General features: G+C 49.9%; 65 protein-coding genes and 1 tRNA gene (1 of these 66 running past the window's edge). 53 read left to right on the forward strand and 13 right to left on the reverse strand.

Going from position 1 to position 55,271, the window contains the following annotated elements:
* Positions 1-34: 34 nt before the first annotated feature.
* The 24 genes from rplP (at position 35) to NTV65_08600 (ending at position 13,381) form a co-directional block, all read left to right on the forward strand.
* Positions 35-460 (forward strand): 50S ribosomal protein L16, encoded by a 426-nt coding sequence (rplP, locus tag NTV65_08485; GenBank protein MCX6115233.1) that lies wholly within the window; start codon positions 35-37, stop codon positions 458-460.
* A gap of 106 nt (positions 461-566) precedes the next feature.
* Positions 567-782: a 50S ribosomal protein L29 gene (gene rpmC / locus NTV65_08490; protein MCX6115234.1), complete on the forward strand. Its 216-nt coding sequence runs from the start codon at positions 567-569 to the stop codon at positions 780-782.
* A gap of 64 nt (positions 783-846) precedes the next feature.
* A complete protein-coding gene (rpsQ, locus tag NTV65_08495) occupies positions 847-1,185 on the forward strand; it encodes a 30S ribosomal protein S17 (GenBank protein ID MCX6115235.1) in 339 nt (112 codons plus the stop codon).
* Positions 1,186-1,216: 31 nt separating this feature from the next.
* A complete protein-coding gene (gene rplN, locus NTV65_08500) occupies positions 1,217-1,585 on the forward strand; it encodes a 50S ribosomal protein L14 (protein MCX6115236.1) in 369 nt (122 codons plus the stop codon).
* 18 nt (positions 1,586-1,603) lie between these two features.
* Positions 1,604-1,996 (forward strand): 50S ribosomal protein L24, encoded by a 393-nt coding sequence (gene rplX, locus NTV65_08505; GenBank protein ID MCX6115237.1) that lies wholly within the window; start codon positions 1,604-1,606, stop codon positions 1,994-1,996.
* Between the two features lie 23 nt (positions 1,997-2,019).
* Positions 2,020-2,583, forward strand: a complete 564-nt coding sequence (rplE, locus tag NTV65_08510) for a 50S ribosomal protein L5 (GenBank protein ID MCX6115238.1) — start codon at positions 2,020-2,022, stop codon at positions 2,581-2,583.
* The gene (gene rpsH / locus NTV65_08515) at positions 2,580-2,978 is read left to right on the forward strand and encodes a 30S ribosomal protein S8 (GenBank protein ID MCX6115239.1); all 399 of its coding nucleotides are present in this window, start codon (positions 2,580-2,582) and stop codon (positions 2,976-2,978) included. Before rplE ends, rpsH begins: the two co-directional genes overlap by 4 nt.
* Positions 2,979-2,994: 16 nt before the next feature.
* Positions 2,995-3,546 (forward strand): 50S ribosomal protein L6, encoded by a 552-nt coding sequence (gene rplF, locus NTV65_08520; protein ID MCX6115240.1) that lies wholly within the window; start codon positions 2,995-2,997, stop codon positions 3,544-3,546.
* A gap of 55 nt (positions 3,547-3,601) precedes the next feature.
* A complete protein-coding gene (gene rplR, locus NTV65_08525) occupies positions 3,602-4,015 on the forward strand; it encodes a 50S ribosomal protein L18 (protein ID MCX6115241.1) in 414 nt (137 codons plus the stop codon).
* An 11-nt stretch (positions 4,016-4,026) separates the two neighbouring features.
* On the forward strand, positions 4,027-4,563 hold the full coding sequence (gene rpsE / locus NTV65_08530; GenBank protein ID MCX6115242.1) for a 30S ribosomal protein S5: 537 nt from the start codon (positions 4,027-4,029) through the stop codon (positions 4,561-4,563).
* Between the two features lie 28 nt (positions 4,564-4,591).
* Positions 4,592-4,774 (forward strand): 50S ribosomal protein L30, encoded by a 183-nt coding sequence (gene rpmD, locus NTV65_08535; protein MCX6115243.1) that lies wholly within the window; start codon positions 4,592-4,594, stop codon positions 4,772-4,774.
* 44 nt (positions 4,775-4,818) lie between these two features.
* Complete coding sequence (gene rplO / locus NTV65_08540) at positions 4,819-5,304, forward strand: 50S ribosomal protein L15 (GenBank protein MCX6115244.1); 486 nt, start codon at positions 4,819-4,821, stop codon at positions 5,302-5,304.
* 188 nt (positions 5,305-5,492) lie between these two features.
* Complete coding sequence (gene secY, locus NTV65_08545) at positions 5,493-6,827, forward strand: preprotein translocase subunit SecY (protein ID MCX6115245.1); 1,335 nt, start codon at positions 5,493-5,495, stop codon at positions 6,825-6,827.
* A 44-nt stretch (positions 6,828-6,871) separates the two neighbouring features.
* Complete coding sequence (locus NTV65_08550) at positions 6,872-7,435, forward strand: adenylate kinase (GenBank protein ID MCX6115246.1); 564 nt, start codon at positions 6,872-6,874, stop codon at positions 7,433-7,435.
* Between the two features lie 338 nt (positions 7,436-7,773).
* Positions 7,774-7,890, forward strand: coding sequence for a 50S ribosomal protein L36 (gene rpmJ, locus NTV65_08555; GenBank protein MCX6115247.1), 117 nt, complete (start codon positions 7,774-7,776; stop codon positions 7,888-7,890).
* A gap of 23 nt (positions 7,891-7,913) precedes the next feature.
* A complete protein-coding gene (gene rpsM, locus NTV65_08560; protein MCX6115248.1) occupies positions 7,914-8,297 on the forward strand; it encodes a 30S ribosomal protein S13 in 384 nt (127 codons plus the stop codon).
* 39 nt (positions 8,298-8,336) lie between these two features.
* The gene (rpsK, locus tag NTV65_08565) at positions 8,337-8,741 is read left to right on the forward strand and encodes a 30S ribosomal protein S11 (protein ID MCX6115249.1); all 405 of its coding nucleotides are present in this window, start codon (positions 8,337-8,339) and stop codon (positions 8,739-8,741) included.
* Between the two features lie 19 nt (positions 8,742-8,760).
* Entirely contained in the window at positions 8,761-9,387 is a 627-nt protein-coding gene (gene rpsD / locus NTV65_08570) for a 30S ribosomal protein S4 (GenBank protein MCX6115250.1), read from the forward strand.
* Positions 9,388-9,477: 90 nt separating this feature from the next.
* Positions 9,478-10,494, forward strand: coding sequence for a DNA-directed RNA polymerase subunit alpha (locus tag NTV65_08575; GenBank protein MCX6115251.1), 1,017 nt, complete (start codon positions 9,478-9,480; stop codon positions 10,492-10,494).
* A gap of 12 nt (positions 10,495-10,506) precedes the next feature.
* Entirely contained in the window at positions 10,507-10,998 is a 492-nt protein-coding gene (gene rplQ, locus NTV65_08580; protein MCX6115252.1) for a 50S ribosomal protein L17, read from the forward strand.
* Between the two features lie 103 nt (positions 10,999-11,101).
* On the forward strand, positions 11,102-11,872 hold the full coding sequence (locus NTV65_08585) for an enoyl-ACP reductase (protein ID MCX6115253.1): 771 nt from the start codon (positions 11,102-11,104) through the stop codon (positions 11,870-11,872).
* An 8-nt stretch (positions 11,873-11,880) separates the two neighbouring features.
* Positions 11,881-12,246: a hypothetical protein gene (locus NTV65_08590; GenBank protein ID MCX6115254.1), complete on the forward strand. Its 366-nt coding sequence runs from the start codon at positions 11,881-11,883 to the stop codon at positions 12,244-12,246.
* A gap of 2 nt (positions 12,247-12,248) precedes the next feature.
* Entirely contained in the window at positions 12,249-12,857 is a 609-nt protein-coding gene (lptE, locus tag NTV65_08595; protein ID MCX6115255.1) for an LPS assembly lipoprotein LptE, read from the forward strand.
* Positions 12,858-12,880: 23 nt separating this feature from the next.
* A complete protein-coding gene (locus NTV65_08600; protein MCX6115256.1) occupies positions 12,881-13,381 on the forward strand; it encodes a hypothetical protein in 501 nt (166 codons plus the stop codon).
* A 135-nt stretch (positions 13,382-13,516) separates the two neighbouring features.
* On the opposite strand, the gene rpsT is transcribed toward NTV65_08600, so the two are convergent.
* Both rpsT and dcd read right to left on the reverse strand, forming a co-directional pair.
* Positions 13,517-13,777, reverse strand: coding sequence for a 30S ribosomal protein S20 (gene rpsT, locus NTV65_08605; GenBank protein MCX6115257.1), 261 nt, complete (start codon positions 13,775-13,777; stop codon positions 13,517-13,519).
* A 144-nt stretch (positions 13,778-13,921) separates the two neighbouring features.
* A complete protein-coding gene (gene dcd, locus NTV65_08610; protein MCX6115258.1) occupies positions 13,922-14,446 on the reverse strand; it encodes a dCTP deaminase in 525 nt (174 codons plus the stop codon).
* A gap of 66 nt (positions 14,447-14,512) precedes the next feature.
* Between dcd and NTV65_08615 the strand changes: the two genes are divergently transcribed.
* Both NTV65_08615 and NTV65_08620 read left to right on the forward strand, forming a co-directional pair.
* Positions 14,513-15,526: a hypothetical protein gene (locus NTV65_08615; protein MCX6115259.1), complete on the forward strand. Its 1,014-nt coding sequence runs from the start codon at positions 14,513-14,515 to the stop codon at positions 15,524-15,526.
* A 59-nt stretch (positions 15,527-15,585) separates the two neighbouring features.
* Positions 15,586-16,812 carry a 4-hydroxy-3-methylbut-2-enyl diphosphate reductase gene (locus NTV65_08620; GenBank protein MCX6115260.1) on the forward strand — a complete coding sequence of 409 codons (1,227 nt, stop codon included), beginning with the start codon at positions 15,586-15,588 and terminating at the stop codon, positions 16,810-16,812.
* A gap of 73 nt (positions 16,813-16,885) precedes the next feature.
* Here the strand turns inward: NTV65_08620 and NTV65_08625 are convergent, their stop codons facing one another.
* Positions 16,886-17,185, reverse strand: coding sequence for a hypothetical protein (locus NTV65_08625; protein MCX6115261.1), 300 nt, complete (start codon positions 17,183-17,185; stop codon positions 16,886-16,888).
* Positions 17,186-17,596: 411 nt separating this feature from the next.
* On the opposite strand from NTV65_08625, the gene NTV65_08630 reads away from it, so the two are divergent.
* Both NTV65_08630 and NTV65_08635 read left to right on the forward strand, forming a co-directional pair.
* Positions 17,597-18,574, forward strand: a complete 978-nt coding sequence (locus NTV65_08630; protein ID MCX6115262.1) for an adenosine kinase — start codon at positions 17,597-17,599, stop codon at positions 18,572-18,574.
* Between the two features lie 221 nt (positions 18,575-18,795).
* Positions 18,796-19,977, forward strand: a complete 1,182-nt coding sequence (locus tag NTV65_08635; GenBank protein MCX6115263.1) for a hypothetical protein — start codon at positions 18,796-18,798, stop codon at positions 19,975-19,977.
* Here NTV65_08635 and tpiA read toward each other — a convergent pair.
* Both tpiA and gap read right to left on the reverse strand, forming a co-directional pair.
* Entirely contained in the window at positions 19,974-20,744 is a 771-nt protein-coding gene (tpiA, locus tag NTV65_08640) for a triose-phosphate isomerase (GenBank protein ID MCX6115264.1), read from the reverse strand. The two genes, NTV65_08635 and tpiA, sit on opposite strands and share 4 nt — an antisense overlap.
* A gap of 4 nt (positions 20,745-20,748) precedes the next feature.
* Positions 20,749-21,762, reverse strand: coding sequence for a type I glyceraldehyde-3-phosphate dehydrogenase (gene gap, locus NTV65_08645; GenBank protein ID MCX6115265.1), 1,014 nt, complete (start codon positions 21,760-21,762; stop codon positions 20,749-20,751).
* 191 nt (positions 21,763-21,953) lie between these two features.
* On the opposite strand from gap, the gene tolQ reads away from it, so the two are divergent.
* From tolQ to NTV65_08715, 14 genes are all read left to right on the forward strand, one after another.
* A complete protein-coding gene (gene tolQ, locus NTV65_08650; GenBank protein ID MCX6115266.1) occupies positions 21,954-22,616 on the forward strand; it encodes a protein TolQ in 663 nt (220 codons plus the stop codon).
* A gap of 28 nt (positions 22,617-22,644) precedes the next feature.
* Complete coding sequence (locus NTV65_08655) at positions 22,645-23,076, forward strand: biopolymer transporter ExbD (GenBank protein MCX6115267.1); 432 nt, start codon at positions 22,645-22,647, stop codon at positions 23,074-23,076.
* 17 nt (positions 23,077-23,093) lie between these two features.
* Complete coding sequence (locus tag NTV65_08660) at positions 23,094-23,963, forward strand: energy transducer TonB (protein ID MCX6115268.1); 870 nt, start codon at positions 23,094-23,096, stop codon at positions 23,961-23,963.
* Positions 23,964-24,036: 73 nt separating this feature from the next.
* Positions 24,037-25,347: a hypothetical protein gene (locus tag NTV65_08665; protein ID MCX6115269.1), complete on the forward strand. Its 1,311-nt coding sequence runs from the start codon at positions 24,037-24,039 to the stop codon at positions 25,345-25,347.
* A gap of 287 nt (positions 25,348-25,634) precedes the next feature.
* Positions 25,635-26,072 (forward strand): OmpA family protein, encoded by a 438-nt coding sequence (locus NTV65_08670; GenBank protein ID MCX6115270.1) that lies wholly within the window; start codon positions 25,635-25,637, stop codon positions 26,070-26,072.
* Positions 26,073-26,187: 115 nt separating this feature from the next.
* Entirely contained in the window at positions 26,188-26,895 is a 708-nt protein-coding gene (locus NTV65_08675) for a tetratricopeptide repeat protein (GenBank protein MCX6115271.1), read from the forward strand.
* Positions 26,896-26,932: 37 nt separating this feature from the next.
* Positions 26,933-27,874: a riboflavin biosynthesis protein RibF gene (gene ribF, locus NTV65_08680; protein MCX6115272.1), complete on the forward strand. Its 942-nt coding sequence runs from the start codon at positions 26,933-26,935 to the stop codon at positions 27,872-27,874.
* Positions 27,867-28,841 carry an RluA family pseudouridine synthase gene (locus NTV65_08685; protein ID MCX6115273.1) on the forward strand — a complete coding sequence of 325 codons (975 nt, stop codon included), beginning with the start codon at positions 27,867-27,869 and terminating at the stop codon, positions 28,839-28,841. The genes ribF and NTV65_08685 overlap by 8 nt, the downstream gene beginning before the upstream one ends.
* 1,149 nt (positions 28,842-29,990) lie before the next feature.
* Positions 29,991-31,628 (forward strand): SulP family inorganic anion transporter, encoded by a 1,638-nt coding sequence (locus NTV65_08690; protein ID MCX6115274.1) that lies wholly within the window; start codon positions 29,991-29,993, stop codon positions 31,626-31,628.
* A gap of 48 nt (positions 31,629-31,676) precedes the next feature.
* Positions 31,677-34,640: a Na-translocating system protein MpsB gene (locus tag NTV65_08695; GenBank protein MCX6115275.1), complete on the forward strand. Its 2,964-nt coding sequence runs from the start codon at positions 31,677-31,679 to the stop codon at positions 34,638-34,640.
* Positions 34,641-34,651: 11 nt separating this feature from the next.
* Positions 34,652-36,007 carry a proton-conducting transporter membrane subunit gene (locus tag NTV65_08700; GenBank protein ID MCX6115276.1) on the forward strand — a complete coding sequence of 452 codons (1,356 nt, stop codon included), beginning with the start codon at positions 34,652-34,654 and terminating at the stop codon, positions 36,005-36,007.
* Positions 36,004-37,428, forward strand: a complete 1,425-nt coding sequence (locus NTV65_08705) for a proton-conducting transporter membrane subunit (protein ID MCX6115277.1) — start codon at positions 36,004-36,006, stop codon at positions 37,426-37,428. Before NTV65_08700 ends, NTV65_08705 begins: the two co-directional genes overlap by 4 nt.
* Positions 37,429-37,512: 84 nt before the next feature.
* The gene (locus tag NTV65_08710) at positions 37,513-38,268 is read left to right on the forward strand and encodes a polyphenol oxidase family protein (GenBank protein ID MCX6115278.1); all 756 of its coding nucleotides are present in this window, start codon (positions 37,513-37,515) and stop codon (positions 38,266-38,268) included.
* Between the two features lie 143 nt (positions 38,269-38,411).
* On the forward strand, positions 38,412-38,642 hold the full coding sequence (locus NTV65_08715) for a DUF465 domain-containing protein (protein MCX6115279.1): 231 nt from the start codon (positions 38,412-38,414) through the stop codon (positions 38,640-38,642).
* 116 nt (positions 38,643-38,758) lie between these two features.
* Here NTV65_08715 and NTV65_08720 read toward each other — a convergent pair whose 3' ends face one another.
* From NTV65_08720 to NTV65_08730, 3 genes are all read right to left on the reverse strand, one after another.
* Positions 38,759-39,046 carry a hypothetical protein gene (locus tag NTV65_08720; GenBank protein MCX6115280.1) on the reverse strand — a complete coding sequence of 96 codons (288 nt, stop codon included), beginning with the start codon at positions 39,044-39,046 and terminating at the stop codon, positions 38,759-38,761.
* A gap of 299 nt (positions 39,047-39,345) precedes the next feature.
* Complete coding sequence (locus NTV65_08725; GenBank protein MCX6115281.1) at positions 39,346-40,386, reverse strand: polyprenyl synthetase family protein; 1,041 nt, start codon at positions 40,384-40,386, stop codon at positions 39,346-39,348.
* Positions 40,387-40,551: 165 nt separating this feature from the next.
* Positions 40,552-40,626: transfer RNA gene (locus NTV65_08730), tRNA-Glu, on the reverse strand.
* Positions 40,627-40,817: 191 nt separating this feature from the next.
* On the opposite strand from NTV65_08730, the gene queG reads away from it, so the two are divergent.
* The 3 genes from queG to NTV65_08745 are packed head-to-tail and all read left to right on the forward strand — an operon-like array spanning position 40,818 to position 43,513.
* Positions 40,818-41,996: a tRNA epoxyqueuosine(34) reductase QueG gene (gene queG, locus NTV65_08735; protein ID MCX6115282.1), complete on the forward strand. Its 1,179-nt coding sequence runs from the start codon at positions 40,818-40,820 to the stop codon at positions 41,994-41,996.
* 24 nt (positions 41,997-42,020) lie between these two features.
* The gene (locus NTV65_08740; protein ID MCX6115283.1) at positions 42,021-42,608 is read left to right on the forward strand and encodes a hypothetical protein; all 588 of its coding nucleotides are present in this window, start codon (positions 42,021-42,023) and stop codon (positions 42,606-42,608) included.
* Positions 42,608-43,513 carry an inositol monophosphatase family protein gene (locus NTV65_08745; protein MCX6115284.1) on the forward strand — a complete coding sequence of 302 codons (906 nt, stop codon included), beginning with the start codon at positions 42,608-42,610 and terminating at the stop codon, positions 43,511-43,513. The genes NTV65_08740 and NTV65_08745 overlap by 1 nt, the downstream gene beginning before the upstream one ends.
* A gap of 10 nt (positions 43,514-43,523) precedes the next feature.
* On the opposite strand, the gene NTV65_08750 is transcribed toward NTV65_08745, so the two are convergent.
* Genes NTV65_08750 through NTV65_08760 form a run of 3 tightly spaced genes read right to left on the reverse strand, consistent with a single transcriptional unit; the run spans position 43,524 to position 45,767 of the window.
* A complete protein-coding gene (locus NTV65_08750; protein ID MCX6115285.1) occupies positions 43,524-44,048 on the reverse strand; it encodes a hypothetical protein in 525 nt (174 codons plus the stop codon).
* Positions 44,049-44,100: 52 nt separating this feature from the next.
* On the reverse strand, positions 44,101-44,658 hold the full coding sequence (locus tag NTV65_08755; protein ID MCX6115286.1) for an SET domain-containing protein-lysine N-methyltransferase: 558 nt from the start codon (positions 44,656-44,658) through the stop codon (positions 44,101-44,103).
* Positions 44,637-45,767: an aminotransferase class I/II-fold pyridoxal phosphate-dependent enzyme gene (locus NTV65_08760; GenBank protein ID MCX6115287.1), complete on the reverse strand. Its 1,131-nt coding sequence runs from the start codon at positions 45,765-45,767 to the stop codon at positions 44,637-44,639. The genes NTV65_08755 and NTV65_08760 overlap by 22 nt, the downstream gene beginning before the upstream one ends.
* Before the next feature lie 123 nt (positions 45,768-45,890).
* On the opposite strand from NTV65_08760, the gene NTV65_08765 reads away from it, so the two are divergent.
* The 6 genes from NTV65_08765 (at position 45,891) to NTV65_08790 (ending at position 51,594) form a co-directional block, all read left to right on the forward strand.
* On the forward strand, positions 45,891-47,138 hold the full coding sequence (locus tag NTV65_08765; GenBank protein ID MCX6115288.1) for a PLP-dependent transferase: 1,248 nt from the start codon (positions 45,891-45,893) through the stop codon (positions 47,136-47,138).
* Positions 47,135-48,577, forward strand: coding sequence for a hypothetical protein (locus tag NTV65_08770; GenBank protein MCX6115289.1), 1,443 nt, complete (start codon positions 47,135-47,137; stop codon positions 48,575-48,577). Before NTV65_08765 ends, NTV65_08770 begins: the two co-directional genes overlap by 4 nt.
* The gene (locus tag NTV65_08775) at positions 48,574-49,404 is read left to right on the forward strand and encodes an aspartyl/asparaginyl beta-hydroxylase domain-containing protein (GenBank protein ID MCX6115290.1); all 831 of its coding nucleotides are present in this window, start codon (positions 48,574-48,576) and stop codon (positions 49,402-49,404) included. The genes NTV65_08770 and NTV65_08775 overlap by 4 nt, the downstream gene beginning before the upstream one ends.
* 36 nt (positions 49,405-49,440) lie before the next feature.
* Positions 49,441-49,863, forward strand: a complete 423-nt coding sequence (locus NTV65_08780) for a hypothetical protein (protein MCX6115291.1) — start codon at positions 49,441-49,443, stop codon at positions 49,861-49,863.
* Positions 49,864-50,315: 452 nt separating this feature from the next.
* Positions 50,316-51,230 carry a Fic family protein gene (locus NTV65_08785; GenBank protein MCX6115292.1) on the forward strand — a complete coding sequence of 305 codons (915 nt, stop codon included), beginning with the start codon at positions 50,316-50,318 and terminating at the stop codon, positions 51,228-51,230.
* Positions 51,231-51,426: 196 nt separating this feature from the next.
* On the forward strand, positions 51,427-51,594 hold the full coding sequence (locus NTV65_08790; GenBank protein MCX6115293.1) for a hypothetical protein: 168 nt from the start codon (positions 51,427-51,429) through the stop codon (positions 51,592-51,594).
* Here NTV65_08790 and NTV65_08795 read toward each other — a convergent pair.
* A complete protein-coding gene (locus tag NTV65_08795; GenBank protein MCX6115294.1) occupies positions 51,586-52,488 on the reverse strand; it encodes a hypothetical protein in 903 nt (300 codons plus the stop codon). The genes NTV65_08790 and NTV65_08795 overlap by 9 nt on opposite strands.
* Before the next feature lie 209 nt (positions 52,489-52,697).
* Positions 52,698-53,801 (reverse strand): site-2 protease family protein, encoded by a 1,104-nt coding sequence (locus tag NTV65_08800; protein MCX6115295.1) that lies wholly within the window; start codon positions 53,799-53,801, stop codon positions 52,698-52,700.
* A gap of 106 nt (positions 53,802-53,907) precedes the next feature.
* Here NTV65_08800 and NTV65_08805 point away from each other — a divergent pair, with 106 nt between their 5' ends.
* Both NTV65_08805 and NTV65_08810 read left to right on the forward strand, forming a co-directional pair.
* The gene (locus NTV65_08805) at positions 53,908-55,188 is read left to right on the forward strand and encodes a nucleotide sugar dehydrogenase (protein MCX6115296.1); all 1,281 of its coding nucleotides are present in this window, start codon (positions 53,908-53,910) and stop codon (positions 55,186-55,188) included.
* Between the two features lie 2 nt (positions 55,189-55,190).
* Positions 55,191-55,271 carry the start of an SDR family oxidoreductase gene (locus tag NTV65_08810; GenBank protein MCX6115297.1) on the forward strand. 948 nt of this gene lie beyond the right edge of the window, so only the first 81 of its 1,029 coding nucleotides appear in the window; its start codon is at positions 55,191-55,193; its stop codon lies beyond the right edge, outside the window.

Below are 55,271 nucleotides of genomic sequence, written 5' to 3' on the forward strand. Positions count from 1 at the left end.
CTTTCTGCGCCAAGTATTTTTGTTGGAGTAATTTATGTTGCAGCCAAAGAAGCCACGTTATCGAAAGCAGATGAAGCTTTACCGACATCTGAAGATTAAAGAGACGCGTGGCTGCAAGCTAGAGTTTGGAGAGTACGGTTTAAGAGCGATGGAGGCCGGTTGGGTAACTAACCGTCAGATCGAAGCCGCTCGTCAAACTATGGTTCGACACATTAAGCGTGGAGGTAAGGTCTGGATTAAGGTCTATCCAGATAAGCCGCTTACGAAGAAACCAGCCGAAGTACGAATGGGTAAGGGCAAGGGCTCAGTAGAGCTCTGGGTAGCCGAGGTTAAAGCTGGCAAGATTATGTATGAGATCACAGGAGTTGCCGACAAGATAGCAACTGAGGCGCTTGAATTGGCAGCTGCAAAGCTTCCAATCAAGACAAAGATCATAGTACGAACCAGCAGCTTGATTTAAATACAGAAAAACGGCATAGTTCCACCTCCTTTTTAGGGGTAATTACTATGGGCAGTACTAGGCCCAGAGTTGTCTAGTTTGGCCATAGTGCGTAGGTAGTAAGTGTATGAAACGTAAAGAGTTTCTCAAAGAGATAGCAGGGTTTGATAAAGGTGCTCTGCAAGAAAAAGCCAATAAATTGGCTGAAGATCTGATGCGCTTGCGCTTTAAGCAGGGGGCAAAACAGCTTGAGAAGGGGCACCTCCTTGGGCAGACACGCAAGGCGTTAGCACGGGTACAAACCGCGCTTACTAGCGCAAAGAGCGGGAAAGGTAAGGATTAAGAGCAGTCCTCGGGTTAGTTAAGGGCTTAATCGCCTTAGTGAATTCTGATTTTTATGGAACGTTATGGCAGGCAGTAAGACGACAGATAGTAAGGTAACAACGAGTAAGGCGACAGAAAAGGTAGCTAACCTTGTAGTTACCTCTCAAGAGCCCCGTGGCCAACGCAAGAGGCAGGACGGCGTCGTCGTTAGTAACAAGATGGAGAAGACGGTGGTTGTAGCCGTTGTTCGACAGGTTAAGCATGCTCTTTATGGCAAGTTCATCCGCAAGACCAAGAAGTTTTATGCACATGACGAGACGAAGCAGTGTGGAGTAGGCGATCGTGTTCGTATCGTCGAGACTCGACCGTTGAGCAAGCTCAAGAATTGGAAGATTGAGTCGATTCTCAATAAGGCAGATTAGCCACAGGATCTTTAGGGAGCGGTAAAGGGATATGATTCAGTTAAAGTCAATGCTTGATGTTGCAGATAACTCAGGCGCGAAAAAAGTAGTTTGCGTAAAGGTTCTTGGTGGCAGCCGCAGACGTTATGCGTCCGTTGGTGATGTGATTGTAGTTGCTATTAAAGAGGCAATTCCAAATTCCAAGATACCCAAGGGATCTGTTCACAAAGCAGTGATAGTGCGAACAGCTAAGGCTATCTCGCGTGAGGACGGATCGTTTATCAAATTTGATGATAATAGCGCTGTTCTTATCGGTGCGACTATGGAGCCGATCGGAACCCGTATATTTGGACCGGTTGCTAGAGAGCTGCGCGGAAAGAAATTCATGAAGATCGTCTCATTAGCGCCAGAAGTGCTGTAATACAAAACGAGGTGTAAGGTGGTCGTAAAGAAGTCCGATAAAGAGAAAACCAAGCCAACTCCAACCACACTCCGCAAGGGTGACCTGGTTATGGTTATCGCTGGTGGAAACAAAACAAAGCGCCGGATTAAGGGCAAAGTTGCAAAGATCAAAGAGATCGTAGGTGCTAAGAATGACCGAGTGATCCTTGATGGGTTAAACATCTTCACGCGCAATAAGAAGGCTACTAAGCCAGGCGAAGAGGGTGGAAAAGTTCAAGTGGAGAAGTCAGTACATATCTCAAATGTAATGTACTACGTCGAGCAATTGAAGAAGCCGGTGCGCCTTGTAAGGAGCACATCAGCGGATGGAAAGCGTGTTCGTGGATACAAGGATCCATCGAGCAAAATTTTTGTAGCGCTTGAAGCGTAATTAGAGATCTGGATAGGGGTGTTATGAGTCGTTTGGCGGAGCACTATAAGCAGACTGTTGTTCCTGCATTGATGAAGAAGTTTAACTATTCATCACCGATGCAGGTTCCAAAGCTAGAGAAGATCGTTCTCAATACTGGCGTTGGTGATGCAGTTAATAATTCAAAGTCGATTCAGTTCGTTGAGTATGCGATGACGCAGATCAGTGGACAGAAGCCGGTTGTAACACGTGCAAAGAAGTCGATAGCTTCTTTTAAATTGCGCGAAGGTTTGCCGATCGGAGTGATGGTTACCATGCGTAAGAAGAAGATGCACGCGTTTCTGGATCGATTAATATCAGTAGCTCTTCCACGAGTACGTGACTTTCGCGGTGTTCCTCGTAAGGGCTTTGATGGACGTGGTAACTACACGATGGGAATCAAGGAGCAGATCGTGTTCCCTGAGATTGAAATTGAAAAGCTCGATACTATTCGCGGCATGGACGTTACTTTCGTTACATCAGCCAAGACAGACGAAGAGGGCATGGAGCTGTTAGAGCTCATGGGGATGCCGTTCCGCAAGGTAGTAGCTAAGGAAATAGAGTTATGATAAACGACCACATCTCCGACATGATTACCCGTATCAGGAACAGCCAACGCGCTGGCCACAGATCTGTTATTGTTACATCAGCCAAGTTAAACAAGAGCGTGCTTGAGGTTCTTAAGCGCGAGGGACTGATCGAGGGGTTCGAATCCGTTAAGGTAGAAGATGGACCAGACGCTATTCGTGTTGGTCTTAAATACTACTCAAGCGGACGTCCAGTTATCACTAAGGTCGTGAGAGTTTCGCGCCCTGGGTGTCGCAAGTATTCATCTACTGAGAATTTGCCGCGCGTAAGTAGCGGTCTCGGTATCTCAATCGTTTCAACGTCGAGAGGCGTAATGGCTGACCACGAGGCTCGTAAGATGCACGTGGGCGGTGAAGTAATAGCGCTCTTCGGATAGTTTTTAGAGGTGTTTCATGTCACGTATAGGTAAGTTACCTGTTGCCCTTCCGCAAGGAGTAAAGGGCTTTGTTGCTGGTAATATAGTTACAGTTGAAGGCCCTAGGGGCAAATTGAACTTCACCATTCGAAATGGTGTAAAGATAGATGTCATCGACGAGAAACTTGTTTTCTCTATCATTGGCACTGATGGCATTGGCACTGATAGGCAGGCTAAAGCTGACTACGGCACTGCGCGCGCTACTTTGAACAATATGGTTCATGGTGTAAGCAAGGGATGGACTCGAGTTCTTGAGCTAGTTGGCGTAGGATTTGTTGCTAAGCTTCAGGGTAACAGCATCGTGCTGGCGGTTGGATTCTCGCACGAAGTTACGATGGAGATTCCTAACGGTATCAAGGCTGTTGTTACCAAAACCAAGATCGAACTTGAGTCGACTGATCGGGAGCTTTTGGGAACGTTCGCAGCCAAGATTCGCCAAGTTCAGCCTCCTGAGCCATACCTCGGAAAGGGTATTAAGTATTCGGATGAGAAGGTTCGTCGTAAGGCCGGTAAGACCGGTAAGAAGTAAGATTAATAACTAGAACTCAGTATAACTAGAACGCAGTAGGGGAATTAGGTGCCTTATGGCCACACAGAATAAAAAAATAGCTTCAAGCCCTCGTCATAAGAGGAAGCTTAAGATTCGAAGGAAGATAGTTGGGACGGTCGAGAGGCCACGCCTAAGCATATTCAGAAGCTCAAAGCATACGTATGCACAGCTCATCGCTGATGAGACTAGAGCTACTATTGCTAGCGCTTCAACCCTCGACAAGGATGTTCAGGCTGAGATAGCTAAGTTGGTAAAGGCAGCTGAGGCTAATGATAGCAAGTCGAGCACTAAGTCTGTAATCGCTGCTCGTGCAGTTGGAATTATTTTGGCAGGACGCTCTAAGATAGCAAAAGTTCAACAGGTAGTATTTGATCGAAACGGCTTTCTCTACACCGGACGGGTTAAGGCCCTTGCAGATGGTGCTCGAGATGGTGGTTTGGAATTTTAGTTCGGAGATGTATGGCTTTTAAAGATACGCTCGATAAGCGCAGAGTTACTATAGACCAATGTGGTGAGTTAACCGATAAAACGGTTTTCGTTAACCGTGTTTCTAAGGTTGTAAAGGGTGGTCGTCGCTTCAGCTTCAGCGCCCTTGTTGTAACCGGAGATGGTCGTGGGCACATAGGCTTTGGTCTCGGTAAATCAGCTGAGGTTCCTGAGGCTATTCGTAAGGCATCAGAGCAGGCTCGCAAGAGACTGATCAAGGTACCTCTTAAGGGGAGTACTATTCCGCATGATGTGCTTGGAAAGGCTGGTCCTTCTGATATAGTAATGAAGCCAGCTGCACCTGGAACTGGCGTTATCGCCGGGGCTTCAGTTCGTGCAGTTATGGACGTATGTGGTATTAAGGATATCCGTACGAAGTGTCTCGGCTCGACTACGCCGCAGAACGTTATCCAAGCTACTATTGCAGGATTCCTCATGTTAGAGGAGCCAGAGGTTGTGGCATCTATGCGCGGAATTAAACTTGAGGACATGGGATACCATCCATATTAAGTTAGTATTAAATTAAGAGCGGTGTTGTATGAGTAAGGTAATCATTAAGCAGATACGGAGTGATATCGGACGTTCCCCAGGTGTTAGAAGCACCCTAAAGGCGATCGGTTTAGGCCGTATAAGTAAGCAGCGTGAAATTACGCTTAACGATGCGACCAAGGGTATGATCAAGAAGGTCGAGTACCTACTTGAGGTCACACCAGTTAAGTAATTCCGGTTAGCTAAATTAGTATCAAGAAAGCAGTGGGGGCTCATATGGCCAATGAAAATTTAACTCTAAACACCCTTAAGTCTAATCCAGGAGCTCGCAAGCTTCGTACCCGCGTAGGGCGGGGGGAGGGCTCTGGACATGGAAAGACCTCTGGTCGCGGAGGAAAGGGACAAACAGCTCGTTCTGGAGGCGGTGTTCGTCCAGGATTTGAGGGAGGTCAGATGCCTCTTTATCGACGTATCCCGAAGGTTGGATTCGTATCTCGTGAGGGAATTCGTGGTAACAACGAATATAGTATCGTTCGTCTCTCAGTGTTAGAGCGCCTCGATAACGGCACTACCGTTGATATTCAGACCGTCTTGGATCTTGGCTACGCTAAGAAGAGCTCGCAGCAGCGGGCTGGTATTAAGATCCTAGCTGATAACGCGGAATTCACTAAGAAGCTACACATTAAGGTACATGCGATCTCGGCTAATGCTAAGGCGCGTGTTGAGGCAGCAGGCGGAACGGTGGAGCTTCTCTCTGAGTAGTAACGTCAAAGACTAGATGTTTTTCTTTGCGATGTTTTTTTCTTTATATTAGTTAAAGACGGCTCCCTTCTTTGGAGCCGTTTTTTTGTTACTGCAATATCCAGCATAATTTTCGAAGATCTCTTGTGCTGCATAGTTGCCATAGTTGTAGTATCAATGGTGCAAGATAACAAAATAATGAGGATTAGATGAGTGGTATCGCGCAACTGTTTCAGATTCCAGAGCTAAAGAAACGCCTGCTCTTCACGATCTCAATGTTGGCGGTATACCGTTTTGGTGTGTTCGTATCGACACCTGGTGTTGACGTTGACGCCATTCACCGCATGTTTGAAGACAACGCCAATACCATCTTTGGCCTGATAAACCTCTTCTCAGGAGGAGCCCTAGAACAGTTCTCGATCTTCACACTCGGAATATCCCCCTATATTACGGTTTCAATTATTATCCAGCTCCTCTCGCCGAGCATTCCGTATCTTGAAAATTTAAAGAAGGAGGGCGACGCAGGGCGACGAGTTATTACACGTTACACACGACAGGGGACTATCCTGCTGGCGCTCTTTCAGGGCTTTATGATCGCGCGCGCCCTTGAGTCACGCGGGCTTGCCACTCCAAGCCTCTCGTTTGAGCTCGTTACGATGATAACATTGACCGCAGGAACCGCCTTTATTATGTGGCTCGGAGAGCAGATTACTGAGCGTGGGCTTGGAAACGGAACGAGCATCATAATCTTTGCTGGTATCGCTGCCCGCATGCCATCTGTCTTCGGTTCAACCATTGAGTTGGCTAGAACGGGGGAGATGTCGCCATTTTCGATCCTATTTATACTAGCATTCTCACTCTTTACCATCTATGCGATTATCTTTGTTGAGCGCTCGCACCGTAAAATTCCAGTGCAGTATCCACGCCGTGTTGTTGGTAATAGGAGCTCGCTGGCACAAACGCAGTACATGCCCCTTAAAGTCAACATGACTGGAGTAATACCACCGATATTTTCCTCGGCTATTATGATGTTGCCAGCAACGCTTGTAGCAGTTATTCCAAGCCTCTCTATGTCAGTCTTCGGGCAGCTCTTTACGCCGGGCGCGTGGGGATATGAACTGCTCTATGTCGGCCTGATAGTGCTTTTCAGCTATTTCTACACAGCGGTAGTTTTTAATCCGGTTGAGGTGGCAGAGAATCTCAAGAAGAACGGGGGCTTTATTCCGCTGGTACGACCAGGGGCAGAGACGGCCGATTACCTCTACGGCGTTCTTAATCGCCTGACCCTATGGGGTTCGATCTATATCTCGGCGGTGTGCGTTATCCCACAGGTCGTGTACATCAACATGGGTGCATCGCAATTTGCTTACGTATTTGGTGGAACTGCTGTGTTGATCGTAGTGGGCGTAACGTTAGATACCGCATCTCAGATCGAGTCGATGCTAGTTGCTCGCAACTATGAGAGCTTTATGTCGCGCTCATCTAAGGGGCGTGGCGGCGTCGGCTCCGCGAGCTATGGGCGTAATCGCTTAGCAAGAAAGTAAAATAGTACGAAAGTAAAACTATCTGGATTTATTGCGGTATCTTTATGAGGATCGTTCTCTTAGGACCACCAGGCGCTGGGAAAGGTACACAGGCCCTTCTGCTTTGCAAGAAATATGGCATCCCTCATATCTCAACCGGAGATATGTTGCGTGAGCAGGTAGCGTCTGCTTCCGAGTTGGGATTAAAAATTAAGTCGGTGCTTGATGCTGGCGAGCTTGTTACCGACGAACTCGTTATGCAGGTTGTAGAGGCGCGACTTCGCAAGGCTGACTGTCTGCCGGGCTTCCTATTAGATGGGGTTCCAAGAACGGTTGTTCAGGCAGAGATCTTAAGTGATTTTCTTAAGCGCTCAGAGATAGCGCTCTCTGGCGTCGTTCAGCTTACGGTCCCAGAGGAGGTGTTGCTCGACCGAATTCGCCATCGGGGCGGGGCAGGGGCGCGCAGCGATGATACCGCCGAGGTGGCAGCGCATAGATTGCAGGTATACTGGACTCAGACAGCCCCCGTAGCGGGCTATTATCGCCAGCACGGGCTTCTGAAAGAGGTTGCTGGGGTTGGCACTGTAGAAGAGGTCTCAGGGCGTATGTGCGCTGTATTGGAGAGTTAGGGCTAATTTGAGCGAGGCTATTTGGGGCCCAGTAGCATAGCCCCATAAGCGCAGAGTCTGGGAATAAGGGAAATAACTGAAAAAACCCTTCAAAACAAAGCCATACCACCGGAAAACGGACCACTGAGGGGGGTGGAGGGGTTGTAATGGCTGTAAAAAAATGTAGAATCTGGCGTCCTTGAACAGGACTTTTGTTCTCTGGAGGTATTTTTACCTCCATTGAGATCGGCTTCTATGTAGATAACCACTTGATTTGGGTGGATTTATTATTTGACGAATAAGAGTAATCGTAGCTGTTCGGAAGCCCTTGTTCTTAGATCTTATTGTGGAGAGATGTTGTGAAAGTTAGAGCGTCTGTAAAGCCAATTTGTACTCACTGTAAGATCATTAAGCGCAGAGGCACGATCTTTGTTTTCTGTAGCCGTACGCCTAAGCATAAGCAGCGTCAGGGATAATTGTAGTTAGGAGTTTTTAAGACATGCCACGTATTGCAGGTGTTGATCTTCCGCGTAACAAGAGAGTCATTCGCGGACTTACGTATATTTACGGAATTGGGATTACTAAATCTAAATCCATTCTTAGTGAAGCAGGGATCGAGGAGAGCGTTCGAACTGATAACCTTACTGAGGAGCAGGTCGATAAGATCCGTAAGATCATAGAGCGTCGCGAGAAGGTTGAGGGAGATCTTCGCCGTGAATTGTCGGCATCGCTCAAGCGTTTGATGGATCTCGGTTGTTATCGTGGTCTGCGTCATCGTAAGAATCTTCCAGCGCGTGGTCAACGTACCCGCACAAATGCTCGTACGAGAAAGGGTCCTCGTCGTGCTCCGATTACTGGTAAGAAGGCAGCGACCAAGACCTAGTAGTTAATTAATATTTCATATCCTAGTAAGGAGTAGTTTGTGGCAGATGCGCGAGTAGCTGGTTCAACAGCAGTTAAAAAGAAAAAGACAAAGAGGAACGTCCCAGTTGGCGTTGCTCATATTCAGGCAACCTTTAATAATACGATAGTAACGATTACCGATCCCGCTGGTAATGTGCTTGCAACGTCGAGCTGTGGAGCCAATGGCTTCAAGGGTTCGCGTAAGTCGACACCGTTTGCGGCTCAGGTTGCAGGTGATGTTGCGGCTCGCAAGGCTAGGGAGTCTGGAATCCGTTCATTAACCGTTCGTATTAAGGGACCAGGTTCGGGACGTGAGTCAGCTCTAAGAGCGCTCCACCTTGCTGGGATTCAGGTTACGTTAATCAAAGATATTACGCCGGTTCCGCACAACGGTTGCCGTGCAAGAAAGAGTCGTCGAGTTTAATAAATAGAGGCGTTGGATCATGGCAAGGTATTGCGGACCAGTTTGTAGATTGTGTCGAAGAGAGGGCGAGAAGCTCTTCCTTAAAGGTGAGCGTTGCTACACCGGGAAGTGCTCCGTTGAGAAACGTGAGGGTGGGCCGGGCCAGCATGGTCGTGGTCGCCAAACCTTCTCGAACTTCAAGATACAGCTTCGTGAGAAGCAGAAGGTAAAGAGGACGTACGGACTACTCGAGACCCAGTTCCACGGTGTATTCGAAAGAGCCGCAGGGACAAAGGGCGTAACCGGCACAGAGTTGCTTGTTCTGCTTGAGCGTCGTCTAGATAACATCGTGTACCGTCTCGGTTTAGGTTCTTCGCGTAGGCAGGCACGTCAGATCGTTAATCATGGGCATGTGCTTGTGAACGGCAAACGTGTCTCAATTCCATCATACACCACCTCTCCGGGGGATGTTGTAGAGGTGGCCGAGCGCAGTAAGAAAAATCCACTTGTGGTGGCAGGAATGGAGGCAGCTCGTTCGCGAGTTATTCCCGACTGGCTATCACTTGATCAGCAGGCAGTTCGCGGAACGATTAACTCAGCACCAACTCGGGAGCAGTTGCCCCCGACGATACGCGAGCAGCTAATAGTAGAATTGTACTCAAGGTAGTAATAAACCTGTGCTGTATGCGCGGCTCTCTTAATGGGGGCGGGATAGCGCAGCACGGATAAACGTCATTTACAGATAGGATAGAGGGAGATGAAAAAGGTCAGTCTCAAGGACTTAATCAGCCCAAACAGAGTAGAGGTCGAAGGTGTTACCGGAGACAGTCGATACGGCAAGTTTATAGCAGAGCCGCTTGAGCGCGGCTTTGGTATGACTATCGGAACGGCTCTTAGGCGTGTTCTGCTTTCATCTCTACAGGGTGCCGCTATTACGTCGATTCGCATCGATGGTGTTGCGCATGAGTTTTCTACCATGCCAGGTGTTGCTGAAGATGTGACAGAGCTATCGCTTAACCTTAAGGAGGTTGTTTTGCGCCTTGAGGACAAGGAGGAAGCAGTTCTGCACATAGAAGCTCGGGGCCCATGCCAGGTAACAGCAGGTATGTTCCAGGGAGATCCAGCAGTAGCAATTCTTAACCCAGATCTAGTCTTAGCAACCCTCGGAGAGGGCTCTACGTTTAGGATGGAGGTCGCTGTAAAGGTTGGACGTGGCTACGTTCCAGCTGAGAAGAATAAGATTGAGGGAGTTCCTGTCGGAACGATCTTTATCGATTCGATCTTCTCGCCGGTCCGTCGTGTAAACCTAGCGGTAACTAATGCCCGTGTAGGTCAACGCACCGACTACGACAAACTTGCTATGGAGATCTGGTCGAATGGTAGCATCGATCCACGCTCAGCAATAGCGCAGGCTGCTCATATCCTAGTTGATCAGCTCGGCATATTTGTTGGCGAAGATCTAATCGTTGAGCGCGAAGAGCCAAAGAACGAGGAGCCGTCAAAGAAATGGAATGATAACTTATTCCGTAGAATCGACGAACTCGAGCTTAGCGTTCGTTCAGCAAACTGCCTTGAGAACGCGGACATCAAGTACATTGGTGAGCTAGTTCAACGCAGCGAAGCTGAAATGCTCCGTACAAAGAATTTTGGTCGCAAATCTCTAAATGAGATTAAGGAGATCCTCGTTGACATGGGGCTCGCACTTGGTTTGAAGCTGGAGGAATTTCCTACACGCAGAGACCTTGATCAGATGAAAGAACAGACCGATCACTAATCGAGGTGTAGTATGAGACATGGAAAGGGTCTTAGGCAGTTAAGCAGAAATACTAGTCATAGACGTGCGTTATTGCGAAATCTTGCAACTTCGTTCTTCAAGTATGAGAGTTTTGAGACAACTGTACCAAAGGCAAAGGAGCTCCGACCTGTGGTCGAGCGGCTTATTACTTTGGGCAAGAACGACACGCTAGCGGCGCGTCGACAGGCTTATAGCTATCTTATGGATAAGGCTGTTGTCCACAAGCTTTTTGCTGAGATCGGACCACGTTGTAGCACTAGAAATGGTGGTTACACCCGTATCGTGCGTACTCGTGTACGTCATGGTGACGCAGCAGAGATGGCGATCATCGAGCTAGTAGATAAGGTCACTGAGAAGGCGGTCGCAAAGAAGGCTGATTCTAAGAAGGCTCCTGCTAAAAAGGCAGCCCCAAAGAAGACAGCTCCTAAGAAAACAGCAGAGAAGAAGGCCCCAGCTAAGAAGAAGGCAGCAGCGAGCGCTTAGGTGTCGCTGAGTTGTATCTCTTTTGCTGTATCTCTATTGCTTCAGTTTCTTATAGATCCAGTTGTTTTGACGTTGTTCAATTAACTAAACAGGGGTGCCCAACATGGGAATGTTTGACGGCAAGAAGGTATTAGTTCTCGGTGTTGCTAATGAGCGCAGTATTGCGTGGGGCATCGCAGAGGCGCTTCATAAAGAGGGCGCGGAGCTCGCTTTTAATTACCTAAACGAAGCGCTTGAGCGTCGTGTGCGTCCATTGGCGGATAGCCTCGGTTGCAAGAACGTGTTGCCGTGCGATGTTCAACATGATGATCAGATTGATTTGATGTTCGAGGAGCTTAAGAGCCGTTGGGGTACAATTGATGCCGTCGTGCACTCCCTGGCATACGCCGAGAAGGAGGATCTAACCAATCGCTTCGTTAACACAACTCGCAAAGGGTTCCAGACAGCGCTTGATATATCAGCGTATTCGTTGGTAGCTGTGACCAAAAGAGCCCTGCCTCTGATGAGCGAGAAAGGTGGTTCAATTCTTACCATGACGTATCTAGGAGCCGAGCGCGTTGTTCAGAACTACAACGTAATGGGGGTTGCAAAGGCTGCCCTTGAAGCCTCCGTGCGCTACCTCGCATCTGACCTGGGTGAGTTCAATATTCGTGTTAATGCTATCTCAGCCGGTCCTATCAAGACCTTGGCCGCAGCGGGTATTCCGCAGTTTCGTGACATGTTGTCGGCTTTTGCTGAGAAGGCGCCGATGAAGCGCAACGTCACGCAGGCGGATGTGGCTAACACCGGTCTTTATCTGCTGGGGCCATTAGGTTCTGGGGTTACGGGCGAGGTTGTTTACGTCGATTGTGGCTTCAATATAATGGGTTCATAGGGCCAACAATGACACCTGCTCGCCCAATTAGCGAGGGAAGGGTTGTGCTTGAGCTTGGCAAAGCCCTTCTCTTATCTCTAACAGAGAGCTCTCCACAGGTTCTTGATGAACTAGAGGCTTATAGTGTGGCCTTCTCTGACTGGCAAAGCTCATGGAAGAGACACCTAGATGGAACGATAGATTTCTCTGCAAAGGAGCTCGAGATCGGCAGACGCATAGCGGCACAACACGCTACCGTTATCAAGCTGACCGAAGAGATGAGGGCCAACGTAGATCGCTCCCTTAAAAACCTACGGGTTTGGGGCAGGGGGTTGCGCGCATATACCGATCATCTTCCTAAGCGTATCAGTACGATTAAAACTAGGAGGGGTTAGCTATGTTGCGTTTAATGATTCACGGCAGACTGCTTGCAATTGCGCTGGGACTCTCTGCGCTGGGACTCTCTGCGTGTGGATATGTTCTAAAGGGTAGTGGCAGCGTTTTGCCACCAGATGTAAAAAGTATCTATATTCCGACCGTTGAGAACAATTCAACCCAGCTTGGGCTCTCTGATATCGTTACGGATGCCCTGCGTGACGAGTTTGATAGTTACGGCACTGTGAGTGTAGTGGACCGCCAGAATCAGGCCGATGCGACCCTTAAGGTCAGGATAGTCTCGGTCAGGCAATCAACCGATACGGTATCCAACACCAATACAGCCTCGTTGATGGATAGCACGATGGTGCTCGCCGGTGAGCTTCGTCGTGTTACAGGACCGGTGTTGTGGCGAGATCCACTGATTCGGGTTACAAAGACCTACGCAACCGATGCCAGTGCCGTTGTTACCACATCCCCCGATTTTGCAAGTGGCTCGCTCTCTAGTCAGGATCTAGCGAACTTAAGTACGCGTGAAGTAGCACGTGGCCAACAGCAATCCGCCCTGACCTCTATGGCGAGCGATGCGGCGCGCCAGATCTACGATAAGGCCGTAGCGCCAGATTTCTAAATTGATGCTTATTAGGATTACAGATGTTACCAACAACGATAGATGAAGTAGAGGGCGGATTTACAACTGCCAAAAATCTTAACGCAGCTCTTAAGAGCTTCCTAAAGCGTGAGGGCTCCAGTAATCCTCAGGTAGCTTCATTTGCCAAGGAGTTTCGCGCGGTGGCTGCCTCAGGAAAGGCTCCAGCAATCAGGGCCTTCGTGGAGCACAATTATCCAAAACGAGAGATATATTTCATTGGTCTAGCGCGCTACGCCCATCCTGAATTGATAGCAGCAACCGTTGAAACGATCATTAATAGGTTCGCAGATGAGTTCAATGCCACCTATCAGCAGGAAGAGACGGGAATATCGGTTAATGATGCCGCCGCGTTTAAGAGGATCGTTAAAGAAGTTGAAAGCGTGATCGAGCAGGGGCTCTTAAGTGCAGGACTTCCAGTTACGAACTTTATGAAGAACGCCTTACTCTCCTCAGTCTTTGAGGTCGGGGTTTTGGATGAGGTGCTAAAGGTTGTTAAGGGCTAGTATCTAGCTCACCTCAGATCGAAGAGGCCGACATAAAAAACCCGACGCTCTCGAGAGAGATGCGTCGGGTTTTTTCACAGGATAAAAGTAGGGACTAGAAATATTGACTAGAAATATTGACTAGAAGTAGCAGAGCTACGCCTTATTTACCTGAGCCTGAATTCTGCTGATCTTGCGCGCTAAGGTCGCCTTGTGGAAGAGGCCCTTCTTAGAAGCCTTCGACATAAGGGACTCAGCTGAACGAGCGAGCTTCTGAGCCTCTACCTTATCGCCAGATGTTGCAGCCGCAGAGGCACGCTTTAGGGCGGTCCTTACCTCAGCCTTGGCTGAACGGTTTGAATCGCGACGCTTGAGGCTCTGACGGTGACGCTTAATTGCAGATTTGTGATTGGCCATAACTACGTATTCTCAAAACAAAGGCAAAATAAAGCAGATGTCTGCATAAACAGACCAGACTGCCCAGGGTACAATACACCCCTAATGCACAACTCTAGGTATAGCATGCTAAGTCATACGATTCAACCAACGGAGGATAAGAGATTAGCGTCTTTTCGGGCCAAGAATCTTCGGGAAAAACTCATCAGACCAGGCCTTTGTTGCCCCAGTTTGACCCTGATAATGGCCGCGGCCCCCCTCGCCGTAAGCTACATCTGGAGCCGACGACATGCCGAGAAATACGAGCTGTGCTACCCGCATGCCCTTTGAAAGCTCGCGTGGATATGGACCGAGGTTTTGCAATTCAAGGGTTACCTGCCCATTAAATCCGCAATCTATCCAACCACTTAAGCTGTGATTTAGCCATAAGCGACCAAGCGAGCTCTTAAGCTTTAGGTCGCACACCACATCCCTCGGCATCTTGAGGTACTCCTGTGTGGTCGCCAGAATCACCTCGCCAGGAAAGAGAACGATAGAATCTGCTAAAAGCTCCTCAGGATCACGGGTTGGGCAGATCCAGTGGTTTGCTACCGTAACGTCGTAACTTGCTGGGTTAACTTGCTCCGGATTAAAGGGGTAAATGCCCCCGCTTTCGCCGAATTCTCTAATCCAATGGTCTGGCTTAATCATCTTGTGGTACCCCGGGCAATTACTCTTACTACCTGCTTCCATAGTCGATCTGTCGATGGAAATAAAGTGCCTAACTCTATTACAGCGATCGGACGACACTATATGCTGTACTATGAGGCTAGTATGCGACTGGGATTCCTTACATGGATCGGGGCTCTATTGTGGCCGCTAATGGGCTGGGCCTTACCACTTGAGCGTTTTGAGGTCCCAATAGAATTGAACTGCCAGGCAGATACCATATGTTCGCAGGTGGTTCGCTCACGTATGACGCTTGGTGGGTCTACGGGGGTTACCCTGAATGGGGGCAGTCAGGGCATGGCAGAGCTCTGTTTTAAGCAAGGAGGTGTGCGCGGCTTGTGGCTTAGGGGGCAAGGCGAGGCGATTAACTCCCTTACCTTAAGTTGGGACGGGGATGCATATCCTGAACAGCTTTCAGCGCTTGGCCTGCGATGCCTAGACCTGACGGCAGAGGGAGCGCAGGCCTTCGTCATTATGGATCTCAATATTTCGCTCGGGTGTAACAACTCAGAAGTTGGAGATGTATGCCCGCCTTATACCATAGAGACACGCGTTTATGACGCTGACGATGCAACTGGACAACGCTATTCAGCCTCCATATTAAGCCGCAGCGCAGCGCAATCTGTGCATAACCTTGAGATCCCATTCTCTGACTTTACGCGTGAAGGCCCACGTGGCTTGGCCCGCTTTTCGTGTGTTGGTGCAGTTACGATTGCGTTGCACTTTGAGGAGCTAAGGGATGTGGAGCTTTCGTTCGGACCGATCTTTACCAACGGAGCTGATGGGCTGATATTTATTCCAACACCAACACCAACATCAACACCGCTTCCGAGTGAGACCCCTACCTCCCTAGTAATTGCAACACCACCCCCATTATTATACGAGACAGTTACCGCTTTGCCATCGCCGAGTATCGTCCCGGAATTTGACGATAATCGTGCTTTAGAGGCTAGCACCCCGAAACCGCCAAAGATCAGGGGGGAAATAGCGCCGCGCCGCAAACAATTCGTGGCTGAGCATGATGCAGAGGTCATATATGGAGCTGTTGTAGCTGATGATTAGTGCTCAAGGGCTTACCAGGCGCGTGGACTCCACTCTATTGGGCATGCTAGATTGTTGTTATGCCGAAGCAATTTGACATACCGCGAATTTATCGCTCGGACCTGATAGGGGAGATTAAACGACGACGCTCCGCATCCGATGCGCGCAAGGAGGACCTAGCGCCGACCGAGATCGATCTCGGTCCGGTTTTGTTTAAGATCTCGCGCTTTTTCGGGTTCTGTTACGGCGTAGAGAACGCCATCGAGATAGCTTACCGCGCCCTAGAAGAAAATCCAGATAAGCGCGTCTTTATCCTAAGCGAGATGATCCATAATCCGAACGTGAACGCCGATCTGGTGCGCCTAGGGGTGCGGTTTCTTCAGACCGCAGAGGGGGAGCAGCTAATTCCGTTATCTATCCTGCAACCCGACGACGTTGTGATCGTGCCGGCGTTCGGAACAACCAAGGAGATCTTTGATATTTTGGGGCAGTTGGGGATCGACCCACAACGCTACAACGCCACCTGTCCATTTGTTGAGAAGGTTTGGAAGCGTGGACGCCAACTTGCGCAACAGGGCCACACGATAGTTATTCATGGTCAGCATACACATGAAGAGACGCGCGCCACATTTTCGCACATTCGTATCGATGGGCCGAGCGTGGTTGTGAGAGATCGGAGTGAAGCCGAACTGCTAGCCAGGTATATTAGGGGAGAAGCTCCAAGTGAACAGTTCTATCAAGATTTTGCCGGAAGATTCTCGCAGAGCTTTACTGTCCCTCAGGATCTTATTCGTTTGGGCGTAGTGAATCAGACCACGATGCTTGCCGAGGAGACGCATGAGATAGCGCAGATTATAAAGCAGGCCCTGATCGCGCGCTTCGGAGCCGAGACCATCTTAGAACACTACGCCGATACCAGGGATACCTTGTGTTATGCAACCTCAGAGAATCAACGCGCCATGGGCGGACTATTAGATGCGACAGGTGATATCGCCGTGGTCGTTGGGGGATATAACTCTTCAAACACCTCGCATCTGGTTGAACTAGCAGAGGGCAGAATGCCGGTATTCTATGTGCGTGATGCGGAGGAGATCCTTAGTCGCTCGGAGATCCGGCACCTGGATCTACACACTAAATCTCGCAAATTAACGAAAAATTGGATCCCTGAGCGCACGCCGGTTAGGATTTTAATATCGGCCGGAGCGAGCTGCCCTGACGCCATGGTTGAGGCTGTAATCTGTAAGATCGCAAGCTTCTTTCCGCAGGCGCGCCCCGTCACCATTCCGAGCAATCTGATAGCGCCTTAGGTAGATAGAGGGTGGAGAGAGAGTAAGAAGAACTGCTTGGTGTTGTAAGACATCAAGCAGCTCAAAACATGGACTAGGAAGCAGTTTGCATATAAGCCTTGAGTAGCTGTCCCCTGAAGTGCAGTGAAGGCGCTGTTGCATCAGTATGGACGGGATCTACAATAAGTTCCTTATCGGCACGAAATTTTACCCACCTGCGTAGCAGTAAAGCAAAATGTTTTTTACCTTTCTGCTGCGCTTGCTTTAAAGGGTTTCCTTTAACAAAGCGTCTAAATGTCTCTAACAGATCGTTTTCGGAGGAACTTTTCTTAGCTTCCTCCGACTCCAAATCAGGCAAAAATCCCCCCAGTTTAGCCGGGGAGTCTGACTCCATTGTCTCTGAGCCCCTATAAGAAAAAGTCCTCATAACAGCCTCCATGTGCCCATCTAGAATAGATGGGGTGCTTACGTTGATTGCAGATCCAGAGAACGCCTCTAGATAACTGTGTCACAACAAGTAAGAGAGGGAAGTAAAACCTTTACTCTCCACCCTCCAGGTCAACACCGTAGGTAACAATCTAATCGATGTTGAGTTTGGAGGGATGAGTGACGCGACTACCCGAAAACGAAGGTTGTAAAAGAGTTAGGAGAAAGCGAAAACTTTACCTCAAAAAACTCTACGGTCAAGGGTTTTTTTCGGGCAGCAAGGGAGTAGCGGAGGCAGCACCACTGAGAAAGGTGATCCTATTATTTCTGTTCTAGCTCGTGTAGGATAATATGCTTAAGTATTTTCCGCGGGAAACCTATGAAATCAATCGATGTAAGTGGCGTATGTAACGGGATCGTGGATATCTTTACCGATGTAACGGAACAGGATTTCGCGTCCCTCGGATTCGAAAAGGGCGCGATGCGCCTGGTAGAGGCCTCGGATCAGCAGGAGCTGTTAAGCCGTCTCGGGACAGTTAAGCCTGTAATGGTAAGCGGTGGTTCAGTAGCCAATTCGCTTATCGCAATCTCGCAACTTGGCGGCACCAGCGCAGTATATTGTCGTCTTGCTGATGATGAGTATGGCCGTTTCTACCACAACGAGTGCCTCTCCCTCGGAATGAAGGTGCCGGTGCCACTTGCTTCCGAAGGGGCGACCGGTACCTGTGTGGTGATTATTACCCCCGACGCTGAGCGCACACTCAGAACGGCTCTGGGAGCTTGTACTACCCTTGCAGATACGCATATAGAGTCCGAGATTATAGCTGATTCACGCTGGCTTTTTATCGAGGGGTATGTATTTTCAAACTCCGATCAGGGACGGGCCGCAATTAAGCGCTCAATTGATATAGCTAGTAAATCCGATACGAAGGTGGCGGTAACCTGTTCGGATGCATGGGTCGTGCACGGTTTCGCTACACATCTAGAGCAGGCTCTTGAACAGACGGATCTGATCTTCGCCAATGAAGAGGAGGCAGCCGCACTCTCAAATACCAAAGAGATCACAGCAGCCGGACGCGTTCTTAAAGAGAGGTTTCCGCACGTTGTGCTGACAGCAGGCGCACGTGGGGCCTATATTTGGTGGCAGGGAGAGGAGCTGCACGTTCCAGCCTTTCCAAGTCAGCCACGCGATCTTACCGGCGCAGGAGATATGTTTGCCGGCGCATTTTTATACGGAATTAATTACGGATTAACTCCGTTCGAGGCAGCAAGGCGAGCGTGCTACCTAGCGCACCACGTTATTAGCCAGGTTGGTGCGCGCTTAAACGGGGACGTTAAAAAGCTCTGGAACTCGTAACTATTCACTATGTCGTACCGTTCTTGTTCCTAAGTGCCTGATATCTCACATAACATTTGATTAGCAATTTTAAGCCATTTAAGATGCTACATAACCTATCATTACCCCCCATATCAGGGAGGAAGATAGTTGTGTTCGTTTTAGGGTGTATTTGATCACTATAGTAATAGATTCTGGTTGGGCTCGATTATAGGCCCTCCCGTATTCATGATGTGCAGTATATGGCAAATTTTCAAGATAGCCGTTTTTTGGGATTATCAGCACGAGCAGCCTGGGTCACCTTTGTGGTGCTAGCTGTAGTAATAGGGCTCTTCTTTATGCCACCAGCATTAAAGTTTCTCGTTGAGGGGCGAGATAGTGCTAAACGTACTAAGGTCGCAGCAGCTGGAGTAGCAAACAAGAGCCAGGACGAACAGAGGGCGGGGCTTAAGCCAGAGGCTCTTCAGAAGCTCAATGCCAAATTGGGAACGGTCGAGGCCCCTCAAAAATCACAGCCCAAACAACAGAAGAAAGGTACTGATGCCCCTGATCCACAGGGCTCGGGGTTATTCTCTGGCTGGGACTTTAGTGTAAAGGCTCGTGGCACCGGCGGATCAAAGGATGCCCAGATTCCATCCACGATAACGCTTGATAAACTTAATACGCGCGACGCCCAGGCGTTCTTGAAGCAAGGTGTTCAGAGTATCGCCAAGTTTAAGGTACAGGAGCGTATCCCGCCCGGTCGCCAAGCAGACGCTATCACGGCTTTCGAAGGGGTTATTTCTGAATTAGCAGGTGGGGCAAGTAAGGGTCTGTCTAGTAGCGATGTAGCGTTTAAATTGCGGGGGGCGCACGCTCAGACGCTGCGTACGATGGCAGCAGGCGGCGCAGACCGCGGAGTGCTTTTGCAGTGGCTCTCTATACCGGTCGTTAAGTTTATTGATCAAGCTACAGGTGTTGATGCTGGTCCTAAGGTGCAGCCAATCTTTACGCCCCGTTTCTTTCTCTCCTCGGTTGCGGTTCGTCAGCGCTCCGGGCCTACTGGTATAGCAGCGGTTATTACAGCAGATCTCGTGGTTCGCGCCTCCGATGTGGAGAGCATAGGAATTATTGCAAATGGAAAGCTTCTACGGACCGTGCGTCTTGCTAGAGCCAACCTCAACGGCGAGAGGATCGTTAAGGTACGTGGAGATGCGACCGGGATCTGGTCGTTTATTGCATACGATAAGTACGGCGCCCGACCATACAGCAAAAACTATGCGTTTTATCCCCGTGTGCAACGCTTTCAACAGAATCTTGATGGCACATACAACATCGCCTTTAGGCCCGGGAGCGCTAAGAATTCCCTAGATCGATTCTTCTTATTGGGAACATCTGGAAGTCGGACCAAGGTCACGAGCGATCCTATAATATCGGAGTTCTAACTCCCTAGAGCGGGGGTCTCTTCAGCGATCTGGATTAATTGCAGCCACTGATCGATCTTAATACTAGCTCCACCCACCAATGCACCACTAACCTCGGCAAGAGCTAGGATCTCGGCAAAGTTAGTTGGGTTTACACTACCCCCGTATAGGATGGTGGCCTGAGCTGGAAAGCTGTGCTTGTTCCACAGGGAGTGAATAAATCTGTGAGCTGTGGCGATCTCAGCTAGCGTCGCTACCTTGCCGGTACCGATAGCCCAGACAGGTTCGTAGGCCAGCACAACTCTCGCACTATCCTCTGCAGAGAGGTTTTTAAGTACAGGGGCTAACTGTTCCTCAAGAACACGCTCGGTAGCGCCAGCAGCAAGCTCCGCTTCAGTCTCTCCTATGCACACCACCGCGGTCAGATTAGCTGCCAGGGCTCCCTCGGCGCGTGCGGCTACCTGCTCCGATGTTTCGCCAAAGTAGGTACGGCGCTCCGAGTGTCCAAGTAGCGAGAAGGTAGCTCCGATCTCGCGTAAAAAGTGTGGCGAGGTCTCGCCGGTAAAGGCCCCAGATGATGCCCAGTGCACGTTCTGTGCGCCAACAACAATCGAACAACCAGCTAACTCCGCAATAGTAGCGCTCAGGCTTACAGTTGGCGGAGTAACCCAGACCTGCGTCTGTGTGAGCGCCGGAGTCTTTGAGCGGAGCTCGCGTGCGAAGGACGCCGCATGCTGCGGGCCTAGGTTCATCTTCCAGTTTCCGATCAGGAGGTGTTGTTGGCGCATGAGACTAAAGGTCCTTAGCGATTAACTCCGCCACGTCGCACATACGGGCCGAGAAGCCCATCTCGTTATCGTACCAGGCGACAACCTTGGCGAGCCTCTTCTGAACCACCATGGTCGATAGTGAGTCGACGATCGCTGAATGTGTATCACCGACGTAATCAATCGATACAAGGGGCTCAGTTGAGAAGCCAAGGATGCCTTTAAGGGCGTTCTCGCTGGCGCTCTGTAGGGCGCGGTTGAGCTCCTCTGTGGTGACGTCCTGGCCAAGCTCAGCTACAAAATCCACAACGGAGACGTCCGGAGTTGGAACGCGAATGGCGAAACCGTCAACCTTGCCAACTAGCTCAGGGATAACAAGCCCAACTGCCTTGGCAGCGCCAGTGGTGGTTGGAATCATCGACATGCCAGCTGCGCGGGCACGCCGCAGGTCCTTGTGCGGGAGGTCGAGGATCTGTTGATCGTTCGTATATGAGTGAATCGTTGTCATAGATCCACGGACGATTCCGAAGTTTTCTACGAGCACCTTGGCCACAGGAGCAAGACAGTTCGTGGTACACGAAGCGTTGCTGATGATATGGTGCTCAGTAGGCCTGTAGGCGCTATGGTTAACACCATAGGCGAGCGTAATGTCAGGATCTGGAGCAGGAGCTGAGATCAGAACCTTCTTGGCGCCGCCCTGCATGTGTAGCTTGGCTTTCTCCTTTTGGGTGAAGAGACCGGTGCACTCAAGCACTATTGAAGCCCCTAGAGCACCCCAAGGCAGCTTGGCAGGGTCTCTCTCGGCCAATACCTTAATCTGTTGGCCGTTGACCGTAATAAAGCCATCTCCTGCCTCAACTGTGCCAGGAAAACGGCCGTGTACCGAGTCGTACTTAAGGAGGTGGGCGAGGGTCAGCGGATCCGTCAGATCGTTAATAGCAACCACCTTAATCTGCTTAGATTGCTTGTTTGTGAAGAGCTGGCGCACGATGTTACGTCCGATGCGGCCAAATCCGTTAATGGCGATTCCAACGCTCATGGGGACTCCTAAGTATTAGTCAGTTCAATGTTGATCAAGGGATGTTATAACCCCCTCTGAACTAAAAAGAAACATCCAGCCCATGTCTGGTGTGAGTCGTAACTGTGTGGCATGTTTAGGGTGCTATTTTGTAGAGTTAAGGAGTGCCCGTGGACCCAGTGTTAGCGCTAGAACCCCCAAACATTTTGAACATGATATTCGGCTCGGGCTTCGTTGTTCAGAGCGTCTTAATCCTTCTTATTATCCTCTCGGTATGGAGTTGGGCGATAACTATCGCCAAGGTCATTCAGTTTAGAAAGGCCAAGAAAACCTCAGATGAGTTCGCCCAGGTTTTCTGGGATTCACGTAACTTCTCACGTATCGACGAGTCCTCTCGCCGTCTGACAGATAGCCCGTTGGCAACTGTCTTTACCTCCGGCTACCGGGAGCTCCTTCTTACCCTCCAAGAGGGCAAGGACGGGGCTAGGCCCATGAGCACTGATATTGCAGCCGAACTAGGCACGGTTGAGCGGGCCCTCAGACGTACTGAGCTAGAGGAGACCCATCGTCTTGAAAATGGAGTAACGTTTCTTGCCAGCGTTGCAAGTGCTGCGCCCTTTATCGGACTCTTCGGAACGGTGTGGGGAATTATGAACGCCTTTCATGGACTCAGTCAGGCCAAGAACTCAACTATCCAGGCCGTAGCGCCAGGTATCTCTGAAGCGCTCGTAGCAACCGCTATTGGTCTCGCAGCGGCGATTCCAGCGGCGATCGCCTTTAACTATTTTACAGCCTCTATCAGGAGGTTTCGTCAATCGATGGACAGCTTCTCTGAGGAGTTTCTAAACATCGCGCGGCGTTATTTTGTCAAGTAGATTAGCTCTGAACGTTCAGTAGGTAGAGATGGCCAGTAATTTTAGCTCAGATACAGATGGACCGATCGCAGCAATTAACGTTACGCCACTTGTCGACGTAATGCTTGTACTGCTCGTTATCTTCATGGTTACTGCGCCGATGTTGCAGCAGGGGGTTGAGGTTGACCTTCCGAAGGCTACGACCGCACCACTGAGGGGCTCAAGTGAGCAGATCGTAATCTCGCTTGATAAGGCTGGGACTATTTTTATCGGCGCTGGTAATAAGGTCGAGCTGAGCGTATTGCCAGAGAAGATTAAGGCTATCTTTGCCAACAAACCGCCAGAGGATCATAAGGTCTATATCAAGGGCGATGTAGCGCTTGGATACGGACGGATCATGGAGGTTATGGCCGCACTGCATGCAGGTGGAATCACCCAGATCGGGTTGGTTTCAGCGGCGCCAGATGGTAAGGGAGCCTAGAAGGTCAAACGGTGACTGTGAGCGCCTTGCAACATAAACCTGACGACTATCAGCGCATGGGTATAGCGTTCTCCATCGTTGGGCACCTTATCATTGGCTATTTTATCTTTGTAGGGGTTCTTCCCAATATGGGAGAGCTTTCCGAGCCCGTTGTCTATTCGGTCTCAATTGAGGGTGGCAAGACGCTCGGAGGAGCGAGCCAGGTCCCGAAGGATAATAAGCCAAGCGAGGTTGCTCCCATGAAAAACGTCGCTGCCGAGCAGTCACAGGAGCTCAAAGTTAAGCCTGAGCAGATTGAGGATGCGCAGGAGCCAGTTGATGATGCTGAAGTGAGCGTAGCTGAGCCCAAGCCCACCCCAAAGCCAACGCCAAAACCAACAGCAAAAGCTACTCCTAAACCTAGCGCCAAGCCGACAGCAGCTCCTAGCAAGAAAACAGATACTAAGAGCGATCCAAAACAGACAAAGAAGAGTGATGGTGAGGATGTTGATAAGCGGCTGCAGGCAGCTTTACAGCGCTACCTCGGAGAGTCATCAGAGGGTGGCGGAAAGGGGTTTGGCGCAGCCCGTGTAGGCGGCCAGGGAATGGGGGGAGGGGTTGTGCGTCCCCCTGAATTCTTCGTTTATGAGAAACTACTCCGCAGTCGTATTAAGGATGCTTGGCGTTGGTACGATACAAACGCAAGCTTGATAACGCAGGTCTCATTCGAGATCGAGCCTGATGGTATGGTCAAGAACGTAAGGCTCGTAAAGGGCTCAGGCGATGGCAACTTCGATGAATCGGTGATGCGGGCTGTCATGAAGGCTAGTCCACTGCCGAGGCCCCCAGAGAGCGTCTATGAGCTCTACTTTAAAAGCGTGCGGATAACTTTTGATCCAAGGGATTAAGCTGTGCGGGTTGCGCGCAGGACAAGACTAGTGCATTTTTGACATGCTGATCACCCGCGCATAGGAGAGTTCCATGAAAAGATTATTCGTTAATATTATCGCCCTGCTGTCTTTGTCCGCTATTATCCCGGCTCTTATCCCTGCTACCGCGGAGGCGCAAACAGACCTGTACGTGAGGGGGGCTGGGCGGCTTATCCCGCTCGCATTGCCACGGCTCTGTATAGAGACGGAGGAGCGCGGGCCAGAGGGGGAGTTGCCGACCGTGATCGGGCGCGATCTGGATCTCTCAGGGTATTTCGAGGTGCTTGATCAGAAGAGCTACATTGAGACTCCAAGTAAATGTGGCAGGCCAGAGGCCACTACCTTTTCAGATTGGAGCGTGATCGGGGCTGAGGGGCTTGTAAAAGGCGATATCTCGGTTGAGCAGGGACGGGTACGTGCCCGTCTCTATCTGCTCGATGTTCAGAAGCAGATCGTAGTGCTCGCTAAGGAGTACAACGCCGATCTTTCGCAGAGCAAGTTGATTGCACATAAGTTCGCCAACGAGATCATGAAGTTCTATACCGGCACGGCAGGGGCCTTTGGATCTCAGATCTCATTTTCATCCCGAGTGGGACGGTTCAAGGAGCTGTTCGTAATGGATATGGATGGAACTAACGTTAGGCAGCTCACTAATGAGCGTGGTCTTGCGCTATCACCGGACTGGGATCCATCCGGTACTAAACTTATTTACACAAGCTTTAGGAATCGGGTTCCGGATCTTTTTACTCTTGATGTTGCATCAAAGGCGACACGCCAGGTTAGCAAAACCTCAGAGCTCGAGATCGGCGCGCACTTTCTAAACGCCAACCAGATCCTGACATCACGCACAGAGGGCTCTGATAGCGATATCGTTCTGATCGATACAGAAGGGAAGCTAGTGCGGAGGCTCACTCCCCCTAATCGAGCAATCGACGTCTCGCCTGTTCCATCTCCAGATGGATCTGAGGTTGTATTTTGCTCAAATCGGGGCGGAGGCCCACAGATTTATCGCATGGGGATCGATGGCTCTAATGCGCGTCGGATTAGCTTCGTAACCTCAAACTACTGCACCTCGCCGAGCTGGTCTCCTGTCGGGGATAAGATAGCTTTTGTGTGTAGAGCAGACGGAAACTTTCAGCTTTTTGTGAGCGACCCAGACGGATCAAACGCCGTTCAATTAACCAGCTCTGGGAGTAACGAGGACCCTGAGTTCTCGCCCGACGGTAGATATATAGTTTTCGCAACTACCTCATTTGGTGGTGGATACGGAATAGCCCTGATGCGCACCGATGGTACGAATCTAAAGCAGCTTGCAAAGAGTCGAAGTGGTGATTTTGAGCCGGCTTGGGGCCCTATGCCGTAGTATCTAAGGCAAGGATGCGGTACATACACTCAGATATCGTCGAAGCTCTAAGATCCAAGCAGTTACCTTATTGCAAACTTTGGCTTTGTCGAGTATCAAGTAGTGACCACACGGTAGACTGGTTGTTTCGGAAGACAGGGTTGATTAGATTGTCAGTCGTGTCTTTCGGTACGGCCTTATCGGAGGTTTTATTATAGGTGGGTGATTTGCTAAGCGTGATGTCATAGCGCAGCTAGCGAGTCCCGACTAAATATAGATTTAGACAGATAGTATTTCTGGAGGAAATTATGCGAAGTTTAAAAGTTTTAGCAGTAAGTCTGATTGCAGTTCTTGCAACAGGGTGTCATTGCCGCACAGCTGGTGGTCCTGAGAACGTTCCATCACCAAATGCAGATGGTCCACTTAAGGATATTCACTTTGCTTTCGATTCATCTAAGCTCAATGGCACAGCCAAGAGCACACTTCAGGCCAACGCTGATTGGTTGAAGATGAACGCAGGCAAGAAGGTTCAGGTAGAGGGTCACTGCGATGAGCGCGGAACTGCTGAGTACAATATGGTACTTGGTGCTAGCCGTGCTCGCGCTGGAGCAGACCACCTACGTTCGCTAGGAATTCCTGACTCTGATGTTAGCACAGTGAGCTATGGAGAGGAGCTTCCGCTCGATCCAGCGCACAATGAGGCTGCATGGAGTCAGAATCGCCGCGATCACTTCAAGGTCGATTAGTTAGACAGAGCTTGTGGTTGCATGACCGCAGCTTTATATGGACCTTAGAGCCACTGTTAGCAGCTGGCTCTAAGGTCTTCTCATTTGGGGTCTTGTCATTTGGGGGTCGATTTTTATGAGGCGAGTTGGCGTTGTATTGATAGCTCTATTGGTGAACGGTTGCGCCGGCTACGATCTTGGAAAAAAGGTTACCCGATTAGAGCGCAGTATGAACGATATGCGCGCTTTTCAAGCGGAACAGACCGAATCAATTAACTCTATTGATAGTCAGGTTAAGCTCATCTCTGGAAGGCTTGAGGAGCTTGAGTTCTCGCAGAATAAGCGCCTAGGCTCCGATCTTTCGGCTATCAGGGATGATCTCAGCTCTCTTAAAAAACGGGTTCCGCCACCGACAGTAGTTCCAATTGCAGAGCTTGAGGCCGATGAGGTCTGGGCAAATGGGCTCGCCGCAGATAAGGCGCAGATATTTATGGATGCCCTGGGATGTTTGCGTGATGGTAGGTTCGCAGATGCGCTGCCGCTTCTGCAGAATGCAACTGAACATGCTGATACTGGGGATAAGGCCGGAGTCGTATTATTTTGGCAGGGAGTTGCCTACGATGGTTTAAGCGATAATCGGGGGGCGTTGCGCTCGTATGCCGAGGTCGTGGCGCGATTTCCAAAGAGCAACAGAGCTCCAGCAAGTTTGCTTCGTCAGGCCTCAGTGTTGCTTCGTCTGGGTGATAAAGATACCGCACGCGATAGCCTTAAGAAACTGATCAAGGACTACGCCAAGTCATCCGAGGCCACCGTCGCAAAGGAGCGACTGAAGGAGCTTAAATAGGGCGCTGCTCTAGGAACGTTGATCGTTTGGATTGCCCATGAGTTTTGCAAAACGTGTCCGCTTAGCCCGTTATCCACGCGAGCTCCCCGAACAGTGGAGGGGTGCGGCCGTTGCGATCGGAAACTTTGATGGTATTCACCTCGGGCATAAAGCTGTCCTCAGTGCGTTGGCGCAGGTAGCAGGAGATCGACCCAGGATCGCGCTTTCATTCTATCCCCATCCGATCAGGGTGCTACGGGGTGGAGATGAGCCCCGCTGCTTAAGTAGCGTGCGTGAGAAAGCCGAGAGGCTTGCCGAGCTAAAGGTTCAGCTACTGTACCTTATTCATTTTACAAAGAGCTTCTCGCAACTATCTGCGAGAAGCTTTATCGAACAGGTGCTGGTTCGTGCGCTCGGTGCTACTGCCATCGTTGTTGGTGAGGATGTTGCTGTTGGGCGTGGGCGCGAGGGTAACCTTGAGTTCCTTAAGCGTGAGTTGCCGAATTACGGAATTACACTACACGTTGTGCCCCGTTTTGAGCTGGCAGGGGTGCGAACCGGCTCGCGCACCATAAGAGATCTGGTTGGGATCGGGGATATGCGCGCAGCAGCGCATCTGATGGGCTCGCCCTTTACTATCTCGGCCCGTGTTGGTCACGGAGATAAGCGCGGAAGTATGATCGGCTATCCAACCGCCAATATCGCGGTTGGAAAACGGCTCATACCGAAGCGCGGCGTATATGCCTGTTACGTTGAGGTGCTCGGTGCCTCATACAAGGGGGTTGCGAATATCGGTACCCGCCCGACCTTTAACGGACGTTGCGAGCGGCTGGAGGTTCATATCCTAGATATTCAAGCGCGCAGTCTGTATGGTTGTCGTATGCATGTTAGTTTTATTGAGCGGTTACGTGATGAAGAGAGATTCGGCTCCGTTGAGGAGCTAAAGGCTCAGATCGGTAGGGATGTAGAAACTGCTCGCAGGAGTTTAACAGATGTCTAAGTCAACATACCGTATTGAGTATAAAGGGGAGCTTGGACGGCTCGACCGTGTGCTGGTTGCTGAATTAGCAGAGAGCTTGGCCTGCAGTCGTTCGCAGGTAGAGCGTTGGATAGAGCAGGGCAGGGTAACCGTAGATGGTCAGCAGGTCCTTAAGCCAGCGTTCAAGGTCGAGAGTGCTGCGATTATCGAGCTTCTATCGGTCGAAGAGCCCACGACGACTCTGCAACCCCTTCAGTTATCCCTTGAGATCCTTTTTGAGGACAAGCATCTACTAGTGATCAATAAACCACACGGACTATCGATGCATCCAGGCGCCGGCAACGCTACACATACATTAGCCAATGCGGTCGTAGGCCATGTTGGAAAGGTGCAGTTGCAAGTCGGGGAGGCTAATCGCCCAGGGATTGTGCACCGTCTTGATAAAGATACGACCGGTATAGTTGTTGTAGCCAAGTCAACGGTGGTGCATGCCGCACTCTCTAAACAGTTCGCCGAACGCAGCATTGATCGGCGTTATTGGGCGCTCGTATTTAGCACGCCACGTTCTGTAAGAGCTATTCAACAGCAGGATCAAGGCGAGGTGCAGGCACCGATCGGACGACATCCGACTAATAGAAAGATAATGGCAATAACTGAGCAGGGCCGCCCCTCACTGACCCGTTGGCGAGTGCTTGAGAGGTTCTCGCACGGAACGTTACTGGAGTGTGTTTTGCAGAGCGGACGAACTCATCAGATCCGTGTGCATATGACCTCGATCGGGTCGCCGTTGATTGGGGATAAATCGTACGGAGATCTATCAAATCTTCCTAAGGCGTTGAAGGATGCTTCGACTGAATTCGGACGACAGGCCCTGCATGCAGCAACGCTCAGTTTTATCCATCCGATAAGCTCTGAGCAATTGACCTTTAGCGCCCCCCTACCGCAGGACTTTAAAGCGTTGGTTGAGCTGTTTCGCACATCCCATTAATCGTGCGCGGGCCTGTCGTGTTCGGGGGTACGGTTTCGTACTACCTAGATGGCAAGTACCACTGGGTGACGAACGGAGCACATTGGCAGACGGGAGAGAATTCCTCGGCGCAATGTGCGCACAAGTTCGTGGAACCCTTCGATGCCCGTGGATGCCGAATCCCGAAAGCGGTTTCGGGATTTCGAGGGGCGGAGTTGTGCTATCAGTATGGGCCAAAGACATACAATGTGCGAAATGGGGAGACCTATTTTGCAACTTGGGTGTCGAGGGGTGGGCAGATTCAGTTGGTGTGGGTGAAGATTGAAAATCCTTCTCCTTCTCCTTCTCCTGCTCCTGCTCCGGCTTCGATCGAACCCACCCCAGCTGATGAGGTTGAAGTTGCTCCTATGGTGGAAGATCTGATTCCGATCCCGCAGAGAAAAGACATCCCTGCGAGTCCCGGGCCAGTTCTTCCCCCAAGGTAGGTTGCTTAACAGGTTCAGACACGTGCAATGAATTCCATTCATTGCACGTGTCGTTTCTACTCAACTTTCCTATCTTTCTATAGTAATCTTTGCGCTTTGAGAGGGATCTTCAGAGTGATTCAGCCCGCTGTTACAGCATCCCTCGTGCGGTAAGCGATCACCGGACTCCGTCCTTGCCTAAGCAGAAAGCACGATTTTATTTTGAGGCTTAGCCCCTGTAATACTTCGGCACCAGTGACCGCATGATCAATTAGCTGATGGATAGTGCGGAATTTAATTTTAAAGCAGGTTGATTTTTTAAGAGGAATTCAAGCGCCGAGCACGCAGGGATGCTCGGAGCAAAATTCCCACTGAGCGTATCCATCGAGTGCTCTGCGCTTAACTATTAAGCATTGGCAAAAAGGTATTAAATATCTTCGCGTTCACAATAGCTCGTGCGAAAGAAAAAATTATACACAAAAAAAAATAATTATTTCAATAGGTTGCTAGCTGATGGCATTCATCTAGTGGTTTTTATCCATCTCAAAATTTATTAAGTACGTTGACTAAATTTTCTGATTGCTCTTATCATCATAGCGTAGTGTACCAATATGCCGAGCCGTAGCCTGCCGCTATAAGACGACTAGACTCGACCTTAAGGTCTAATAATTAGTTTATTAGTTCTAATCGTTTAGTAAGGAGTTCTATGGTCTCGTCTGTAACGCCAAAAGTGGCGCAATCTCTTCCATTATCTAAAATCCCATCTGATGGCCTGAAAGGTTTATCCGAGAACTGGAAGAGTGATCTAATCTCAGGACTTTTAGTCTCCTTGATTGCGTTACCGCTCTGCCTCGGTATTGCTATGGCAAGCGGCTTCCCGGCGTTTGGTGGTGTTGTGACTGCAATCATTGGTGGCCTTGTGGTCGGGCCTTTGTGTGGTTCGCAGTTAACCATTAAAGGTCCCGCAGCAGGGCTGATTGCGATCGCAATTGCATCAGTTGAGATGCTTGGACAAGGAAATAATTTTAATGGCTATCGCTACACTCTGGCGGTAATTGTCTTTGCAAGTGCAATTCAGATTATTTTTGCTTGGTTCAAGCTAGGTCGTTTTGTGGATTTCTTTCCGGCGTCTGTTGTGCACGGCATGTTGGCGGCAATCGGCATTATTATATTTTCAAAACAGATTCATCCACTACTTGGGGTGAAGGCACTTTCAAAGAATTCAATCGATCTTTTAATTGAGATACCACACTCTCTGGTTACCATGAACCCTGAAGTTGCACTGATTGGGGTAACGAGTGTTCTGATCGTCATTTTTGCAACGACCATCTTTGGACGTATCGCGCGCTATTTCCCTGGGCCGTTACTCGCCGTTCTCGCGGGAGTTGGTTTCTGTCTGTATTTCGATTTTCAGCACCCGCACGACTACAAGTGGTATTCATTGAACTACTTTATTGATGATAAATACTTGGTAAGTATTCCACAGAATTTCTTGGCAGGAGTTACGTTTCCAGATTTTTCTCAGCTGTTTAGTATGACATCACTTCAGTTTGTGTTGATGTTTGCTTTGATTGGTTCGCTTGAGGCACTGCTCACTTCAAAAGCAGTCGACGGGCTTGATCCTTATAAACGAAAAGCCAACATGAATCGCGATTTAATGGCAGTTGGTTTCGGCAACTTGCTCTGCGGATTTGTTGGTGGTTTGCCGATGATCTCAGAGGTGGTGCGTTCTTACGCAAATATAAGCTATGGAGCGCGAACTCGTTGGGCTAACTTCTTTCACGGTGCATTTTTGCTGATTTTTGTAGTGCTCCTTGCGCCAGTGATTCACCTGATACCTATTGCTGCATTGGCGGGCGTGCTTTGTGTTACTGGATACCGTTTGGCTGCACCTAAACATTTCCTTGAATGCAAAGATATTGGTATAGAACAACTGATTATATTTACGGTGACTATAATTGGAACATTAATGACCGACCTTTTGGTTGGCGTGTTCTTGGGCATTATTGCTAAAGTAGTGGTTTGCACATTTTTAGGTGCGCCCATTAAGTACTTCATCAGGCCAGTTCTCGCGGAGGAAGAGGGTGCTGATTCTCCTTATCTGATTACGCTGCCAGAGGTGTGCTCATTTGCTAACGTGATTGGTTTCAAAAGAGCGATCGAACGTTCGCGGGGGCGGGCTGTTACGTGTGATTTTTCTAGGACCATTTTAGTTGAGCATACCTTTATGAAGCAGGTGAGAGAATTGGAGCAGGGTGAAGAGCGATCAGTTAATCTGATAGGTCTCGACAGACTTGTCCCGGTGAGTAGCCACTCAAGCGCAACTCGTAGGATTGTTCGTTGAAATCTAGCAAAATCTAGGAAAAGTCCTTTTGTGCAAAGCTAACCTGTTATGGAACATCAACACAAAGAAGCTGACCGGCTTATCCATATACTTGAAGAAATTGCTGAACTTCTTCCGTCGCAAGGACCCATCGATGTTTTTATACATCACAATACGCTGCATGCGTTTGAGCATCTTGCTTTTGAGGATGCGGTTGAAGAGGCGGCACAGGTTTATGGAGCGCAGGCATTCCTTCCTGAACAACGCTATCTTGATGAATACCAAAGTGGTCGAATAAGCGAACAAGATCTTGAAAAGATAGTAGTTCAACTTATAAAAGATCCTCAAATATTCTGGGGTTATTCAGAGCATGATCTGCTTAAGAAGTTTCTCGTTACGGCTCCACCGGTCGAGAGTTTTCAGCAAGTCAAATGGTTACTAAGAGAATCGGCAGACAGAATCCCATTGCAAAACATCTCAGACAACATTCTTCGAGTCTGGCTTGAGCAGCATGCAAACGGAAGAAAAACTGACGGACTTCATCGCCTAAATCATGAGACGGCTGAAAGTCTCGAAGCGCTTATTAGGGCAGTTCCGCGAGGGGATGATGTAAAAAGCTCTGAAAGATTTATTCTTTGGGCTGCGGTACTTCTCTCTGTGTCTGATGCGTGGAATCATAGTCAACCGCATACAAAGAACATTGAATTTGATATCTGCGAGGAGATGATAAATCCATTACTCATTCGTTTCAGTGAAGAGTACCTTGATCTTGGATTCTCTAACCAGTTAATGCCAGGCAGAGCTCTGGGTATGTTGCCAGCTTTTCTTGCGCTGGTAGAACGTGCGCACTATGCCATTCCAAAGTGGCTGGAGCCGCTCCGATTTGATCTTGAGATTTATCGAAAGCAGGATAATCCTCTTGATCTCCTCAAAGAGCTCCTCAGTGACTTCAGAGTTGAGGAGGTCGAACAGCGGTCATTTTTGCTTCAGGAGGCACTCTCACTCAAAGGATGGGCGGGCTATGTTGCGTTGGTTGAAAATAAACCGGAGATGCTGCAGGACCAACAAGATGAAATTAAACCTAAGTTGCTCGATTTTTTGAATGTGCGACTGATCGTGAAAAAGTATGCGCAGCATTCTTTTTTGTATCGTTCAAAAGTTGCAGAGACGCCAAAAGAGAGCACTGAACTAAAGACCATAGATGCAGTTTATTGTTTTGCATATCATGTGCTTAGTTTTATTTCAGCACAGGGAATTGGGGAATTATTTTTGAGTGATTCAGCAACGGCTGCAGCACTCTTGCGCTGCCTGCTCTCCTTCGATGAAGTTCGCCGCCGCCGCCTTTGGCATCTTGCGTACGAGAATAATTTCTATTCACGAACACTAAATGCTCTCGCACATCATTCACAAAAGATATCGAGTGACATAAAGAGACCCCAAGCTCAGTTTCTCTTTTGTATTGATGACCGTGAAGAATCTATACGGCGACATTTGGAGGCAAGTAGTGATTCTTATCAAACTTTTGGCACTGCTGGTTTCTTTGGAATCGATGCCAACTATACTTTGATGAGCGGTACTTCTGCTCCTTATTGCCCGGTCATTATTAAGCCTACCCATGCAATTCGTGAAATTCCGAAAGAGGGGCTGGAGGTACGACTTTCGCAGTATCGCAAGAAGCAAGAGGCGTGGTTTCGTGTCTCAGGCTACGTTAATCGCGGTTCGGGATCGATAGTTCATAGCCTTGTCCTCTCTCTCGCTGGATGTATATCAGTCATCCCTATGATTTTTGGTGTCATTGCTCCGCGTAGTTTGCAGATCCTCAGTCGATTATTTGGAGGAGAATCAGTGATTCCTCATGATCTAGCGGAATTAAAGCTAGATACTGATATTGCTGAATTAAAGCTTGATTCCGATGGATCCACTGGCTCTGATATGCCGGGATATACGTTGGATGAGATGGCCGAGCGAGTCACAAACGTTCTCCGAGGTATTGGTTTAATTGATAATTTCTCTGATTTAATTTTCCTGATAGGGCATGGCTCGTCGAGCCGAAATAATCCACTGCGGTCGGCGTATGATTGCGGCGCCTGTGGCGGACGTCCAGGGAGAATTAATGCGCGTGCATTCAGCATTATGGCGAATAATCCACAGGTACGAGCCTTGGTTGTATCTCGATTTGGTATCTCCATTCCACAACGGACACATTTTTTTGGGGCATTTCATAATACTTGCAGCGACCAGATAGAATATTTTGATAACGAAAAATGTCCGGAGCTGCTTTTGCCACTACTTGAGCAGGTAAAGGGTGATTTGAAGAGTGCAACCAAGCAAAATGCACTCGAACGTTGCCGTCGCTTCGTCCGTTCACGGGTCAAGAATAGTGATCAGGCTGCCCAAGAGGCGCTTGCGCGTTCATACATGCTTGCAGAGGCGCGACCTGAGTATGGACATGCGACTAATGCGATGTGCATCGTTGGGCCTCGACAATTAACCACGGGGCTGTTTCTCGATCGACGTTCTTTTTTGGTTTCGTATGATCCAAAGATTGATGCTGAAGCGAATATCCTGCTTGGTATTTTGAGAGCCGTTGTTCCTGTTTGTGGCGGTATTAATCTTGAGTATCTCTTTTCTGCTATGGACAATGAAGTTTATGGAGCAGGAACAAAATTACCTCATAATATCGTCTCATTAGTTGGTATCATGAACGGAACTTCAAGCGACTTGAGGACCGGGCTTCCGACGCAAATGATAGAAATACATGAGCCCGTGCGTCTGCTCCTGGTCGTTGTCTGCCAGAGGGCTCAGATTGAACGTGTGATTGAGTCGGAGGAGAATATAAAGCGTTGCTTTAATGGCGGGTGGATTAGGCTTGTGCTCTGGAATCCAGATACGCATGAGTTGGAGTGGAGGCTGCCGACGGGTTGCTATCAAAGATTCGAGCCATCTACGGAAATTCTCCTTCAGGTAAAGAAGTATAGTGACTGGTTTATGGGCAAGTCTAATCATCTTTCATTTGTCGAGATCGCGCATTGAGTGAAATATTTATGAATACCGTTACTCTATCAACAACTATTGCGCAGGCAATTATCGGAGCGCCTTTGTTGGCATTATTTTTTATTATTTGCGATCGTATTTTTCGGCACGAGGTTCGCGAATTTTACATCGAAAAATGCTTGATGATCTCTCAGGCGATCTCAATAGCAGCGGTAATAATCTGCTCTTATTGGGTGATTATAGAGGGCAGGACAATTGAGGTGCTTCAGATGCGAATCTTAAGTTTCTCCACTCAGGATCTGATTTTCTCCTTACGGATTGATTCAACGTCCGTATTCTTTGTCATGATGAGTTGTATTCTGGGCGGAGTTGTGGGGCTTTTCGCCTCTCGCTATCTTCATCGAGATCCGGGCTATTTTCGGTTTTTTATTTTATATCATATTTTTCTGCTTGGGGTGCATGCTATTTTTCAGGGGGCAGGATTGCCAAGCATCTATATTGGATGGGAGTTAATTGGAATTACCTCAGCGCTTTTGATCTCATTCTTTGCGTTTCGTAAGCAGACGGTAGCCAACTCACTTCGAGCATTCTGGGCGTATCGCATAACTGACTCAGGTATTCTAGTTGCAACACTATTGGCGATGCATCAAGGGATCGATCAATTTAATGCAGCGCATTGGCATACACAATTCTTTATCCCTTTTGCATGTCTCTTGTCAGCTATTGGTAAGTCGGCGCAATTTCCATTTGGTCACTGGCTTCCAAAGGCCATGGAGGGCCCAACTCCCTCTAGCGCAATTTTTTATGGGGGGCTCTCGGTTCACGCTGGCATGTATTTAATGTTGCGGGTATCAGAAGTTTATGGCCTTCCGCTGATAGTTGCTGTTGCCATGATAATTATTGGTGCTATTACCTTGTGGTATGGAACCGTCGTTGGCAGAATTCAAAGTGACGCTAAAAGTGTACTTGCCTACGCTTCGATGGCGCAGGTAGGGCTTATGTTTGTCGAAATTGGCCTGGGCTTGAACTCTCTCGCGATTTTTCACTTTGTTAGTCACGCGATGTTAAGAACCTATCAACTCTTGAATGCTGCCTCTTTAATGCACGACCGCTATGCCTTTGAGCATGTGCTTGGACGAGACCAGGTAAAATTCCAGCCCGTGCAGGGAGAGAGAGCTTTTTCTCAATATGCCTACGCATTTTGGGAGAGTACTGGTGGGATCTTTGGCAGGTTGAGTCTTCTGGTATTTGCAGAGTTTCTTGCACGTTCAGTGCGTGCTTTTGAAGAGTGGCTCAGCGGAATTATTCTTGTTGTGGCGCGAAGAATAATTTTTTGGGTGAACCATCCAATCAAAGGTTTCGTGATTACGCTTCACAAAGTTTCAGATAACCGGGATTCTTTATGATTCATAAGGTTTCTCCGGAGTTATTAATTCTATTGTTGGTGCCACTACTGACGGTCATCATTACAAGACTTCGTTTATTTAGTGATCGGAGTCGACACGTCTTTGGCATTCTTTCATGCCTCGCTACAATCTGCTTTTTTTCAGCACTCCTACAAAGCTTAGAATTTGAAGGGACGATACAAATTATCCCATTCCTGTTTCAATTAAGTCATTTGTCAGTTCATAGTGGTATATTATTTAGCTTTGTTTATCTCTTAGTTTATATCGCATTTGGTAAACGTATCTTTGTGACGCAATCAGCTTCGTCATGGGTGCTTATTCAATTGTTGGTTTCTCTTGCGTTGATTAGTGACAGTACATTGGTATTTATGTTGATACTGGTGACAGCTCTGCTGACACACCTCTCAGTGAGTCAAGTGGATGTTTATCAAGTAAGTAAGAGACAAGATCGGTTTATTTTGGTGACTTTTTTCACCGTCGCCGCGATAATTATTAGCGCTCTGTTTTTCGGTGCACTTTATTTCTCCTTGGGAATTGATTGTTTTTCGGTGCTATATCAATCAGTAGGCCTGATGTCGCGTCCATTGAAGATACTGAGCAGCGTTTTCATGATGATTTTCTTGGGGGCATTCCCTCTTCATTTTTGGGTTAAGCCGCTTTTTGCAGCTCCGGCACGTTATGGATTAGCGGTTATTACCCGTTTAAATATTGGGTTTGTGGTGTGGTGTAAGTTGTACCCACTGATCTTTTCAGGAGACGTATTATTGGATAGTTTGTTAACTTACGGTTGTGGGGCGAACCTCCTTTACGCGGCATTTCTTCTTTTTGGTGAAAGAAAATTAAGTCAGATTGTTTCATGTTTGTACCTTTTCCATGTGCCACTTTTAATTTTAGCAGTAAAAGTTAGTGGGACCGAAGGTGCGAGTGGCTTTGCGCTCGATTTTGCAAATATTACGATTGCAATTGGTGGATTGCTGATAATTCTTGGAATGCTCCGAGATAGGCTCGGTGCGGAGAATCTAGATTATGCATCAGGATTGGCGATCTCCTATCCATTTCTGGGTATTGCGTTCTTAATCTGCATATTATCGCTTGTTGGATTTCCGGGAACGCTCGGATTTATCTGCAGTGAAATAGTTTTGCACCATTTTGCCGAATCAACATGGCCAGTCGCAGTGGCATTTATTATTACGTTAGCGCTTAATGGCTATTCGTCTTTTCGCATTTTTGGTGAATCATTTTACGGAGATCCCGCACAGTCTTATCGCAAGACGTTTCAACCCTTGCGCCGCGAGAAAATAGCTCTGGTAATGCTGCTTGTCTTTCTGTTTTTTAGTGGTATAGGGCCGCAGTTTGTTAATTCTGCTTCGATACCGGCATCCGTTTCTGTATCGGGCATCAGTACCCATAGTTCACCATAAAACTGAAGGATATCTTTGGATTAATGCTGGGGCTGTTGCTACACGCTCTGAGGACTACCGCAACCTGAAACTAGCTTTGTTTTTATGAACAACGATTTTGACCTGTTAGTTCACAACAGCGTAGAGCTACTAGTCTACCGGCCCTGGTGGGAACATGGAATCGTGCACGGCATGACAACGAGCGCCATTGCATTTCGCCCTGATGATCTGCACAGCTCGGCGCGGGTATTATGCAACGCCATCGGGGCCTCGGATCTGGTGCTGCCGGAGCAGTGCCACGGGGCGGAATTTATTGATCTGCGCGCTGCTGGCATCGTTGATAATCTTATTACGGAGCGTCATGGTGACCTGATAAAGTTTCACCCTGGTGATGCTGTGCTAGCCCCAACTCGGCAAGGGACCCTTAAACGGAGCCTCGTTTTCGGGGTTATGAGCGCCGATTGCGTGCCGATAATAGTGCGTGCAGAGCACGGTTGGGGGCTGATACACGCCGGTTGGCGGGGATTGGCGAACGGTATTATTAAGAGGGTTGCTGTGGCTCTAGGAGAGCCCCTAGAGGCTGTTGTAGGCCCCTCTGCTGGCCCGAAAGCCTACGAGGTGGGTACGAAGGTAGTCGAGGCTATCGGGGCATCGGCAGTCTTTGATAAGCTTCCTGGGCATTCCCATAAGGCGCTACTGGATACCGCTGCCACCGCCATCAGGCAGTTACATAACGCAAACTCCTCCATATCGGCCCATAACGCCTCGATCTGCACGATTAGTGACCCTCGCTTTCACTCCTTTCGTAGAGATGGTGCTAGCGCTGGACGGGGGATAACCTTTGTTCTGCCGGGTAGCTAGTTTAAGTTGTACGACCTTTATGACGATTTATGTATAGAGGGCGAGAAATGGTGGTAAGATAAAGGGGTCGCGACTTGCATCTAAAGGGATCGCCTAGATGCTTTGATCTATCTTGGGGCCGAACTTATTGATGAGGGATATAAATGGAGCATCGTGAGCGTGAGCTGATTGAAATGGGTCTACAGAGTAACTTTGAACTTCGTAAGCTGTATGAACAGCACCGAGATCTTGAGGAGCAGTTACATAAGCTTGCACGACGCCAGTTTTTAACCGCATCCGAGGAACAGGAGGAGCATAAACTTAAACATCTTAAGTTGCGGGGTGTTGAGAGGATGCTGCAGATGGTTGAGAGCTCAGAGAGCGCCGCAAGATAAAAAAAGAACGCCTAATCGTCTCTGTAATAAAAAGTGAAATGGGGCCCCTCGGGAGCCCCATTTCTATTTTATGTCCTCCAATTATGGAAGACTTTAGACAGGTTAAGGCCCTGTCTCTATGCTGCTCTGCGCCTCGTACGAATCTTCGTCTTAGCGTTCAGAATAGCGTAGCGCGTTTTATCGGGATCGAATTGAAAATAGCGACAGATAGAGTGAAATGAAAGGATGTAGTCCTCGTCTTGATCCATCAAGTAATCAAGCGCCTCTTGTCTGAGCTCTGGGCCCGAACTGAGGTCCTCGATAGTGCGAAGAATCATCGCTCTCATTAACTCACTTACCGCCGTATATCCGTTCCCGCCGAGATACGCGAGGTCCATTTCAGGTAACCGGTCAGAATTGCTCACTACAGACTCCGTGAAATTAAAAGCCACGTTTACTCATCTTGAAGTTGCTTGTTAATCTTACGAATATCTCCATTCAGCAGGCTGAATACAGAGCCGTAAAACTACATCACAAACTTACAAAACCTGAGAGCTAACAAAATTCAACCAGCCATCAGGGATTACTCCTCGACGACAAACTAAAGAGTGGTATGGTCCAAAGTGATGGGCGTGAGACTTATCACAAAAAGCCCTGATATATGGCGATTTAAGTGCTTGATTTCACTTGTAGAGGAGGGGGCTATTGGCGCTATACCGGCGAGCTACAGTACCCGTTCAAGCGCAAAGTCGATCACCGCAAAGAGCGCCTCTCCCGCTGGATTAAGGGCCCCGAGGTCGTTTCCGAGCGCCTCTGCTAGCGCTTTGCTAGCGCGCTCCGCGTGTGACTTAGCTAGATCCTTTGCCTGCTCAACTACAGAGCTAGAGCGTAATTCTACAAGGGATCTTTCGACCCATGCTTGCTCTTCCTCGCACGCAGTAGGGGGCTGTAATAAACGTTGTGCAGCCGTATCGCCGGAATCAAGCCAGAGCACATTTACAAGGGAGGGTTTGCGCTCCGCTAGATCGAGCCCAGGTTTTTTGCCGAGAGTTGCTTCATCTGAAATCACATCGAGGATATCATCGATAATTTGGAAGGCGATACCGAGCGACTCGCCGAAGGTCGACATGGCGCGCGTTGTTTGCTCTGGGGCATCAACTAGGTGTGCAGCGCAGTAGGTCGCGAGCCTAAAGAGTGAAGCGGTTTTGCGCTGCGCTATCGTCAGGCTTGAGCTAACCGTGTGGCGTTCCTTATAAAGCACCGATTCGAGCGCCTCGCCCTCAACCAGCTCTATGCAGGCCTGCTCTGTGGCGACTATTACCTCATCATCTAGCTTGGCGCACAGTCCAAAGGCGCGTGTAAGAAGAAAATCCCCGGAGAGTAAGGTCGCTGCGGTGCCGTACTTCGCGTACGGGGAAGGTCGATGTCGTCGAATAGGAGACTCGTCGATAATATCATCGTGCATCAGGGTCGCCATATGGATCAGCTCTATTCCGGCTGCTACCTCGGTAAGGTCCTGAGTGATACTCTCCGCTCCGAGCGCCTTAGCGCACAGGAGGGTCAGCAGAGGGCGAATGCGCTTACCACCAAGGGCCAATAAATACTCCGGTATCTCGCGCATGGCCGTTACGTCGGAGCGAAACGAGGCGCGGATTACCTGCTCCACCTGAACAAGCTCAGGAACCAACGTCAACGCATGTATAAAGCGCTCTTTGGCCGATGGTTGCTTGATCTCTCTGTTTGGGTGTCCCATGGTCTTTACCATTATTATCCTAGAGTTAAGCCTAGCATATTTAGAATTATGGAACCACGGAGAGTAATGGCCTGGTAGTTCAAAGCCCTGGGACCGCCGTTCTCCAGAACGGCTGGGTATAAATGCTGAGGCGGCTATCTTTTCATGGCCGGCCTAAAGTCCGGCGCGCAAAGAGAGTGTCCCCAACGGGATTCGAACCCGTGTCTTGACCGTGAAAGGGTCATGTCCTAGGCCAGGCTAGACGATAGGGACCTATATAGGTAGGGCATCTGCTGGAACTCTCAGATTGGGCCCCAAGATTGAGGCGCCAGGCTGAAATTATCAAAACAACGCAGATGCTTGCATAGGGGAGCTTTCGCGCCCCGAGAAAGCTCCCTACTGTTAGCTGAGTTAGGGGGGGCGGTCAACCCTCAGGTGGAGAAGATCTTGTTTTTGGAACTGCTATGCACGCTTTAGCTCTTGAAACCCTCAAATATCTAGCCGCGCAAGCTGGGCTCGCCGTGATCTCTATCGCGGAGCCCTCCGAGCTCCTACAGGATAGAGCCTTTCTGGAGGAGTGGCAGGCAGCGGGCTACGCCGCAGAGATGAACTACATGCAGCGCTCATCCGAGCTGCTCTCCTCCCCAGCGCGCTTGCTTGAAGGGGTACGGAGCATCGTCGTGATCGGTGCCTACTACGATCAAACTCCCCGTAGGCCACTTAGCACCGGATACGGGCGCGTTGCACGCTACGCCTGGGGTAGAGATTACCACAAGGTTCTGCGTAAGCGCCTTGAGCAACTGGTAGAGCTGGTCAAGGGAGAGCTTAGGGGTGAGATTTCGTACAGGCTTTTCTCAGATTCGGTACCGTTACTTGAACGAGCTCTGGCGCGTAGATCTGGGCTCGGATTCATAGGAAAGAACACGATGATGATCGTGCCGGGCAGGGGTAGCTTTCTCTTTCTGGGAGAGATCTTGTGGGATGTTGAGATTGATCTGGGCAAAGTAGCGCCAATCGAGAGTGTCGCGCACTGTGGTAGCTGCACACGCTGCCTCTCGAAATGTCCAACACAGGCCTTTGTTAAGGAGCGTGTACTCGACGCGGGGCGTTGTATCTCGTACCTCACGATTGAGAAGCGCGGCGCCCTGTCCCTTCAGGAGCGTGAGTGGCTCGGGGAGTGGATCTTTGGGTGTGATATCTGTCAGGAGGTCTGTCCATTTAACTTTGTGGCGCTTAAAAAGCGCTCCGTAGCGGATCTGCCGGAGCTTGGAGCACAGGCCGGGGCAGGGGAGGCGCTTGCAATTGAGGAGCTACTCTCAATTCGTTCAGACCCAGCCTTTATAGCCCGTTTCGGTGGTACGGCGATTATGCGTGCCAAACGCGAAGGGCTGCTCAGAAATGCAGCAGTTGTGGCAGCCAATACCGGTGCGCTAAAACTTGTGCCGCTACTTAACGGGGTTAGTATCTGCGATCAATCGCCAGTAGTAAGACAGCACGCCCTGTGGGCCTACGCAAAGCTTGGAACATTAGAGGGCTCCGTAGGGGCAGCGAGGGTAGCGCAACGCCTCTCGCGGGCTCGCCAGGACCCCGATCTAGCCGTTCGTCAGGAGGCCGAAAGCTTGCTGATACGGTTGCCAAAGTAGGCTTTAGGAGGGACACTGCTAAGTATGAAAAGAATCGTCAGCTCCTTATTATTCACCCTCCTTTTAACTGTGTCTGCCTGCGCCCCTAATTTTGGTGTTCGGCTAAGCGTCCCAAGTCTCCCCGATCCACAGAGCTTCGTGGCCGCTCCGGTAGAGGGGGAGTCGGTGCGGGTTAAGGTTGGCTCGTTTGTAGATGCTCGCCCATCGATGACTATCCTGGTGGTTGATGGTCGTGATGTAGTTTCAGAGGGAGCACTTGGATCCGTAGTGCAGGATGGATTCCAGCGCTACTTCAGAGAGGCTGGCGCGCGGGTAACACTTATAAACGCCCCCTTAATTGAGGGTGAGATCACCAACTGGAGCGCCAAGGTAACGCCTGGTTTTCCAAGCTCTGATGCTGTAGCAAGTGCGCGCATTAAGGTAACGATTAAGGATTCGGAGTTACATCTGCTCTACCGGGCCAATTTTTCAGGTGAGGCTACGATCTCTCATCCCCTTCTGGATGAAGAGAAGGTTCAGGAGCTGCTGGCGCGCGCCATGGGTGGCGCGATCGAAGCTGCCATAAAGGATGAGAGCTTAATAGCGCAGCTCTCACGGGGGCGAGTAGAGTAGTGAATCGATCTGGGTCGGATGACGACGGTGCCTACACTGCGCAGTTTCTGACAGTTATACGAGCGACGGTGCGGCGCGTGCTGCCAGCAATTATGGAGGCCCACAATGCTCCGGCTCATAATGCACCAGCCCGCCAAGCGAAGATTAAGAGTGATGGCAGCTTCGTTACTGATACCGATCAAGCCGTTGAAGCGGAGTTTCTGGCGGCGTTACGCATAGCTTTACCAGGGTTGCCAGTACTGGCGGAGGAGTCAATTGAGGAGAACGTGCGTGCTTTTAAGGGAGCCGCCAGCGATTTTTACGCCCCGTTTATGGCCTCCCCCTACCAGATAGTTATTGACCCTATCGATGGAACTAAGAACTTCGTTGAGGGACAAAATGAATTCTGTATCGCAGCCGCACTTACTAGGCGGCATGCGGAGGGGGTCTGGCCGATTGCCGGTGTGGTCGCTATTCCAACCGAGGACCGTATGTATTGGTCGAATGAGAAGGCGGCGTTTTCTGAAACGATCAGCTCCGGTATTATAGAGCCGCTAACTCGTAGCGAGAGCATTAATGCACCGGTTTCGGTTAGCTCAACTGACCGCAGGTGGCTTGAACGCGAAAAGTTAGCGTTGCGAGGGGAATGGATCTCAAGCGGCTCAAGTGTACACGATATGATCGGAACTGTTTCAGGTCGGTTGCGCGCATCACTGATCGGTACGCAACGGCTCTGGGATATCGCGGCACCACTCGCAATCGCCGCGCGATTAAATCTAGTGCTGCGTGATGCTATCTCAGGTGAAGAGATCCGTTCGATACGGGCAGAGGACCTGAGCTCAGAGCTTCACAGGCGCCCTTGGGGACTAGATAGGCATTGGATCTTGATGGCCCCGACTACGGAGCTTTCTGATATATTTGGATAATTGGTCAAAATTATTTTTGCGGCCCGGTTTTTTCCTTCGCCTTCGCAGCGTCCTCTTCCTCTTGCGCGGTAAGTTGTCGAGCTATGCGATCAAGCATGGCGTCAAAGAGTAGCGAGTCTCGGTCGCGGTAGTTATTGAGCACCGCAAGTGCCTTGGCCAGTTGCCCATGCTCCGCATACCACCTGCCAACAGCTCTATATCGATCTGAGATAAGTCCCGCTTCAACTTTGTGCTGCTCCGCTTCCTGATAAATTTCAAGAGCTGCTGCAGGCTCTCCCCTTCCGAGCTGCACATCTCCGATCAGTAGTAGATAAAAGTATGGGTTCTCCCATTCCTGGCGCTCCTCGATAGCGAGGCGCTCCTCCATATGCGCACGATATATGACGATCGCCTCGTCGTAGCGCTCCTGACGGGTAAGCTCTTCTGCCTGCCGGAGCTGTTCGGAGCCTGAGTAGAGGTTAAAGCACCCTGAACTAAGAACGAGCGTAAGAGCCAGTAAGCGAAAGACTAGAGTTGCGAATGCATAACGAAACATCGCCAAAGTATACTGGCTTGAGAGCTTGCTGTCGATCCTTGAGTGTGGCGACTTAGCTCGGTTTTTGCAGGGCTCTAATCTTGCGCATGATAAAGGGCGAGAAGTGAGGGGAGTAGCGCTGCTGAAGCTCAGGCTTCATCCAGTCTAGGCCTGTAATTTTACCTCTGCAGGTAGTAGCTCCACATGAGCAGTCGAGCTTGTACGGGGCGCGATTTGAGGTATCAATGGTCATTGCATAGTCGGTACAGAGCTCCTCTCCAGCAGCGATATATCTCAACGCAACGAATTCGATCTGGCCATCGGGCCCTATGTTAGGAGAGCAGCTATGATTGAAGTATACAACAACATCTGAAACCTCGGCCTCTGATAGCGGCACAAGAAAGAGATCGTCCGAGACCTGCATCGAGAAATCACCGATGGTGCGATCGACCCACTGGGCTATGCTGGTAGGAACTAGGTGCCCCCCTTTAATAAACACCATCTCCCCTTGAAATATGGGTTCCTTGGCGTAAATCGCCGTGCCACGTGCAGGGGTGGTGCGGAGCTCAACCTTTTCTGATCGTATCGATCTTGGGCCGCGCCAGGCAGCTATTGAATCGGAGTCACGCATCTGCTCTCTTCTCCTTCGATGCGAGTTGCGCCCGTGATAGAAGCGCTAGAGTGCGGGGCTGATTTAACAACTCGGTGAGCTACTGCAGAGATTATGGCAGCAGCTCGCGCTATATCGTTATCGGTAATGCCGTGGTGGGTAACGGCGCGCACAACATCACCGGTCCATGGGAATAACAGTACACCCTCGCGCGCACACTCACGGGCGAACTGCGCAGCCGTAATCTGATCATGGCGCAGGTTAAAGTATACCATATTTGTTTCTGGATCGGGGGTTGAAACGTGCAGTAAGGGACTGTGGCCTAAGAGGAGCGCTAGGCGCCTGGCGTTCGAGTGGTCCTCTGCCAGCCGACTGATGTTATGCTCTAGGGCGTAGAGAGCCCCCGCAGCCATAATGCCGGATTGGTGCAGGGCACCCCCGTACCACTTTCTAAAGCGCTTGGCCTCTCTAATCTGCTCTGCAGATCCAAGCAGTGCTGCTCCGAACGGCGCACCGAGCCCTTTGGCGAAGCATATCGAGATCGTATCGCAGCATTCTCCGTAGGCATGAAACGGTTGCCCCTCTGCAATGGCTGCATTAAAGATGCGCGCTCCATCGATATGCAGATGGTAACCTGAAGTGCGCGCAAACGAGGAGATCTCACGCAAACGGGGCAGGGGGAATACCACGCCGCCACACCCGGAGATCGAGTTCTCAAGCCAGATTAACCGCACCTGCGCGTAGTTTCCTCCACGCGGCTTAGTAGCGATCTGTCGTTCCAGTGTCTCAATGTCTAAGATTCCGCGTGGAGAGCTGCAGGTGTTTAGCATAACTCCAGCCAGATCGGAGCTCTGAGCGCTTTCAAAGTATGCGATATGGTAGGCTGCATCGGTCAAAACCTCATCACCTGGGCGCGTATGAATACGCAACGCCACCTGGTTGCTCATGGTTCCGGTCGGCATAAATAAAGCCGATTCCTTGCCGAATAGATCCGCCACAACCCGTTCAAGCTTTTGAACTGTGGAGTCCTCCCCGTAGCAATCATCGCCCACGACGGCGTTGGCCATAGCCCGGCGCATCTCTATCGAGGGGGTGGTTAGGGTGTCGCTTCTAAGGTCAATTGGCTTCATGGGTTTTAAAACAAAAGGCGCCCGATGCATTGTATAGCTAAGTCTAGTTTGGTATACCAAGTTAGCCCTTGCAATGCAAGTGGCGGCGTTGGTTATTCAACGTTAATATTGCCAAATCGTTATATGTCTGATTTTAATGTCATTATAGAGCAACGGTCCAAGCACAGGGTGGCTGCAGAGCGCATCCGTGGTAACTGGCAGTCCCCCGTTATAATGGGAGCCGGGACGGTCAATACCGAAGCCGACCCGGAATTCTGCCGCCAGTTTGAGGTGGACTATAAACGTACGATTCATGCTAGCGGCGCCGCTTATGAAGAGCGCTTTATGGCGCAGTATCTAGACGGAGTTTCTAGCACACATGGGGCCCTGCTCTGCTCATCCGGAATGAGCGCGCTGCTTACCTGCCTCGTCTTCTCAAAAACTCGTATAGATTCTAAGCGGCCAGTGCTAGCTGATAACGGGCTCTATCACGAGACTAAGTTCTTACTTACAGCGCTCTTCGAAGCAGAGCGCGTAGTATACGTTGATTTAGCCTGCCCAGAGGCGCTGATAGAGGCGCTAGAGAGGCATCAACCGGCAGTAGTTATCCTTGAACCCCAAAGAAATACGGCAGGAATGGAGGTGCTCGATTGTGCCTTAGTGTTTCGTGAGATCGAGCGTAGGTCGAGCTCATCTATGCTTATCATCGATGACTCCTCGACCTTCTCAGCTCCAGAGCTAGTGGAGCTTGCTGCGCAGTATGGTCTTACAGAGCAGCTCCTAATAGCGGCAAGCCTTCTTAAGCTGCATCAGTATGGACTCGATCTTGTAGCGTCGGGCATTATCGTTGCTGCGCGCAAACAGATCTCGGAGTTCGGATGTCTAACAACATGCAGGACTCATTTTGGGACTAATATTAGTGAAGATGCAGCGGTAATGCTCCCCGAGCCGAATGCGCAGCTATTTAGCGATCGTATGGCTGTTATTACCCGTAATAGCGCGCAGATGTCGCTAGATATGGCCAAGATCATTGATGATAAAGCCACGGTTATGAGCCCTTGGTGCAACGATGATGCGGTTATACTTGCGCCGTCATCATTCTCGCCATTTTTCTCCCTAAGCGTTGCTGGATGGAATAACGACCGTTACCGCAGCTTTATAGCACGGGCGATAGAGCTGGCTGAGGAGCAGGGGGTATTGCTGCATGCCGGAACATCTTTTGGGTTCGATATCACCAGGATCTATCTGATTGAATCAAAGCTTGAGTGGCTTACGCCGTTTCTCAGGATCTCGCCCGGTATGGAGGAGCCGGAGATGACTGAACGCTTGGCAACACTATTATCCTTAGCGCTGTGTGGTGAGCTGTGTGCAGAAAAGGTAGCTACGGAATGAGTATAGCTCATAAGGCCCATAGCGTTAGGCATCCGGTCTCTCCAGCACTTAAGGGGATCGTGCATCCCTGGGTTACAGGGTGTCTGGCTAAGCCAGTGCTGCTGCACGAACTGATAGCAAGGTATGGCTCCCCAGTGCACGTTATGCGCCCCGACCTGTTAGCTCAGAACATAGAGAGATTTCAGGCAACACTAGGCGCTCTAACGGTAAGGCATCAACTTTTTTACACCCGTAAGGCTAATAAGTGCGCGGCCCTGGTGCGTGCAGCTATTGGGGCCGGTATAGGTATTGATGTTTCGAGTAAAGATGAGCTGGTTTCATCCCTTGCACTCGGTTGCGCGCCGCAATCTATCGTAGTGACGGCGGCAGCGAAACCGGCGCAGCTATTAGAGCAGATTACCCAGCATGCTCCCGTAGTGGTGCTAGATAACGCTAGCGAGATTCCGCTGCTTAAAGAGGCCGCAGCGCTGCGCGGGGCTCCTCTGGATATTCTTATTCGTGTTTGTGATTTTCCTGCTAGTGAATCACCCTGGCCAAGCCGCTTCGGAGTTCCGGCAGGGCAGGTGTCAGAACTGCTAAGTGGTTGGAGATCGAATGCAGCAGCGCTTAATCTGCGTGGGTTTCACTTTCACCTCGATGGGTATTCAATCGCCGAACGGGGTGCGGCGCTGCAGTACTGTATAAAATTGATCGATCAGGCGCGCTCGCTTGGGCTAGAGCCAGATACGATCGATGCTGGTGGTGGAATTATGGTGCGCTACCTTGCACGCGAGGAGCAGCTAGGGAACTTTATCGAGGCGCTCAAAACTTCACTCTCAGTAGAGCAAGCTCCCATTACATTTAGGGGGGATGCTTTAGGGCTAACGGTCGATAACGGAATGGTCTCTGGAGCACCACGACTCTATCCATTCGCTACCCCTGTTGCAATGGAGAGCTGCATTGAGGAGATCCTTGGTTGGTGCCCATTAGGGAGCAGCGTTACGGTTGCGGAGGCCTTAATCAAGCGCGACATTAAGGTCTGTTTTGAACTCGGCCGAGCATTGCTTGACCAGGTCGGTATAACGGTGGCCCGGATTGATGCAGTAAAGCGTTTGAGTGACGGCGATATCGCGCTAACCCTAGAGATGAATCAAACTAACAACCGCGCAGTAAGTGCTGATTTTTGCGTTGATCCATATTTTATCACAGCTATTGCCGATGATGGGCAAAGCAGCGGGGCGTTCCTGTTCGGCGATACCTGCATGGAGAGCGATCTTATACTAAAGCGACGGGTCAGGATCCCTGCAACGATTGCGCGCGGGGACCTGTGCGTATTTTTCAATACCGCTGGATATCATATGCACCTTTTCGAGAATGCAGGACACCGCAACACGTTGCCCTATAACATCATCATGAATCCAGATATGACTTGTACCCAGGAACAGGAGTGTCACCAATGATAGCAAAAAACGATATATCTCAGCTTACAAAGGTATCTGAAGGTGTGCGCCAGGAGCTGGCTGCAGAGCTTAGAGCTGCCGATGTTAATTGGAAGCAAGCTTACGGGGAGTATCAGTCCGGGGGGTGGTATGTGGCTCCCTTAGCGAACTCGCAGGGCTCAGAAGATCAGCTTAAGCTCGACGCAGGAGCCCCATGCGCAACGCCGCTGCTTGGCCGCATGCCATCCGTACAGAGGTTCTTGGATTCAACGGAGCTAGACTACAGGCTCGTACGGCTCGCCCGTATAGCTCCGGGAGCGTTTATGCATGAGCATAACGACGAGGTTGGTATCCAACAGGAGCGACTACGGTTACATCTACCGATTACTACGCAGCCAGACGCGGTGCTTAGCTTTGATGGTGTAAATGTACATGCAGCAGAGGGTTATCTGTGGAAGCTTGACCATGAGAGGGTTGCGCATGCGGCAGCAAATTTCGGAAAGACCGGTCGGGTTCATCTGATCGTGGATTGTTTGGTAAACGATCGGCTCAGGGAGCTTGTCGCCGGGGAAGCACTTGATCAGAGCCTTGTACTTCCTAAACCGATCCTGAGTGTTGCGTTCAAGCGTGAGCTGATGGCCTGTTCCATTGAGTTACTACATGCAGGTCAGCAGCAAAAAGCGGAAGATAGGTTGCTAGCAACTTTCTCACGCTTTGATCTGCAGGGCGGCTCATCTTATGATCTGCTGATCGAGATGTACGAAAGCCTGCCGCACTATACGGAACGACTTGAGTACTGGCGCGAGCGGCTTAAAGAGGTGCGCGGCAGAACGGAACGGTTACAGTAAGGTTACCGGTAAAGTTGCGAGCCACTCAGCATACTCTTGCGAGCCACTCAGCATACTCCCGCGACGAGAGCTTTAGTCCGCTCGGCTGAGTACGCCACCGTTTATGAAACCACACCCAACTCCTCAAGACGACGAGGCGAGCGGGCTAAACTTGCGGCTCGTTCCGCAAAGGAAAAAGAGAGCGAACCAGAGAGCAACTATAGCGACTACCGGAGTGAGTTCCGTAAGAGTGCTTGGGCTGCCTGCATTAAGCGCATCTATGAGATAGATCCACTTGAGTGCCCCAAGTGCAAGGCGCAGATGAGGATTATCGCCTTTATTCAAGATGAGCACTCAATCAAAGATATTATGAGGGCAGAGGGTCTCCCAGACTTCAGAGCACCGCCAGCTATCCCAAAGTTCATAGATATCTCGCAGGATACCTATGAGCTTTCCTCTAGTGACTCTTTCGAGCCATAACCTGATGACTCATTTGATGACGGGGTGGGGGACGTATAGCTGCCATGCTATTTTTCGCTACTTAGCTTGTCCCCTCGTGTTCTTCTGGTAGGTCAAAAACGGTAATCTGTTGACGATAAACAACTTTTCTACAACTTTCGGCCATACCAAGGGCCCTGTAAGGGTCCTGTTGCAATGTCGAGACCGCAGATCAGCTACTTGCGGAAAATGAATTGATTTTCCTATCCGTCATGGACTCCTTGCCGACGGCTATTGGAGAGAGGGCATATTTACCAGGTTCGCCGAAATTGACCTGGATGCCCTTACTCAAGCCTTTGGGGAAAGAGTGCTCGCACAGCTCCACAAAAGGGAGCTCCTCACTGACGATTTAGAAATGCCCTGAAATCTCAGGAATGACGTAATTTGTTGATTGCACCTTGTATCGGATAGGTATAAAATAGAGCCTATCCGATATGAGTGCTGAAATACTAAAAAGAATTGAAAGTAAGAAAAATAAGCTTCTGGCCTTACGCCCCTTGCCCCAAGCTGCTCTAAAACGACTCAAGTCTGAATTGTCCATCGAATGGACCTACAACTCCAACGCCATAGAGGGAAATACTCTCACTCTTCAAGAGACCAAGATGGTTCTGGAGCAAGGCATAACCATCAAGGGGAAAAATCTTTGCGAGCACTTCGAGGCAAAAAATCATGAGCAGGCAATCTACTTTGTCGAAACACTAGCAAAGCCCAAGTACTCACTCACGGAGAAAGATGTATTCAATATTCATAGTTTGGTGCTACAGAATATAGAGTCTGAATTTGCTGGACGGTATCGAAATGGGCAGGTTCGTATTCTAGGGGCAAACTTTGTGCCGCCTAACTACTTAAAAGTTAGCGGGCTCATGACGGAGCTAATAGATTTTGTAAATGGCAACAGGGACAAGCTCAATATTGTAGAACTAATTGCCAAATTCCATCATAAATTTGTTTGGATTCATCCATTTTTTGATGGCAATGGGCGAACCGCACGTCTGCTGATGAACCTTCTCTTTATGAAATATGGATATCCACCCGCCATCATTCTTAAAAACAACAGGAAGCAGTATTATCGCTCTTTGAATCTAGCTAACAACGGCAGCTTTGATCCGTTCATTCTATTAGTTGCACAAGCATTAGAACGCACCTTAGATCTTTACCTGGAAAGCTGTGGCGCATTGGGGCACGATGAATATGTTCTTCTATCGACTCTTGCAAAGAAGTTCCCATACTCTCAGGAGTATCTAAGCCTGTTGGCGCGGCAGGGGAAGATTGATGCCCACAAGAAAGCCAGAAATTGGCTGGCCACTGAGAAATCAGTCAAAGAATATTTGAAGAAACTTGAAAGATAGGATTTTCAAAATGGGGTGTAGTATCTGAAGTAGCTTAAGATACTGAAATATCGTAGTATTCCTCCTTAAAGTATCCAAATTGCATCCAGTATTTCCAGGTTATGTGCCCATGAAACGATTCGAGTTTAAACAAGGCAGCTCTTCCAACATATCCTCCCGTTATAATTGCAGGTAAACGCTAACGACTATAAAAATCTTGCGCTATGACGCCGTTGAGTGGACGCTTACCGTTGATCTGCAGGGCGGCTCATCCTATGACCTGCTGATCGAGATGTACGAAAGCCTGCCGCACTATACGGAACGACTTGAGTACTGGCGCGAGCGGCTTAAAGAGGTGCGCGGCAGAACGGAACGGTTACAGTAAGGTTACCGGTAAAGTTGCGAGCCACTCAGCATACTCCTGACTAGGAAAGCGACGGATGAGGGTCTCAAGGCGTCTGTTGTATTCACTTAGGAGCTGCTCCGCAGAGCTCGAGCTATCTAATTCCTCGATAAAGATCTCAAAACGAAAACATGAGGTACGAAAGATAAAGGCTGAGACAAAGCGCGCGTTAAATTTCTGGCCTAGCCCAATTAGCGCCGAGGGTGTTTGAGCCGGCGTGCCAAAGAAGGGTACAGAGATGCTATCGACCCGTGTATCCTGATCCAGTAGTGCGGCGATCACTCGGCGCTCCTTCAGGCAGGCCAATAGACGTTTTAGCCCCGAACGGTCGGAGCGCCAGACCGTTTCTATACCGTACGCTTCACGCAGGGCACGAAGCACCACCTGGCCAGTAGGGCTGCGCGCTTCACGTCCTATAGTTGTTAAGGCAACCCCACGCGAAATGCCGTACGCAGCCAGGAGATCCCAGTTACCGGTATGAGCGGTCAGAGTAACAAGGGGGCGGTCCTCTGCTAACCAAGTTGTGACGCGCTCCCAGTCCGCGCACTTAATATTAGGATATCCAGTACGGAGTAGGGGCTTAAGGTTAAGGCTCTCAAGCATCGTTCTGCCTGTATTGGCGAAGATACGGGGAAGTAGAGCCGTGGCGTTGTGAGCAGGCAGAAAGGCTCTCAGCTGCAGCGCTGCAAAGCGGCGGTCACGGCTCGGGATAAGCCCAAAGAGATAGCCTAGGCAGGCCCCGAGGACGCTACGAAGGCTAAGGGGCAGCAGCCCTATAACCCTGAGTAGGGCCAGTAACGCGCGACCGCTAAACGGATCTGTTTGTGCTAGCACCCGTTCCGGCGCGTGTTTACTCTGTTCGTAACTATTCAGCATATTCCAGAGATATTCGCATACGGTAATGACACTCAATAGCCCCTAAGGGGCCGATTTGCTCCGCAAATCGGGGGGGTGAAAACATTAACTGGTCACAAAATCTGCCGTCCCCGATCAGGGGACGACCAATAGAATTACCTATGAAACTTCGCCGTAATCTAAGTAGCTTGAATCGCGACATTAAACTACTGTGACCAGTTTGCTCTGTTCTAAAGGGGCGTCGACCATTGTGCGTCATCATCCTTTGGTAGCGTATTACGGATTCCTTGCAGTAGAAGGAAGTCCGAGACCCGATCGTTTACGAGTAGTCCAGCAAAGACCCCCTCACGTGTTACGACTATAACCGAGCTGCCGGTCTCCTCAAGTATCGCAATCGCATCTGAGAGTGGAGCAACGGCCTCTACGCTTGGAATTGAGCGGGTGACGATAGCTGAAACGTATTCATCGGGCTTGGTGGCGGCGTGGTCCAGAATATCATCTCGAAATAGGATTCCGACCAGTTCATCTCCGTTCATAATCGGATAGAGCGGCTCAAGTGAGGTCAGCGCTATACGGAGCGCCTTTGAGATAGTTGTGCCGTGTGGGAGTGACTCCAAACGGGCCTGTGGAACCATCACATCGGCTGCGGTAAAGGCCACCGCGATGGTGCGACCCTCGGCCCGTACGTGCTCCTGTACCGCTCCGACAAAGATGATAAAGGCAACTACAAAGAGTAGCGGTTGCGCGATCTGAAAGGCAACGATAGCAAGGATTAGGCAGATAAACTTACTGATACGGGCAGCTACCATAGTCGGCTGGCTGACATTAATAAGCGCTAAGATAGCGCGCAGCACCCGGCCACCATCCATCGGGAGAGCCGGCAGGAGATTAAAGAGAGCCAAGCCGATATTGGTTAGAAAGAGCCGTTCGCGAAAGCCGAGCGCCACATCCTTGATAGCGTCAGCTTGCGGCAGCTCAATAAATGGATAGAGGGCGGCAGCGATAACGACGTTAACTAACGGTCCGGCTATGGCGATGGCAAGCTCTGCGCGTGCCGTTGGTTGAGCGAGGATCGCAGCGATCCCACCGAATGGATAAAGGGTAATATCCCTTGTTTTAATTCCAAAGCGTTTAGCAACTAGGCAGTGCCCAAGCTCGTGCGCTAGCACGCATCCGAATACAGCTCCGATAAAGAGCGCCTCTCTAATGGGATCGAGCACCCCACTGGCGAATATAAGCCAGGCAAATAGAACCAGAAATGTAACGTGGACCCGAATGGCTATGCCAGCTACTGAGCCTACTTCGAGCGCCCACCCCGAGCGATTTTGATTCACTTGCCACCCCTATATGCTGGATTCTACACTAAAATCGGGCTAAATAATACCGTATAGCAGGGCGTACAACCGATTGGAGTTGCATTGTTCTAAGGATTCGAAGCATATGAGCAAACAGAGAGTTGGTATTGTAGGACTTGGTTACGTTGGATTGCCGGTGACGCTCGCCTTGGGGCGCGCCTTTCCCGGTACAGTCGGCTTCGATATCAATCAATTAAAGGTTAACCAACTGCTAGCAGGGAAGGACCCAACCTCAGAGGGGTTGGAGACTGAGATCCGCGCCTCAACTGTAGTTTTTACTACCGACCCAACTAAGCTCTCCGAATGTGATCTGATTATCGTTGCGGTGCCGACACCTATCGACGAGAACCGACAACCGGATCTCTCGGCGCTGATTAGCGCCAGTATTACCGTGGGCAGAAACCTTAAGCGCGGAGCGGTGGTAGTATATGAGTCAACCGTATACCCAGGTGTAACGGAGGAGATCTGTGGTCCGGTGCTCGAACGGGAATCTGGGCTAAAGCGCGGCGTAGATCTCTTTCTCGGTTACTCACCCGAGCGCATTAATCCGGGAGATAAGGAGCACACCCTTGAGCGTATCGTTAAGGTAATAGCCGGAGAGGATGAGAAAACTACGGAATACATCGCGCAGGTTTATGGAGCCGTAGTTAAAGCGGGATTGCACCGCGCTACTTCAATTCGTGTAGCAGAGGCGGCCAAGGTTATCGAAAACACTCAGCGCGATCTTAATATCGCCCTTATGAACGAACTGGCGTTGATCTTTGATCGCATGGGGATCTGCACACAGGAGGTGCTCGAAGCGGCCGGCACAAAGTGGAACTTTCTTAAATTCTCGCCAGGTCTTGTGGGGGGACACTGTATCGGGGTCGATCCGTATTATCTGACGGCTAAGGCGCAGCAGTTGGGATATAATCCGCAGGTTATCCTTGCAGGACGACGCATCAACGACGAGATGGGACGCTTCATCGCACAGAGAACAGTAAAGCTTATGACCAACGCCGGAATTGCTTTAAAGGGAGCCAGGGTCGGCATCGTCGGAGTGACCTTTAAGGAGAACGTAACCGATACCCGTAATAGTCGTGTGCCAGACATCGCATATGAGCTAGCAGAGTTCGGGATTGAGCCGATCCTTTATGATCCGTTGGCAGATGGGGAGGTTTTTCGTGAGGAGTACGACCTTGAACTCTCTCCACGCAGCGCCCTGCAGGGGGTGCAGGGCCTGGTACTCGCCGTTGGGCACAATGAGATTACTAAGTCACTTAGCTCATTAGTGGAGCTTGTTGCTCCTGGCGGAGTCTTAGTCGACATTAAATCTCTAATGCGGCATGAATCTATTCCCGCACATCTTTCCTACTGGAGCCTGTAATTATGAACGTAGCTTGCACGGCTAATCGAGTGTGGCTTGTAACTGGAGCTGCTGGATTTATCGGGTCGCACCTGACTGAGCGC

The sequence above is a fragment of the Pseudomonadota bacterium genome (assembly GCA_026390555.1).
In the GTDB taxonomy this organism is placed as follows: Bacteria; Bdellovibrionota_C; UBA2361; order UBA2361; family OMII01; genus OMII01.

Excerpts from the sequence above, each read along its gene's own strand:
- NTV65_08775 (MCX6115290.1), top strand. The coding sequence starts at position 48,574 with ATGATAGCAAAAAACGATATATCTCAGCTTACAAAGGTATCTGAAGGT.
- NTV65_08750 (MCX6115285.1), bottom strand. The coding sequence starts at position 44,048 with ATGTTTCGTTATGCATTCGCAACTCTAGTCTTTCGCTTACTGGCTCTT.
- NTV65_08675 (MCX6115271.1), top strand. The coding sequence starts at position 26,188 with ATGAGGCGAGTTGGCGTTGTATTGATAGCTCTATTGGTGAACGGTTGC.
- NTV65_08785 (MCX6115292.1), top strand. The coding sequence starts at position 50,316 with ATGAGTGCTGAAATACTAAAAAGAATTGAAAGTAAGAAAAATAAGCTT.
- NTV65_08725 (MCX6115281.1), bottom strand. The coding sequence starts at position 40,386 with ATGGTAAAGACCATGGGACACCCAAACAGAGAGATCAAGCAACCATCG.
- rpsE (MCX6115242.1), top strand. The coding sequence starts at position 4,027 with ATGGCTTTTAAAGATACGCTCGATAAGCGCAGAGTTACTATAGACCAA.
- rplE (MCX6115238.1), top strand. The coding sequence starts at position 2,020 with ATGAGTCGTTTGGCGGAGCACTATAAGCAGACTGTTGTTCCTGCATTG.
- NTV65_08625 (MCX6115261.1), bottom strand. The coding sequence starts at position 17,185 with ATGGAGTCAGACTCCCCGGCTAAACTGGGGGGATTTTTGCCTGATTTG.
- NTV65_08685 (MCX6115273.1), top strand. The coding sequence starts at position 27,867 with ATGTCTAAGTCAACATACCGTATTGAGTATAAAGGGGAGCTTGGACGG.
- NTV65_08635 (MCX6115263.1), top strand. The coding sequence starts at position 18,796 with ATGGCAAATTTTCAAGATAGCCGTTTTTTGGGATTATCAGCACGAGCA.
- NTV65_08670 (MCX6115270.1), top strand. The coding sequence starts at position 25,635 with ATGCGAAGTTTAAAAGTTTTAGCAGTAAGTCTGATTGCAGTTCTTGCA.
- rplF (MCX6115240.1), top strand. The coding sequence starts at position 2,995 with ATGTCACGTATAGGTAAGTTACCTGTTGCCCTTCCGCAAGGAGTAAAG.
- NTV65_08710 (MCX6115278.1), top strand. The coding sequence starts at position 37,513 with ATGAACAACGATTTTGACCTGTTAGTTCACAACAGCGTAGAGCTACTA.
- lptE (MCX6115255.1), top strand. The coding sequence starts at position 12,249 with ATGTTGCGTTTAATGATTCACGGCAGACTGCTTGCAATTGCGCTGGGA.
- NTV65_08715 (MCX6115279.1), top strand. The coding sequence starts at position 38,412 with ATGGAGCATCGTGAGCGTGAGCTGATTGAAATGGGTCTACAGAGTAAC.
- NTV65_08765 (MCX6115288.1), top strand. The coding sequence starts at position 45,891 with ATGTCTGATTTTAATGTCATTATAGAGCAACGGTCCAAGCACAGGGTG.
- rpsH (MCX6115239.1), top strand. The coding sequence starts at position 2,580 with ATGATAAACGACCACATCTCCGACATGATTACCCGTATCAGGAACAGC.
- tolQ (MCX6115266.1), top strand. The coding sequence starts at position 21,954 with ATGATATTCGGCTCGGGCTTCGTTGTTCAGAGCGTCTTAATCCTTCTT.
- rpsT (MCX6115257.1), bottom strand. The coding sequence starts at position 13,777 with ATGGCCAATCACAAATCTGCAATTAAGCGTCACCGTCAGAGCCTCAAG.
- NTV65_08795 (MCX6115294.1), bottom strand. The coding sequence starts at position 52,488 with ATGCTGAATAGTTACGAACAGAGTAAACACGCGCCGGAACGGGTGCTA.
- NTV65_08575 (MCX6115251.1), top strand. The coding sequence starts at position 9,478 with ATGAAAAAGGTCAGTCTCAAGGACTTAATCAGCCCAAACAGAGTAGAG.
- NTV65_08550 (MCX6115246.1), top strand. The coding sequence starts at position 6,872 with ATGAGGATCGTTCTCTTAGGACCACCAGGCGCTGGGAAAGGTACACAG.
- rplQ (MCX6115252.1), top strand. The coding sequence starts at position 10,507 with ATGAGACATGGAAAGGGTCTTAGGCAGTTAAGCAGAAATACTAGTCAT.
- dcd (MCX6115258.1), bottom strand. The coding sequence starts at position 14,446 with ATGATTAAGCCAGACCATTGGATTAGAGAATTCGGCGAAAGCGGGGGC.
- rpsM (MCX6115248.1), top strand. The coding sequence starts at position 7,914 with ATGCCACGTATTGCAGGTGTTGATCTTCCGCGTAACAAGAGAGTCATT.
- rpmD (MCX6115243.1), top strand. The coding sequence starts at position 4,592 with ATGAGTAAGGTAATCATTAAGCAGATACGGAGTGATATCGGACGTTCC.
- rplO (MCX6115244.1), top strand. The coding sequence starts at position 4,819 with ATGGCCAATGAAAATTTAACTCTAAACACCCTTAAGTCTAATCCAGGA.
- tpiA (MCX6115264.1), bottom strand. The coding sequence starts at position 20,744 with ATGCGCCAACAACACCTCCTGATCGGAAACTGGAAGATGAACCTAGGC.
- NTV65_08760 (MCX6115287.1), bottom strand. The coding sequence starts at position 45,767 with ATGAAGCCAATTGACCTTAGAAGCGACACCCTAACCACCCCCTCGATA.
- NTV65_08700 (MCX6115276.1), top strand. The coding sequence starts at position 34,652 with ATGAATACCGTTACTCTATCAACAACTATTGCGCAGGCAATTATCGGA.
- rplP (MCX6115233.1), top strand. The coding sequence starts at position 35 with ATGTTGCAGCCAAAGAAGCCACGTTATCGAAAGCAGATGAAGCTTTAC.
- NTV65_08585 (MCX6115253.1), top strand. The coding sequence starts at position 11,102 with ATGGGAATGTTTGACGGCAAGAAGGTATTAGTTCTCGGTGTTGCTAAT.
- rpsQ (MCX6115235.1), top strand. The coding sequence starts at position 847 with ATGGCAGGCAGTAAGACGACAGATAGTAAGGTAACAACGAGTAAGGCG.
- rpsD (MCX6115250.1), top strand. The coding sequence starts at position 8,761 with ATGGCAAGGTATTGCGGACCAGTTTGTAGATTGTGTCGAAGAGAGGGC.
- NTV65_08590 (MCX6115254.1), top strand. The coding sequence starts at position 11,881 with ATGACACCTGCTCGCCCAATTAGCGAGGGAAGGGTTGTGCTTGAGCTT.
- NTV65_08665 (MCX6115269.1), top strand. The coding sequence starts at position 24,037 with ATGAAAAGATTATTCGTTAATATTATCGCCCTGCTGTCTTTGTCCGCT.
- secY (MCX6115245.1), top strand. The coding sequence starts at position 5,493 with ATGAGTGGTATCGCGCAACTGTTTCAGATTCCAGAGCTAAAGAAACGC.
- rplN (MCX6115236.1), top strand. The coding sequence starts at position 1,217 with ATGATTCAGTTAAAGTCAATGCTTGATGTTGCAGATAACTCAGGCGCG.
- NTV65_08630 (MCX6115262.1), top strand. The coding sequence starts at position 17,597 with ATGAAATCAATCGATGTAAGTGGCGTATGTAACGGGATCGTGGATATC.
- queG (MCX6115282.1), top strand. The coding sequence starts at position 40,818 with ATGCACGCTTTAGCTCTTGAAACCCTCAAATATCTAGCCGCGCAAGCT.
- NTV65_08770 (MCX6115289.1), top strand. The coding sequence starts at position 47,135 with ATGAGTATAGCTCATAAGGCCCATAGCGTTAGGCATCCGGTCTCTCCA.
- NTV65_08705 (MCX6115277.1), top strand. The coding sequence starts at position 36,004 with ATGATTCATAAGGTTTCTCCGGAGTTATTAATTCTATTGTTGGTGCCA.
- NTV65_08740 (MCX6115283.1), top strand. The coding sequence starts at position 42,021 with ATGAAAAGAATCGTCAGCTCCTTATTATTCACCCTCCTTTTAACTGTG.
- NTV65_08690 (MCX6115274.1), top strand. The coding sequence starts at position 29,991 with ATGGTCTCGTCTGTAACGCCAAAAGTGGCGCAATCTCTTCCATTATCT.
- ribF (MCX6115272.1), top strand. The coding sequence starts at position 26,933 with ATGAGTTTTGCAAAACGTGTCCGCTTAGCCCGTTATCCACGCGAGCTC.
- NTV65_08755 (MCX6115286.1), bottom strand. The coding sequence starts at position 44,658 with ATGCGTGACTCCGATTCAATAGCTGCCTGGCGCGGCCCAAGATCGATA.
- rplR (MCX6115241.1), top strand. The coding sequence starts at position 3,602 with ATGGCCACACAGAATAAAAAAATAGCTTCAAGCCCTCGTCATAAGAGG.
- NTV65_08695 (MCX6115275.1), top strand. The coding sequence starts at position 31,677 with ATGGAACATCAACACAAAGAAGCTGACCGGCTTATCCATATACTTGAA.
- gap (MCX6115265.1), bottom strand. The coding sequence starts at position 21,762 with ATGAGCGTTGGAATCGCCATTAACGGATTTGGCCGCATCGGACGTAAC.
- NTV65_08805 (MCX6115296.1), top strand. The coding sequence starts at position 53,908 with ATGAGCAAACAGAGAGTTGGTATTGTAGGACTTGGTTACGTTGGATTG.
- NTV65_08600 (MCX6115256.1), top strand. The coding sequence starts at position 12,881 with ATGTTACCAACAACGATAGATGAAGTAGAGGGCGGATTTACAACTGCC.
- NTV65_08655 (MCX6115267.1), top strand. The coding sequence starts at position 22,645 with ATGGCCAGTAATTTTAGCTCAGATACAGATGGACCGATCGCAGCAATT.
- NTV65_08620 (MCX6115260.1), top strand. The coding sequence starts at position 15,586 with ATGCCGAAGCAATTTGACATACCGCGAATTTATCGCTCGGACCTGATA.
- rpmC (MCX6115234.1), top strand. The coding sequence starts at position 567 with ATGAAACGTAAAGAGTTTCTCAAAGAGATAGCAGGGTTTGATAAAGGT.